The sequence below is a fragment of the Lentzea sp. genome (assembly GCF_035525475.1).
In the GTDB taxonomy this organism is placed as follows: Bacteria; Actinomycetota; Actinomycetes; order Mycobacteriales; family Pseudonocardiaceae; genus Lentzea.
Genome location: NZ_DATLEC010000047.1, coordinates 1 through 55,579, shown reverse-complemented (window position 1 = coordinate 55,579; position 55,579 = coordinate 1). Strand labels below are relative to the sequence as shown.

The window sequence follows — 55,579 nt, the reverse complement described above, 5'->3', positions numbered from 1 at the left end:
CGACGGGATCATCGCCGCGTACGGCACACGGGCCGACCGCACGGAACTGCCGTTCTGGCCGCTGCTCTTCGCGAACGCCACGGTGCGCCTGTTCGGCAGCGACGACTTCCCGGCCGCGGCGAAACGGGCGGCGGCCCGCGACCTCACCGCCGCCGCCGCGGTGGGCGCGTTGCGCGTCCGGGTCGGCCAGGTGTTCGGCCTCGCCGAGATCGCCGCGGCCCACGAGCGGGTCGACGCCGGTGGCGGTGGTCGCGTTCTCGTCACCGTCGCCTGAGCTACTCGAGGAACTCCGTGAGGCAGACGGCCTTGTCCGGCCGGCCGGAGGCGAGGTCCTCCCGCCGGACGAGGAAGCGCGCGGCGTGGACCACGTCCGGCTTGAACTGCGCGGTCGAGCCAGCCGGGGAGCCGAGGGAGGCGAAGAGCGGCAACGCCGGTGAGCCGGCCGACAGCCGGGGCCGTCCACCCAGTTGCCCGACCGGAGCGCCGTCGGGGTGCCTGCCCGTCCAGATCGCGAAGCGCAGGAACCCGGCGAACCCGCGGACCTCGTCCTCCGGGACGTCCTGCTCGGCGGCACGGCGGAACTGCCCGTGGAGATCCATGGCGGTGACGATCGCAGGGCCGTGCCGCACGGCTTCGTCGTGCGGTGTCGTGGCGGTGAGGCAGAGTGATCGCTCATGGTGAGGCTGGATCGTCTGGTCAACGTGCTGGGCGGGTACGGGGTCCGGTTGTGCTGCTGCCCGGTGTCGCGGTCGGCCGAGCTGCGCGGCGTGGTGTTGCGCGATGCCGCGGACGACCGCGCCGAGGCCGGCGACGTGTACCTCGCCGTCGGTGCCCGGTCGGTGGTCGAGGCCGTGCGCGCGGCGGTGTCGGCGCGTGCCGTCGTCGTGCTCGTCCGCAGCGGTGAGGAGCTCCTCGCGGACGCCGTCGCGGTGGCGGAGGCCGGGGGAGTCGCGGTGATGCTGGCGGATCCGGCCCTGTCGTGGAGCCAGCTGGCGGGGGTCGTCTACGGCCTGGTGCTGGAGGGCAGGGAGACCGAGTCGGGGCGGGGGCCCACCGACCTGTTCGCGCTGGCCGACAGCCTCGCCGCCACCACGGGCGGCGCGGTGACCATCGAGGACCGGCTGTCGCGCGTGCTCGCCTACTCGGGTCCGCAGCAGGAGGTCGACGCGGCACGGCTGGAGACCATCCTGGGCCGCGAGGTGCCCGCGTGGGCGCGGGAGCTCTTCGACGCCGCGGGCGTGCGGGCCCACCTGTCGACGTCCGACGAACCCCTCTTCGTCGCCGGGGAACCCGCGCGCGGCCTGACCGGGCGGATGGTGGTCGCGGTCAGGGTGGGCAGGGAGCTGCTCGGCGCGGTCTGGGTGGCCTGCCCGGCCCCGCTGGAAGGTGCCCGGCGCACCGCGTTGACCGATGGCGCCCGGACCGTGGCGCTGCACCTGCTGCGATCGCGGGCCAGCGCCGACCTGGAACGCCAGGTGGAGTCGGAGTGGGTGATCCGGCTGCTGGAGGGCACGGCGGACGCCTCGACCGTGATCAGCCAGCTCGGGTTGCCACCGGGGCCGGCCAGGGTGGTCGCGCTGCGCGCGCACGTCGGCGTCGAGCGGCACGCGGCCGTGCTGCTGGCGTTCGAACAGGCGACCACCGGGTTCGGCTGGTCGCGACCGGGACGCAGTGCCCTGTCGGGCACGAGCGTCTACACGATCCTGCCGGGCGAGCGGGTCGACGCGGCGCGGGACTGGCTGGGGGTGCTCGAAGCGGCGTTGCCCGGCGACGTCACCGTGTCGGCGGGGATCAGCGCCGTCGCCGAGCCCGCGGACCTGCCCGCGGCCCGCCAGGAGGCGGACGAGTGCCTGGCGTTGCACGAGATGCGGACCGGTGACGCGGCCCCGCCCGCCTACGACGAGTCGTGGGACGAGATCCTGCTGCAACGGCTGCGCACCGCGGCGCGCGTCGGCAGGGCGCCCGCGCGCGGGCCGGTGGCGGACCTGCGCAGGCACGACAGCGACCACGGCACGGACTTCGTCGCGACGCTGCGGGCCTGGCTCGAGGCGCAGGGCGACCTGGCGGCGGCGGGTGAGCGGCTCGGCGTGCACGGCAACACCGTGCGCAACCGGCTGCGGAAGATGACCGAGGTGACCGGCCTCGACCTGGACGACCCCGCCAAGAGGGTCGCGATGATGATCGACCTCGCGGCGACGGTGTCGGAATCCGACAACCGCTGACCCCGCGATTGTGGGAAACGGACATCCGGTTCGTCCCCTGTCCCCAGCATCCTGGCCTCAGGAGAAGCGATGACAGGAGGCAGGGATGGACGGCGTCGAACGCCTCGATGGCGGTCCGCGCTCGGCGGTGGTCGTCGGGGCGGGTGTCGTGGGGTTGTCCACGGCGTGGTTCCTGCAGGAGCGCGGCGTCGACGTGACGGTCGTCGACCGGACCGGGGTCGCGGCCGGCGCGTCATGGGGCAACGCCGGGTGGATCGCACCCGGACTGGCCATCCCGCTGAACGAACCGGCGGTGCTGCGCTACGGACTGCGGTCCCTGGTCAATCCGGCGGCTCCACTGCACATCCCGCTGACCGCCGACCCGAAGCTCTGGTCGTTCCTGCTCCGGTTCGCCGCCCAGTGCCGGTGGCCGTCGTGGACCAGGGCGGTGAAGGCGAACCTCCCCCTCAACGAGGAGAGCATCGAGGCCTACGACGTGCTCACCGCCAACGGCGTCGACGCTCCCACCGCCGACGCCCCGATCACCGCGGCCTTCACCTCCGCCGGTCAGGCGCGGAACCTGGTGCGAGAGCTGGAACGGCTTGCCGCGGCCGGGCAACCGGTCGACCACACCCGACTGTCCACAGCGGACCTGACCGAGCAGGTCCCACTGGCGTCACGGGCACTCGTGGCTGGTGTGCGCATCGACGGGCAGCGGTTCGTCGACCCCGGCGGCTTCGTCCAGGCGTTGGGTCGCGCGGTCGTCGCTCGTGGTGCCACGATCCATTCGTTCGAAGCGGTCGACGTTTTCGCGGAACGCGCCGGTGTGGTCGTGAAAGCGAAGGACGGCAACACTCTTTCCGCCGACGTGGCGGTGGTCGCCACCGGCGCATGGCTGCCGGGGCTGGTGGCACGCGCGGGTGTGCGCACGCCGGTCCGTGCCGGGCGCGGGTACTCGTTCACCGTGCCCGTGCGGAAGCCGGTCCACGGCCCGGTGTACCTGCCGGAGGTGCGCGTGGCGTGCACGCCCTACCAGGGTGGCCTGCGGGTCGCGGGCACCATGGAGTTCCGCGACCCGGACGCGCCGCTGGACGAGGCGCGGGTGGACGCGATCATCGCCTCCGTCCGGCCGTTGCTGGACGGGGTGTGGTGGGAGGACCGCACGGACGTCTGGGTGGGTCCCCGCCCGGTCACCCCGGACGGACGAGCGCTCATCGGCGCGACCAGGACACCGGGCGTGTACGTGGCCGGCGGGCACGGCATGTGGGGCCTGGCGCAGGGGCCGGTCACCGGACGGCTGCTGGCGGAGCAGATCACCACCGGCAAACAGCCCGGCGCCCTGCGCGAGTTCGACCCGCTCAGGTGACCCCCACGTGGACCGCACCCAGGAACCGCTGACGGGCGAACCGCTGACCGGTGAACCGCTGACCGGTGAACCGCTGACCGGCGACGAGCGAACCGAACTGGCGTGGCTGCGCAAGGAGAACGAGTTCCTCCGCGTGCAGCGCGACATCCTCCTGAGCGTGGCCTCCGGCTACGCCCACGACTTCGAAGCGGTGCTCCGCCGCCCTCACTGACCCTTTTCCTGCCCGTGCGGGTCGTGGGCCGGTCGAACCCGGCCTGCACTGGCGCCCCGCCGTCAGGGCGGTACCTCCCCTCCGCTCCGTCCTGACGGCACCTACTCCTGCCATGGAGGCGACATGACGAGCACGACCCCGCGTGTGTGGCTGTCACCGCAGGCACACCACCGGCTCCGCAACGAACTGGCGGCACTGCTGGCACCGGCGCGCGGCCGGCCCGACGACGAGAACGGCGCGCGGATCCGGCAGATCAACAGTCTGCTCACCAACGCGATCGTGGGCGAGGACCCTCCGGACGACGGCGTCGCCGAACCCGGCATGGTGCTCACCGTCCGCTTCGACGACACCGGCGAGACCGAGACGTTCCTGCTGGGCGCACGCGGCGCGGAACACGGTGCGATCGAGGTCTACTCGCCGGTCTCCCCGCTGGGGGCGGCGTTGAACGGTGCCCGCAGGGGAGAGCAGCGCGCCTACCGGACACCCAGCGGCACCACGGTCCGCGTCACCCTGCTGAACGCGGTGCCCTACGGGCAGGCCGGCGTCTGACGCGGTTCAGGACCGCGCGGCCGACGTGATCGCCTCGGTGACCGCCGCGATCGCCGGTGTGGCCGCTCCGGGAAGCCGGGCCACCAGGACCCGGCGGATTTCCGGCGGCGCGCCCTCGACCCGCAGCGCGACCACGCCGGGAGGCAGCATCGGCGCCAGCTGCTCCGGAATCGTGGTGATGCCGAAACCACCGGCGACGAGGTGCAGCTTCGTCAGCCAGTCGCGTGCGCTGTGGACGATGCGCGCTCGTCCCGGCAGGCCCGGCCAGACGCCGAGCAGCGGTTCGGAGGTCGTGGAGGGCGTGGCGATCCACGGCGCGTCGACGAGCTCGTCGACGTGGACGGAGGTACGTCCGGCGAACGTCCCGGTGGCGCAGGCCGCGACGAGGAGCTCCACGTCCTGGACGGCCGTGACGTGCAGGCGCGGCGACTCGCCGTCCGGTGGCCGGTGCGGTGGTCGGGAGGTGAGCACGGCGAGGTCGATCGACCCGGTGCGCAACGCCCTGGCCAGGCCGGGGGTGGTGCCTTCCCGTGTCGTGACGCGGATCCAGGGCGCTGTCGTGGTGAGCCGGGCCAGTGCGGCGGGCAGGACCACGGGACCGGCGCTCAGGATCATGCCCAGCCGCACCACCTCCGCGCGCGGTTCGCCGGACAGGTCCCGGCTCGCGGCGTCGACGGAGGCCAGGATCGTGCGGGCGTGGCGCAGCAGCGTCAGTCCTGGCGGCGTGAGCCGCACGCCGTCGGGCCGCCGTTCGAACAGGGTGGCGCCCGCGCTGCGTTCGAGCGCGATCGCCTGGCGGGAGACCGCCGACTGCGTGTAGCCCAGCTGCGCGGCGGCCGCGGTGAAGCTGCCCGACTCCGCTATCCGGCACAGCACCCGCAGGCTCGCGCTCGACACGTCCATGCTGACCAGGCATACCAGAGATGCCAGATCTTCGCTTCCCGCATGGCGGCTCCGTTCCTAGCGTGGAGGAGGAACAGACAGAAGGAGTTCTTCCGTGCTAGCAGCGACATTGACGGCGTTCGGCTCTCCGCTCGCCGTGCAGGACGTGCCCGGCCCGCAGGCCGGAGGCGGTGAGGTGGTCGTCGAGGTCCTCGCGACCTGCGTGCCTCCATACGCGGCCGAGGTGTTCAGCGGCGAACGGCGCTACCCCCTCGAACCGCCGGTCGTGCCAGGCGTCGGAGGCGTCGGCCGAGTGGTGTCGATCGGTCCGGATGCGACGAAGCTGAACGTGGGCGACCTCGTGTGGTGCGACTCGACGGTGCGCGCCCGTGACGACGCTCTGACGCCGGACATCACCTTGCAGGGCTGGAGTTCCCGCGGCGAGGGCGGCGCACGACTGGCCCGGTACCTGCACGACGGGTCGTTCGCCGAACTGATGCGCGTGCCCACGGAGAACGTGTACGCGCTCCCCGCGCACGCCGATCCCGTGCGGTGGTCGGTGCTGAGCGTGTACACCATCCCCTACGGCGGACTGCTGGCCGGCGGGCTGGAGGCGGGGGAGACGCTGCTGGTCAGCGGCGCGACCGGCAACCTCGGCAGCATCGCGGTGGCCGTCGCGCTCGCCATGGGCGCCGGGCGCGTGGTCGTGCCCGGCCGCAACCGGGAGGTGCTCGACCTGCTCGGCGACCGGTTCGGCGCACGGGTGAGCCCGGTGGAGCTCAGCGGGGACGAGGACGCCGACCGCGCGGCGATGGTCGCCGCCGCCGGCCGTCCTGTCGACGTGGTGCTCGACCTGCTGCCGCCCCAGGCGCCCAGTTCGGTGGCACGCGCGGCGGCCATGACCGTGCGCGAGTACGGGCGGGTCGTGCTGATGGGCGGCGTCGGCATGCTCGGCGGCGAAGACCTGGCCCTGCCCTACCCGTGGATCATGCGCAACTCGGTCACCGTGCGCGGGCAGTGGATGTACCCGCGCACGGCGAACACCGGCATGATCCGCCTCATCGCCTCAGGCGTCCTGGACCTCGCCGCCGAGCAGATCACCACGTTCGGCCTCGGCCAGGTCAACGAAGCCGTCACCCACGCCGCCGCGCACGGAGGACCCTTCGACCGCACCGTGCTCACACCGGCGGCCTGACGTCACTTCCGCCAGAACAGGTGGTGGGTCACGCCGCTCGAGCTGGGCACGACGTCGACGTGGAACCGGTCGAGCAGCTCGTCGGGCGTCTTCCACAGCGGCACGCCGTGCCCGAGCTCGACCGGCGACACCGCGACGTGCAGGGTGTCGATGAGATCGGCGTCGAGGAACGACCGGATGGTGGTGGCGCCGCCGCCGATCCGGACGTCCTTGCCCTGCGCGGCCTCCTTGGCGCGCTCCAGCACGTCCGCGGGGTCGCCGTTCACGAAGTGGAACGTCGTGTCGGACAAGGTGAACGACGGCCGTTCGTGGTGGGTCAGGACGAAGACCGGCGTGTGGAACGGCGGTTCGTCGCCCCACCAGCCCTGCCAGTCGTGGTTCTCCCACGGGCCGCGGTGCGGGCTGAACTTGTTGGCACCCATGATCTCCGCGCCGATGTTGTGCGCGAAGTCGCGGGTCAGGTAGTCGTCGAGGCCGCGGCTGCCACCGGGGTCGGTGCGGTTGGGCCAGCTCGCCGTGGCACCCGCCCACGCGAACAGCGCGCCGGGGTCGGCGTGGCCGAACGGCCTGTCGAGGGTCTGGTCCTCACCGGCGCCGAACCCGTCCCGCGACACGACGAAGTTCTGGACCTTCACCAGCTGGGTCATGGGGGCTTCCTTCCGCTCTGGGGCGATGGGTTGACCGCGGCGGCCGTGTGAACTCATCGGTCCCCGGCCGATGAGTTCACCGCGGTCACCCGAGCACGAGCGTCACTGCGCGGTCGGCATCGGGTGGCCTTCCGAGGCCTGCACGACGACGATGCCCTGACCCGACAGCGCGAGCTGGTACGCCTCGCCGGAGCCGCGTCCGATGACGGCGCCGAGCTTGGCGGTCTTGCGGACCGACGACTGCAGCGAGGTGGACCACAGGACGGCGGACTGCATGTCGACGTAGGTCGGCACGTCCACGTTCAGCACGACCGGCGTCCCGTAGGCGGTGACGGCCAGCGCCCCGGTGCCCGTGAAGGTGGTGTTGAACAGGCCGCCGCTGAGCATCGACGCGCCCTCGGTGCGGTTGATGTCCCACTTGAGCGTGCTGTCGAAGGCGAGCACGTTCCTGCCGTTCACCGTGACGCTCTCGTTCTCCAGGTAGAGGACGAAGATCTCGTCGGCGTCCTGGGCGAGGAACACGTCTCCGCTGCCCGACACCTTCATCAGCGACATGCCCTCACCGGTGAAGGCCTTCTTGAACAGCTTGCCGATGCCGCCGGCGCCCTCGTAGGCGAAGTCGACGTCGCCCTGGTAGGCGACCATCGACCCCTGCTTGGCGAAGAAGAAGCCACCGCTGCCGGTGAGGTCCACCTTGAGCATGCGTTCGTTCTGCAGTTGGAAGCTTCCGGGCTCGACGGACTTCTCTTCGTGGTTGAACAGTGAGCTGCGCATGCGCAGATCATGCCGTAGAGGCTTTTCTGACGATCCCGCGCGCCATCGTCGCGAACACGACGTCGTGCAAAGGTTTCTGCGCAACCCAGTACAGCTGGCCGAGGAACCCGTCCGCGGTGAACGTGATCTTCTGCCGGTAGCGCGTGCGGCCGCCCTCGCGGTCGACGCGCATGTCGAGCACCGTGTGGCCGGGCATCTTCATGTCCGCCCGCAACACCAGCCGCTTCGCCTCGTCGTCGCGGTGCACGACGGTCCAGAAGTCGACCACGTCCCCTTCCCCGACCTCGGGCGCGCGGCCGCGGTACAGGCCGATGCCGCCGAGCAGGTGGTCGATCGCGCCCCGGACAGTCCACACCAGAGGGATGGTGTGCCAGCCGTCCTTGCCGCCCAACGCGTTCACCGTGCGCCACACGTCCTCCGGCGACGCGTCGGTCAGCACCGTCCGTTCCTCGGTGAACACCTCGCCGCCGGTCTTGTCGGCCTCCGGGGTGGTCGCGGCGCGGATGGCGTTGTCGACGCTCGTCATGCCGCCGGGCGGGGCGGGCAGCACGTCGGTGACGGGCCGGCCGTCCGACGGGAGGTCGTGGTCCAGCGACTCGAACAACGACTCCGCGACCCCCGCCGCCACCGGGGTCACCAGCCCGGCCGCCCAGGCGGCGAGCTTGTGCGACCACACCGGCGCGGGCACCGGCAACCGGACGGGGAGCCGCAGCACCCGCGCGCACCGCTGCACCAGCTCCAGGTAGCTGAGCTGCTCGGGCCCGCGGACGTCGAACACGCCGTCGACCGGTTCCGCGAGGTCCGCGGCGGCCACCAGGAAGTGCACGACGTCGGTGTCCGCGACCGGCCAGCTGGTGTTGTTCATCCACGACGGCACCGCCACCCACGGCGTGAGGCGCACGGACGACCGCAGCAGCTCGAAGCTCGTCGAGCCGTTGCCAATGGCCATCGATGCCTGCAGCACGAGTGCGGGCACCCGTCCCGCGGCCAGGACGTCACCGACCTCGGCCCGGGAGGCGAGGTGCGCCGACGGGGCGGGGGAGTCGGGGCGCGGCCCGCCGACGTAGACGATCTGCCGCACCTCCGCCTTCTCCGCCGCGGTCGCCAGCACGGCGGCGGCCTCGCGGTCGGCCTCAGCGAAGTCCGGCCGGTCCAGCGAGTGCACGAGGAAGTACACGACGTCGTTGCCCGTCAACGCCTTCCGGACCGCCCGCGGGTCCTTGGCGTCGCCGACGTGCACCATCACGTTGGTGGGGAACAACGTCGCCTGCGTGCCGTCGCGCACCAGCACGGCCACCTGGTGGTCGCGCGCGAGGAGCTGCGGCACGAGGCGCGACCCGAGGTGCCCGGTCGCGCCCATCACGAGGCACCTCATTCGATGCCGGTTCGGTTCTTCAGCGCCCCGATCTTCGTGCCGTACAGGAAGAACACCGCCATGAACACCTCGATCTGCTGCTGCGACGAGAGCCCGTCGAGGTCCACCGCGACCTCCGTGTCCCGCACGTCCACCTCGTCCGCCAGCCGCCGGTTGAACACCGCCCGAGCCACGTCCTGGCTGCGTTCGTCGACATCCGCGTCGAACAGCCGGCGCAGGTCGCAGTCGTGCGGCAACGGGTGGTGGACCAGCTCGGCGGGGTAGCGGGCGTTCATGACGCGCGCGGCCGTGTTGAGCGTGTGGGCGATGAGCGTCGCGCCTCTGCCGAAGTGCTCGACCATCGCGACCAGCTCCTCGAGGGTCGCGACGTCCTCCTCGATGCTGACCGGTGTGCTGATGTCGAGGTCGAGGCGTTCCATCGCCATCGCGACGTTCTCGAGCACCTGCTCCGGGTCGACGACGAGCGTGTCGCCGAGGTGAGCGCTCGCACGGTGGTGGTGCGGGTCCAGTAACTCCTGCGCCTCGCGGTCGAGGTGCGCGTGCAGCAAGTCTTCGTGGTCGGTCGTCACGCGCATGGACGTGCCCGTTTTCGGGGTCGCGCAACCGTCCATTCACGAACGAGGGACGGCGCGGTTGCCCGATGCGGCCGCCGGGTATCGCTCATCGATGACGACGGCGATCGCCCTGTTCACCCGTGACCTGCGGGTCCACGACAACCCGGTGCTGCACGCCGCGGCCGCGGCGGACCGGTGCATCCCGCTGTTCGTGCTCGACGACGCGATCACCTCGTCCTCGTTCTTCAACGCCAACCGCGCCGAGTTCCTCAGCCGCTGCCTGACCGATCTGGACGCGTCGCTGCGCGAGCGCGGCGGCAAGCTGGTCGTGCGCAAGGGGGATCCCGCCGACGAGGTCGCCAGGATCGTCCGCGCGCACGACGTCACCGACATCCACGTCGCCGCCGATGTCAGCAGGTACGCCCGCCGCCGCGAGCAAGCCCTGGCGGAGCTGGGCGTGGACCTGCACGTGCACGACGCGTCGATCAACGCCGTCCCGCCGCTGTCCCTCACCCCGTCCGGCGGCGGCGACCACTTCGCGGTGTTCACCCCGTACTTCCGCAAGTGGGAGACCGTGCACCGCCGCGGCGTCCTGCGTGCGCCGGTGCGGCTGACCGTGCCCGAGCTGAGCGGTGAGCTGCCGGGCGAGCTCCACCACGGCACCCCGTCACCGGACCTGGCGGAGGGCGGCGAGACCGTCGGCCGGGAGCTGATGGCGAGCTGGGTGCGCGCCGGTGTGCACGAGTACGCCGACACGCACGACGCACTGGCCGCCGACGCCACCTCCCACCTGTCCCCGCACCTGCACTTCGGCACGGTGTCGGTGACCGAGCTGCTCGACCGCACCGGCACCGCGTCCGAGGGCGCCCGCGCCTACACCCGCCAGCTGGCGTGGCGCGACTTCCACCACCAGGTGCTGGCCGCCCGCCCCGCGTCCGCCACGAAGGACTACCGCACGCGCGACGACCGCTGGCGCCAGTCGGACCACGACTTCGAGGCGTGGCGGGACGGCCGCACCGGCTACCCGATCGTCGACGCGGCGATGCGTCAGCTCGCCCGCGAGGGCTGGATGCACAACCGCGCCCGCCTGATCGCGGCGAGCTTCCTGTGCAAGACCCTGTACCTGGACTGGCGGCGCGGCGCCCAGCACTTCATCGACCTGCTGGTGGACTGCGACCTCGCGAACAACCAGATGAACTGGCAGTGGGTCGCGGGGACGGGCACCGACACCCGCCCCAACCGCGTGCACAACCCCCTCGCGCAGGCCGGCCGCTACGACCCGGACGGCGCCTACGTCAAGCGCTACCTGCCAGAACTGGCCGGGGTTGACCCGCGGTACGTCCACGAACCGTGGAAGCTCCCCGAGGACGAACGGGAGGCGCTCGGCTACCCGCCGCCCATGGTGGACCTGCACGAGGCAGCCGACCGGTTCGCGGCGGCACGGGGCTTGCGGCCGCACCGCTGACGTCGGGGCGCTCCGGCGTCTGACCAGCGGCGTTCGTCATCGGGTGAGACAACCTGAACGCTTTCGGCGCGCGTTGGCAAAGACGGGGTGCAAGGGCGAAAGCGAAACCCGAGGAGCTTCATGTCGTCAGACGCGGAACTGATCGGCAGATCGCTGCGCGGAGACACCGATGCCTTCGCGGAAGTGATCAGCCGCCACGAGACCGCGATCGGAAACTACCTGGCGCGCAGAGTGGGGCGCCAGGCCGCGGAGGACGTGCTCGGCGACGTGTGGGTGGCGGCTTACGAGTCCCGTGCGACCTATGACCTCTCCTATCCCGAAGCCAGGCCGTGGCTGTACGGCGTCGCGCTGAACAAGTTGCGGCGGCATTGGCGGTCCGAACCGGCAGAAGCTCCGGCTCCGGACCTCACCGGTGTGGCGAGCGGCTGGGACCCCTGGCCGGCGGTGGACGCCCGCGTGGACACGCAGGTGCTGCTGCGCAGGGCACTGGCCCGGCTCAAACCGGTGGAACGAGAGGTGCTGGGCCTGGTCGCGTGGGAGGACCTGACCGTCGCGGAGGCCGGGCGGGTGCTCGACATCCCGGCCGGCACGGCTCGCCGCCTGTTGCACCAGGCGCGCAAGTCGTTGCGTGAGGCCCCCGAAGTGGCCGCGCTGCTGCAAGTCCCGACGACGTGAGAAGACGACTCATGGATGAAATGGACCTGATGAAGAAGCTGAGTGATGTGCCGTCCCCGAGTCCCGAGGCCTACGACCGTGCTCGTACGGCATTGCAGACGGCGATGACGGAACCCGCGAACACGGTCGTGCGACCGAGGCGCTGGTTCTCCTGGCCCAAGGCGAGCATCGCCGCCGTGGGCGCGGCGGCTGTCGCGGCGGCCGTGGTGATGGCCACGACGGGTGGCAGCACCCCGGCCGAGCCCACCGGCTCCGTCGACGCCGCCCCGCAGGTGGTCGAGTCACCGCTGGTGAAGCTCGCCTCCGCGGTCAGGGGCGCCCCGCAGGCCGGTGACTCGTCGCTGATCATCAACACGAAGATCGCGCCGGACAAGTCGCGGCACGAGTACTACACCGTCTACACGGACACGGGCCAGGTCTTCAGGGGCGACTCGGCGAAGACCCTGGCGGCCTCGGTCACCAAGAACGACGACGACGCCCAGCCGTTCGACAGGAAGCTGATGGCGGCGGCCCGCCTCGCCGCGAACGGCGACGTGGAGAAGGCCAGGACCGAGATGATCACCGCATCGGGCAACGCGCTGGGGATCGGTATGAGCCCTGCCGACGCGGACAAGGCGTGGGCGGCCGCCCAGGCGGAGAGGGCCGAGGTCCTCCGCAAGATCGGCCAGGAGGCGCCCGCTCCCAAGCCTCGCCCGACGGGCAAGGCGCTGGAGAACCTCATCGACAACCACCTGTGGAGCAACGCCACGTCCGCCCTGTTCGTCGGCGCCCACAACGCCGAGGTCCGCGCGGGTGTGCTCAAGCTGCTCGCCACCATGAAGGAGGTGACCGTCGGCGAGACCGAGGTCAACGGCCAGCGCGCGCTGACCCTCTCCGCGAACGCCGCCATCCTCGGTGGTGACGGCTCGCAGATCCTCACCGTCAGCGCCGACAACGGCCTGCCGATCAGTTCCGAGGTCGTTCCGGCCAAGGACTCGGCGACCCCGTCCGAGCACACGAAGGTGGACTTCAGGTCGTCCCGCGTGAACCTCGCCGACGTGGCGGTCGGCAAGATCTGATCCTCCCGCTGAACCGCCTTCGAGAGGGCCGACACCACGTCGGCCCTCTCGAAGGCGGTTCAGGACGCGTTCCCTGCCTCGCCGCTCTGTTCCGTGCGCTGTAACGAGCCGGTGCGCCGGAACGAGGAACCACCGCAGGCGGCAAGCGCCAGGAGAGCGGGTGCCCATGGCCGAGTTCACCGTCCACGGGAGAACGGCGGAGGAGCCGGCGACGAGCGACGACTTCGCGGAGCTCTACGGCGCTGACGTCGGCTACGTCGTGCGGCGCGAGGTCGAGGTCGCGGGCGTCAGCCGCGGTGACACCGATCCCGTGGTGCTGGCCGGCGATGACGACGACGTGGTCGAGGTCGAGGACACCGACGGCATCGTCGCCTTCTACCGCGCCGCCACGCTGGCAGGCATCGCACGCGGCACGACGCGCGGCGCGGTGCCGCCGGACGTGACCGCCTTCCTCGATCAGCGCACCCGCGGTGAGGGGTCGCGGATCGCGAGCGTGCGGCGGTCGAAGATCGCGTTGCCGGCCGGCGTCGAGAACGCCGTGCGCGAGCTCGACTCCGTGTTCGGGCCCGAGCTGACGCGGTCGGGCGCGGGCCTGGTCGCCGGGAGGTTGTCCGGGTTCGTGCTCTCACCGGTGGCGCGCAAGGCCGTCGAGACGATCACGAGCTGGGTCGACGCGCCGGTGGCCGACGACGCCGACGAGGCGGTGCGCCGCCGCAAGCCCAAGGTCCGGGGCCTGTACGAGGTGGACGCGAAGCTGCTCCTGGAGAAGAAGGGGCGGTGCAAGGAGCCGCCGCGGTCCGGGAAGGACCCCTACCTGGTCCTGCTGCACGGCACGTTCTCGCACACGGAGGCGGCGTTCGGGCGGCTGCGCGGCACGCGGGAGTGGGAACGGATCGTCGACCGCTACGAGGGCAGGGTCCTGGCGTTCGAGCACGCGACGCTGGGGCAGACACCGGCGCAGAACGCGCTGGACGCCGTGAGGATGCTGCCAGGAGCACCGCTGCACCTGGTGAGCCATTCGCGCGGCGGACTGGTCGGCGAGGTGCTGAGCTACGCGGCACGGCACGATCCGTCGCTCGACGCCTACGCCCAGGTGCGCGACCACCCCGACAGGACGACCCTGCCTCTGCTGCGCGAGGCGCTCCGCGAGCGCGACATCCGGGTCGAACGGTTCGTGCGCGTCGCCTGCCCGGCCATGGGCACCACGCTGGCGTCCGGGCGCATCGACCGCTGGGCCTCGTTCCTGTTCAACGTGTTCAACCTCGTCCCGGTGCTGCGCGAGACGGGGATGGCGGCGCTGGTCAAGAAGTTCCTGCTGACGATGCTGGAACAGCGCACCGATCCCAGGGTCATGCCGGGGCTGGAGGCGCAGATGCCGGAGTCGCCGTTCCTGCGGATGCTGCTCGCGGCGCCACCGCTGGACGACGGGCTCGGTTCCATCGCGGGCGACGTGCAGGGCAGGGGCGTGCTGAACCGGCTGCTGGTGCGCGGCGCCGACCTGTTCTACGGCGAGGACCACGACTTCGTGGTGCCGACGTCGTCGATGTCCGGCGGAGCAGGCCGGACGGCCTCCCGGCGCGCGTTCTTCCAGGGACCGTCGGTGAACCACGGCGGCTACTTCGCCAACGAGGACAGCCGGCAGGCGCTGGAGAACTGGCTCGCGGGCAACGGCGCGCAGGTCTTCGAGGAGGCCCCGCCGCCGCAGTGGCCGGTCAAGCGCGGCGAGGCCGGTGAGGTCACCGGCGAGGTGCTGCTCGTCCCCGACCTGTTCGGCTCGACCCTGGCGTGCGGGGGCCAGGTCGTGTGGCCGGATCTGGCGCAGCTGGTCGGCCGCCGCCCCAAAGCGGTCCTCACCGGCCGCGAGGGGATCCCCGATCAGCTCGTCGACGGCTACTCGGTGCTGCAGTCCGCCCTGGGCGGTCGGCACGCCCTCACGACGTGGAGGTTCGACTCGCGCCGAAGCCTCGACGAGCTGGCCGCCGAACTGGCACGTGACCTGCGGGAACGGCTGCGTCCCGGCGCTCCGCACGTGGTGGCGCACGGCGCCGGCTGCCTGGTGCTGCTCGCCGCGCTGGCGTCGGGCGACCTGCGGTCCGAGTGGAACAGGGCCGGTGGCCGGGCCGTGCTGCTCGGGCCGCCGCTGGACGGCAGCTGGCTCGTCGGCGCGCGACTGGAGGGCAGGGACAAGTTCACCGCGGCGATGGCGCTGCTCGACCACAGCGCGGACGCCGCCAAGGTCGGGGAGTGGCTCAGCGGGTGGCCGATCCTGCACGACCTGCTGCCGGTCGAGGGCGCCGGGCGCCGGAACGCCCTGATGCCTCCCAGCTGGACGGGCGTCAGCGCGGTGTACGGCAGCGCTGAGCAGACCGTGTGCGGCAAGAACGACGACGGCGAGTACGAGGTCTCCCCGAACGGCGACGGGTTCGCCCCGCGCCCGGCAGACCGCGCGGACAGGCCCGCGACGTGGTTCGCGCTCGTGCCGCACGCGGACCTGCCCTCGGACCCGGACACCGTGTCCGCGGTGCTCGACCTCCTCGCCGGGCGACCGCCGGGCAAGCTGCTCGCGGACCCGACGGCCAAGCCGGGAGTGGTGGGCCCGCTCGTCGACCCGCGCGGACGCCTGGTGCTGCCCACGGCGGCGGAGCTCGTGCGCCTGGCGTGGGGCGGCGGGCGCTCGGCCACGCGGCGGAGGGTGCTCAAGGTCGGTGTCGTCCACGGGGACCTGCGCTGGGAAGGGGGCGCGGTGCTCGTCGGTCACCAGGACGGCACGCCGATCAGCGGGGCGGAGAAGGCGCTCGACTCCCACCTGAAGGGGGCACTCGAGCGGCGCGCGGCGTTCCGCCAGTACCCGGGCAGGCTCGGCACGTGCGAGGTGTTCGACGCCTCCGACGGACCGGCAGGGATGGTCATCGGACTCGGTGACGCGGGCGACCTGACGCCGGGCGCGCTGACCGCGGGCGTCACGCAGGCGGTGCTGAGGCTCGCCGCCATCCGGGAGGACCGGACGGCGGAGGGCGAGCCACCGGAGCCGTTGTCGATCTCGGCGGTGCTGGTGGGCACGGCGCTCGTGCCGCCGATGCCGGTCGAGAACTCGCTGACGTCGATCGTGTCCGGTGTGCGCCAGGCGAACCGACGGCTGGACGACCTCCGCTCGCGCGTCGTGATCGACGAGCTGAAGATCGTCGAGCTGTACGAGGAGCGGGCGATCCAGGCGACGAAGGCGGCCGTCCGGCTGGCGCAGACCCTCGACGTGACGGGCGGCGAGGTCGTCGTGGAACGCCGCATGCTCAGCGGTTTCGACGGCAAGCCCGGTGCGCCGTCGACCTACCGCGAGGGGATCTGGCGGACCGTCCGGATCGTCGCGGAAGACCACGAGGGCGACCAGAAGCGGCTCGGGGCGTTGTCCTTCACGAGCATCGGCCGTTCCGCCCGCGCCGAGCAGCGGGTGAACACCGCCCAGCGCAAGTTGCTGGACGCGCTCGTGACCGAGGCGATGACGGATCACCACCCGGACGAGCAGCTGTACAACACGCTCTACGAGCTGCTCGTCCCCAACTCGTTGAAGGGACAGGGATACGGCAGCGAGAACCTGTTGCTGCTCATCGACGAGGAGGCGGGAGCGCTGCCCCTGGAGATGCTCGCCAGCCGGTCGCACGACCTGGACGTGCAGCCGCTCGCCGTCGAGGTCGGGGTGATCCGCCGGCTGGAGACGCGCACGTTCGCCGAGACGACCCGTCCGTCGTCCGGGCACGCGGCACTGGTCGTCGGCGACCCCGCCCGCACCGGCATGCCGGCGCTGCCCGCGGCGCGGGAGGAGGCCAGGCAGGTGGCGAGGCTGCTCAGGTCGAAGGGCTACGACGTCACCTCGATCATCGGCGACACCGACGATGACGACGACGTCGTGCCCATCCTCAACGCGTTGTTCCGGCACGAGTACCGCATCGTGCACATCGCCGGGCACGGCCACTTCGACCCGGACGACCGGTCGCGCAGCGGAGTGGTCATCGGGGACGGCGTCTACCTGAGCGCGCTGGAGATCGCGAAGATGCGCACCACGCCGGACGTCGTCTTCCTCAACTGCTGCCACCTCGGCGCGATGCGGCTGAAGGACCGCGAGACACCCCGCGCGGACCAGCTGGCGTCCAGCATCTCGCGGCAGCTGATCGAGAACGGGGTGCGAGCCGTCATCGCGGCGGGCTGGGCGGTCGACGACCAGGCGGCGTTCCGGTTCGCCACGACGATGTACGGCGAACTGCTGGACGGCAACGAGCTGGGCATCGCGAGCCTCAACGCCCGCAAGGCCGTGTGGGAACACCACCGTTCGACGAACACGTGGGGCGCGTACCAGGTGTACGGACCGCCCGCGTTCCGCCTGGACCCGGCGGCGGGAGGGACAGCGCGGCGGGAGGAGCTGGTGGCTCCGCGCGAACTGGCCGACGAGCTCGAGGCGCTCAAGCGCCGCGCGGAGGACGCACCGGACGTGGTGGCGACGGCACTGGCCAAGGAACTGGAGGCGTTGCTGGAAGCGACACCGCGCGAATGGCTGCGAGGCAGGGAACTGGCCGCGGCCGGCGACGTCTGGGCGCTGCTCGCGCGCTACGAGAACGCGGTCACCTGTTACGAGGCGGCACAGAACGACTGGGACGCATCGGGTTCGGTGAGGTCGTTCGAGCAACTCCTGAACATCAGGGCGAAGTGGGCCGTCGAACGCATCCAGCGCCCGGACGACCCCGGCCCGGAGGCAGCCGAGCTGCTCAGGCTCGCGGACTCCTCGGCGGACCTCCTGCTGCGGATGGGCAGGACACCGGAGCGCCACTCGCTGCGCGGAAGCGTCGCCCGCAGACGCGCGCTGTGCGCGGCGAACGATCCGGCCATGCTGACCAGCGCACTAATTGACGCGCGCGACGCGTACCAGCTCGCCGTCGACCTCTACCGCGAACGCAACGGCTCGATCCACTTCTACCCGGCGCTCAACGTGGTGGTGCTCGGCTGGCTGGTGCGCCAGCGCGACGAACGGCAACCGTTCGCCGAGGAGGAGGCTCGGAGGCTGATCGCGGGATCCACAGCTGCCGCCCGCGCGGTGCGACGGCCCGACTTCTGGTCCCGTGTCACGCCGGCCGACGCGATGCTGGCCGACGCGCTGATCTCCGGGAACCTGGACGGGAACGTGCACACCGTGGCCGAGGAGTACTTCCAGGCGTTCGCGCAGTCGAGCCTGCGTGCCCGTGCGGCCGTGCTGGAGCACATCGACCTCGCGCTGTGTGCCTTGACCGCTCCGGTCGTTGCCGAGTCGACGGCGGAGGCGTTGCGGCGCCTGCGGGTTCGTCTGGCGGCGTGGAGCCCGCAGTAGGTTCGCGGTCGGCTGAGGAGCCCGTCCGGTTCCCGAGGCGGTGGGTGGGTGTGACGCGTCCTGCCGGAAGCACGCCCGCGGTCCTAGCGTCGAGATCATGGACAACGACCAGGTGATCGCGGATCTGCACGAGCGGTGGGTGTTCGGCTGGGACCGTCGCGAGGGGGACGAGCCCTTCGGCTTCCGGCGCGTCTTCGGCGAGTTCTACGACTTCGGCTCCGCGGATCTGCGCCTCTACGACGACTTCGACCCCGAGCACCGGGTGGCGACGACCGCGGCCGGGTACGGCTCGATCTGGGAGCCCGCCTTCCGCGGGATGCTCTCCGCGCACCACGCCGTCGACGACGGTCCGCACGCCCTCGCCGACGGCGATCTGGCCGCGTCCACGCTGCGGTTCGTGGCGCGGATCGTCACGCCGGAAGCCGTCACGGACATCCGCACCACGACCTCGCTGGTCTGGCGCCGCACGGCCGACGGGTGGCGGATCGTCCGTGAGCACAACTCGACCGAGGTGCTGCCCAAAGGAGAGCTCGACGGCCGTTTCGATGATGTGTAGGCACCGTCAGGACTCTCTGCTCAGCCGCGCACCGGACCCCGTCCAGCTGGCCAGGATGTCCATAGCCTGCCTCGACGGCGAGCCGGGCTCGGTGGTGTAGACGTACAGCATCGTGTCCGGGTCGCCGGGGAGCACGAAGGACTCGTAGTCGACGGTCAGCTCGCCGACCAGCGGGTGGCGCAGCCGCTTCGAGCCGTAGGTGCGCTGGTGGACGCGGTGCTGCTCCCACCACTGGTCGAAGTCCGGGCTGCGGTCGCGGAGCTCGGCGACGAGGGCGGTCGTCGCGGCGTCGGAGGGATCCCTGCCGACCTCGAACCGCAGGCTCTCCACCGCGGCGCGGGCCTGGTCGCGCCAGTCGACGAACAGCGACCGCGCGTCCTCGTCGAGGAAGATCCAGCGCGCGTAGTTGCGCTCCTTCGGCGGGATCTTGTCGAAGTCCGCGAACAGCGCCTTCGCCATCCGGTTCGCCGCGAGCACGTCGGTGCGCCGCCCGAGGACGAGCGCCGGTTCGCCGTCGAGCGCGTCGATCAGCTGGTACAGACCGGGGCGGACCCGTTGCACGGCGCGCGAACGGCGGGGCGACGGGTTGGTGGGCAGGCCGATCAGGTCCCGCAGGTGCGTGCGCCCTGCCTCGTCCAGTTCGAGGGCGCGGCCGATGGCCTCGACGACGGCCGCCGACGGGGTGATGCGCCTGCCCTGTTCGAGCCGGGCGTAGTAGTCCGTGGACACGCCGGCGAGCAGGGCGACTTCCTCGCGCCGCAGGCCTTTCACGCGCCGGACCCTGCCGTCGGAGGGCAGGCCGGCTCGGGAGGGGTCGACCTGGCTGCGTGCGCGTCGCAGGAAGTCGGCGAGTTCGCGGTTGAGACCGGTCATGACCCCATTGTCGTCGAGGACCCGGGTCTGCGAGTGGACCTCTCAGTCCTGGGTTCGCGAGTCCGAGGTCGCACAGGGCCCGAGATGCGTCCCAAGAGGACTTCCTCCTGGACCAGTCTTGAGCCATGACCTTCCCCGCTGAACGCCCCGCCACCTGGTTCGTCACCGGCACCTCCCGCGGCCTCGGTCTCGAACTCGTCCGTCAGCTCCTCGACCGCGGTGACAACGTCGCCGCCACCACCCGCTCGACCGAGCGCCTCCTCGACTCCCTGGGCACCGGCGCGGACACCACCCGGCTGCTGCCGCTCGCCGTCGACCTGCGCGACGAAGCCGCCGTCGCGCAGGCCGTCCGGCAGACCACCGAACGCTTCGGCGGCCTCGACGTCGTCGTCAACAACGCCGGCTACGGCTACCTCGCCGCGGTGGAGGAGACCACCGACCGCGATGTCCGCGACATGCTCGACGTACAGGTCGTCGGCGTGTGGAACGTCCTGCGCGCCACCCTGCCGATCCTGCGCGAGCAGCGCCGCGGCCACGTCGTCAACGTGTCCTCGGTGCTCGGCCTGACCTCGGTCCCCGGCTGGGGGCTCTACTGCGCCGGCAAGTACGCGCTGGAAGGCCTCACCGAGGCGCTCGCCGGTGAGGTCGCCGAGTTCGGCGTGGAGGTCACCATCGTCGAGCCCGGGTACTTCCGCACCGACTTCCTCACCACCGACTCGCTCGCGCTGCCCGACGAGACCACCGCGGCCTACCCGGCGATCCGCGAGATGGTCGAGAACCACCTGAAGCTGCAGGGGAACCAGCTCGGAGACCCGGTCAGGGGCGCCCGGCTGATGATCGAGCGCGTCGTGTCCGGCGAGGGGCCGTTGCGCCAGGTCCTCGGGTCTGACTCGCACGCCTACGCCACGGCCAAGGTCCAGGCGCTGCAGGCGAACCTCGACGCCGCCGCCCTGACCGCGTCCGCGAGCGACTTCCCCGCCTGATCCGCCTTCCGGAGAGGAACCAGCAGATGAGCAAGATCCTGATCGTCATGTCCGCCGCCGACGTCTGGGAGCGCACCGACGGCTCCGCCTACCCGACGGGGTACTGGGCCGAGGAGGTGGCCGCCCCGCACGAGAAGTTCACCGAGGCGGGCTTCACCGTCGACTTCGCCTCGCCCGGCGGCGTGCTCCAGCCGCTCGACGCGCACAGCGCCGACCCGGAGATCGCGGGTCCGGACTGCGCGCACCACGTCCAGCACGCCGAACGCGCGCTGCGGGAGTTCGGCCCGTTGCTGAAGCTCGACGAGGTCAGCGCCGGCGACTACGCCGCCGTCGTGCTCCCCGGCGGCCACGGCCCCGTGGTGGACCTCTACCGCGACGCCGACCTCGGCAAGCTGCTCGTCGAGGCGGACGCGGCGGGGAAGGTCATCGGTGCGGTCTGCCACGGACCCGCCGGGCTGCTCTCCGCGGTCGACGGGAACGGCGCGTGGGTGTTCGCCGGCCGGAAGATGGCGGCCTTCACCGACGAGGAGGAGGAACTGTTCGGTACCGCCGAAAACGCTCCCTGGCTGCTGGCCGGCGCGTTGAGGGAGAAGGGCGCGCTGCACTCGGGTGGACCGGCCTACCAGGCCTACACCGTCCGGGACCGCAACCTCTTCACCGGCCAGAACCCCGCGTCGAGCGCCCCGATGGCCGACGAGATCGTCGCCGCGCTGACCGAGGAGGAGTGACGTGATCGACCGAGTCCGGAAAGGACTGCTCGTCGCCGGGCGGTGGCGCCCGGCCACGGGCGGTGGGACGTTCGTGGTCGAGAACCCGGCCACCGGCCAGGCGTTGTGCGAGGTGGCCGACGCGACGCCGGCCGACGCCCTGGCCGCGCTCGACGCCGCCGACGCCGCACAACGCCGTTGGGCGGGCACCCCTCCGCGCGTCCGCGGTGAGGTCCTGCGCCGGGCGCACGACCTGCTGATCGAGCGCATCGACGAGTTCGCCCTGCTCATCACCCTCGAGATGGGCAAGTCGCTGGCCGAGTCGAGGGCCGAGGTGACCTACGGCGCCCACTACCTGCGCTGGTTCGGCGAGGAGGCCGTCCGGATCGACGGCACCTGGAAGATCAGCGAGGACGGGACCGCCCGCGTGCTGGTCACGCGTCAGCCGGTCGGTCCCTGCCTGCTGATCACCCCGTGGAACGCCCCGCTGGCGATGCCCGCGCGCAAGATCGGCCCGGCCGTCGCGGCCGGCTGCGCGATGATCGTCAAGCCCGCGGCGCAGACACCGCTGACGACGGCGGCCCTGGCGGACGTGCTGAGGGAGGCCGGGCTGCCGGACGGCGTCCTCAACGTCGTCCCGACCACGCAGGCCGCGGCGGTCACCGAACCGCTGCTGCGCGACGGACGGCTGCGCAAGCTGTCCTTCACCGGCTCCACCCCGGTGGGCAGGCTGCTGATGGCCCAGGCGGCCGGCACCGTCCTGCGCACCTCCATGGAGCTGGGCGGCAACGCGCCGTTCATCGTCTGCCGCGACGCCGACGTCGACGCCGCAGTGGAGGGCGCGATCACCGCCAAGCTCCGCAACGTCGGCGAGGCGTGCATCGCGGCCAACCGCTTCCACGTCCACGCCGGCGTCGCGGAGGAGTTCAGCGAGAAGCTCGTGGCGCGCATGGGTTCCATCGTCGTGGGAGCGGGAACGGATCCCGCGACCGACATGGGTCCGATGATCGACGACCGGCAGCGGTCCCGCGTCGCGGACCTGGTCGGGGAGACGATCGGCGCGGGCGCACGGCTGCGGGCAGGAGGAGAGGTCCCGGACGGCCCCGGCTACTTCTACCCGCCCACCGTGCTCACCGACGTGCCGGAAGGCGCGCGGATCAGCCGTGAGGAGATCTTCGGTCCGGTCGCCGCGATCCAGACCTTCACCTCCGAGGCCGAGGTGCTGCGCGTGGCCAACGACACCGAGTTCGGCCTCGTGAGCTACCTCTACACCCAGGACCTCGGCCGGGCGTTGCGCATGGTCGAGGAGCTCGAGACCGGCATGATCGGCCTCAACCGCGGCTACGTGTCCGATCCCAGCGCCCCGTTCGGCGGGATGAAGCAGTCCGGTGTGGGCCGCGAGGGTGGCAACACGGGCATCGACGAGTACCTGGAGCAGAAGTACGTCGCCATCGACGCGGGGGAGCGGGTGTGATGGCGGCCAGCACGGTGTTCGACTCGTTCCTGTTCCGCGACATGTTCGGGACGCCGGACATGCGCGCGGTGTTCAACGACCAGTCCTTTGTGGACGCGGTGGTGCGCACCGAGGTCGCCTTGGCGACGGCACAGGCACGAGTCGGAGTCATCCCGCAGGAGGCGGCGGAGGAGATCGCGGCGTCGTGCGACTCCGCGCTCCTGAACCGCGAACGGCTCCGCGTGGACACCGAGAACGTCGGCTATCCCGTTCTGCCGATCGTCAGGCAGCTCGCCGAGCAGTGCGGCGCCTCAGGAGGTTTCCTGCACTGGGGCGCCACCACCCAGGACGTCATGGACACCGCGATGATGCTCCAGTGCTCCGCCGCCCTCGGGTTGGTCGAAACGCAGCTCGACCGGTTGCGGGCATGTCTGCGTGACCTGGCGGCGGCGCACATCGACACCATCACGGCTGGACGCACTCACCTGCAACATGCCCTGCCCATCACGTTCGGCTACCGCGTGGCCGTGTGGCTCTCGGCGCTGGACCGCCACGCCGACCGCCTCGCCGCCGTGCGGGAACGGGACCTGATGGTGCAGTTCGGTGGTGCCGCGGGCACTCTGGCCTCACTCGGTTCGGAGGGCCTGCGGGTGCGCGCCGAACTGGCGGCCGAACTCGGCCTGCGCGACCCGGAGATCACCTGGCACGTCGCCCGCGACGGCCTGGTCGAGATCGTCGGCCTCCTGGCCTCGATCGGCGGGTCCGCCGGCAAGATCGGAGCCGATGTGGCGCTGCTCTGCTCGACCGAGTTCGGGGAGCTGGCCGAGCCCTTCGCCCCTGGCAGGGGCGCGAGCTCCACCATGCCGCAGAAGCGCAACCCGATCTCCAGCGAGCTGGTGGTCGCCGCCGCCAAGTTGTTGCGGGACAAGGCGTCGGCGATGCTCGACGCGATGGTGCAGGACTTCGAGCGCGCCACCGGCCCGTGGCACGTCGAATGGGCCGTCCTCCCCGAGGCGTTCCTGCTGCTGTCCTCCTCGCTCGCCCAGACCACGCACCTCATCGCCGGTCTGCGGGTGAACGAGGACAGGATGCGCGCCAACCTCGGCCTCACCGGAGGCCTCGTCATGGCGGAGGCCGTGATGATGGCGCTCGCCCCGGCTCTCGGCCGCCAGCAGGCCCACGAGCTCGTGTACGCCGCGTGCAGCCGCGTGATCGACAGCGGCAGCGACCTGGCCACCGAGCTCCAGGCACACCCGGTCGTCGCGGAAACGCTTGGCGCGGAACGGATCGAGCGGCTCTGCGACCCCGCGACGTACCTCGGCAGCGCGCACGCCATGACCAGGTCTGTTGTGGACGCTCAAAGCTGATCTGCCGCGACACCGCCGTCGAACTGCCGGCGAGCCTCGCGCACGTCGTCGAGGTGCGCGTCGGACCACTCGACGATCTGGGTGAAGATCGGCCGGAGCGAGATCGCCAGCGGCGTGCACTCGTACTCGACGCGCGGCGGCATCTCGGGGTGGTAGGCGCGCGAGATGAACCCGTCGCGCTCCAGCTGGCGCAGCCGCTGGGTCAGCACCTTGGGCGTGACGGCCGAAATGTGCTCCCGCAGCTCGCCGAACCTCATCCTGCCGTGGTTCGCCAAGGTCCACAGGACGTGCGAGGTCCAGCGCCCGAACACCAGCTCCACCACGGGCGACCCCGGAGACGCCACATGTGCAGCTCGACCAGTTCGCCCCGGCCGGCATCCAGGCCGAGCTGTGGCGCCGGATGGCCGCGCTGACCGGCATCCGGACCGGCAGGAGCAAGATCTCCATGCCCTCGTCGCGTGCCCTGCACCTCGACCAGGCCACCGCGACGGGACCCGCCGACGCCTTCCTGGTGGAGACGGAGTTCACCCACCTGCACGGCGACGGCAGCGGCAGCCTCCACCTCGCGCTGCCGTCGGCCGTGGCCCGCGAGGTCATCGCGACCGGCAGGGGAGAGCGACATCCCGCTGTGGCACTGGGTCTCGCCCACCCGACGCTCGTGATGCTCTTCGGGCCGCGCGATGCCGACGAGCTCGAAGTGGTGTGGCGACTCGTCCAGGCGAGCCACGCGTACGCGCGGTCTGGAGACAACGAGAGCTGACGGCGAAGACGCCGTCAATCGCCTGAGGCGCTCCACGACGCGAGCATCGGCGGCACGTGCGTGGTGAGCGAACCGGCCGGCCGCGTCCTGTTCGTCCCACCGCCCGTCGCAGGGCCGCGTTTCGGATGTGAGCTGAGTCTCGCCGAGGCGATCACCCCTTGCGCCGGACCGTCATCGGCAAGATGATTGGCACTGCCAAATAACACGGGGAATGGGAGAACGAGTGAGAACCGGATCGAGAGCAGAGGGCGCGCCGTGACCACCGCGGTCGCTGCCGTGCTCGCCGTGGTGTTCCTGTGGCTGGGGCACGTGGTGGCCATCTCGTTCATCGAGGCGCCTTTGCGGTTCCGCGCTCCTGACGTCACCGTCCGCATCGGGATCGGTATCGGCAGAGTGGTCTTTCGTGCGCTCAACACCGTGGAATCCGTTCTCGCGCTGATTCTGGTGGTGATCTTCGTGGCGGGGGCGGCCGGAACGGACGCGGTGATCCCGATTGTGATTGCCGTGGTGGTGCTGGCGGCGCAACTCGTCCTCGTCCGGCCCAGGCTGACCCGTCGCACCACCAGGGCCATGGCCGGTGAACAGCTCCCTCGTTCAAGAGCGCACCTCGTTTACGTCCTGTTCGAAATCGTCAAAGCAGCCGCCCTGCTCACCGGCGGGCTGCTGTTGATCTCGGGCGCGTAGGATCCATTCGCGACATCACGCCGCGGGGCGTCGAGCGGAAAGGCCGATCACATGCCGGACGTGCCGGGTTTTCCGCCGAACACCCAGCTGCTGGCCGCGCTGGCCAGGCTCGGTCAGGCCACGCGGATGGAAGCGGTGCGCAACGCCGGTCCGCACAACCTCAGCCCGTTGCAGGCGGACATCATCGCCCTGTTCCGGCGCGACTCGGCCGTGCTCCGGCAGAGCGACATCGTGACGGCGCTGGCATCTACGGCGCCGACGATCTCCGACGCGGTGCGGGTGCTGCGGAAGAAGGGGCTGGTCGACGCCACCGCGGACATGGCCGACGCACGGGCCCGGCTGTTGAGGCTGACACCCGCGGGCGAGGCGGAGGCGGAGCGGGTGAACGTCTTCTCCGAAAGTCTCGTCGAGGCGGTCGAGACCTTGTCCCCCCAGGACTTGGCGGCGATTCTCCGCGTCAGCACGAGGCTGATGCGCGAGCTCGAGAGCCGCAGCCTGATCCCGACTTCGCGAATGTGTCCCACGTGTCGCTTCTTCGTCCCGAACGCCCATCCCGGGGATGAATCGCGCCCGTACCACTGCAATTTCGTGGACGCGGCTTTCGGTGACGCCGAGATTCGCGTGACGTGCCCCGATCACGAAGTTCGCAGCTGAAATCTCTGATTCAGGGCGCTGAACAGCGCTTGTTCTGAAATACGGTCAAGAACACCTTGTCGGGACACCGCACCTTCTTTAGTTGGCACTGCCAAATTATGCTCGGAAAGGAGAGATGATGGTCGGAAACTCGACCGAAGACTTAGCGGACGAACCCGACGTCGTGGTCGCGTCCAGCTTCACGAGTACGCCCCTGATCGCACTGCTCGACCACCTCAACGAGGACCCCGGGTTCGCCGGGACGGTCACGCCGGCGGCGTACGGGCAGGTCGTGGAGCAGCTGCTCGATCCCGGGAGCGCCTTCGCGCGCAACACCACCGGCGTGAACGTGGTGCTGACGCGGCCGGGCGACTGGGCGGGTGCGGGGGTCAGGCAGGTGGCGGACGCGGCGGCTGACTTCGCCGCACGCCACTCGAGCCACCTCGTGGTGTGCGTGTTCCCGGACTCCTCGGAGGCCGGCGACCTGGAGATGATCGGCCACCTGACGGGAGTGGAAGGCCTCGCCGCGGTGCGGGCCGCGGACTGGTTCCACGCCTACGGCGTCGCCGATCCGTTCGACACCCGTGGTGCCGCGCTCGCCGACGTGCCGTTCACCGACGAGGCGTTCGCGGCGGTCGCACTGGGACTGTCGCGTGTGGTCGCATCGCTGCGTGCCAAGCCGCGCAAGGTGATCGCCGTCGACTGCGACTACACGCTGTGGGGTGGCGCCTGCGGCGATCTCGACCCGGCCGAGCTCACGATCGACGACCGGTACCGGCAGGTCCAGCGGTTCCTGCGGGAACGCCACGACGCCGGGTTCGTGCTGGTGATCTGCAGCCGCAACGACCCGGCGAGCGTGGACCGCGCGTTCGCCGAACGGGCCGGCGACCTGCTGCTGACCCCGGAGCACTTCGTCAGCCGGCGCGTGAACTGGTTTCCCAAGTGGGAGAACCTGATCTCGCTGGCGGCGGAGCTCGGCGTCGGCGTCGACAGCTTCGTCCTCGTCGACGACGACGCCCTGACCTGCGCGCAGACCGCCGAGGCGCTGCCGTCGACCGGCGTGGTCCACCTGCCCGACGACGCGGACGCGCTCGCGGTCCTGAGGAGGAGCCCCCAGTTCGACAGGTTCTTCACCACGCAAGCGGACCGGTTGCGCAACCAGAGCTATCGCGGCGATGCGTTGCGCGCCCAGCAGGTCGCCACCGTCAGCAGTCCCGAGGAGCTGAACGCCAGGCTGGAGACCGTCGTCGAGGTGGTCCCGGCGGAGCAGGCGCACTGGCGGCGCATCGAACAGCTGGCCGCCAGGACCAACCAGTTCACCAGCGCGACTATGACGTCCGCCCAGGTGGCCGCGGCGCTGCGTGACGGTGCACCGGGCTGGGTCGTCTCGCTGCGGGACCGGTTCGGCGACTACGGCGTGGTGGGCGCCGCGGTGGCCGGGGAGACCGATGGCGACTGGCACGTGGACGCCCTGATGATGAGCTGCCGGGCGTTGAACCGGGGCGTCGCGGAAACGTTGCTGGACACCGCGGTACAAGCAGGTGCGGACGCCGGTTTCTCCCACACCCGCGTCCGAGTGCGGCCCACGGGGCGCAACGAGCTCGCGATCGACTTCCTCACCCAACGGGCCCTCGACGTCAGCGAGCAGGCGGACAGCCAGCTCCTGGTGGTCATCGACCCGAACAGCCCGGCCGAACGAGAAGGGGCACGCTCATGACAGCGCGGGAGGAGACGGATCCCGCCGCACTGGTGGCGGCCGTGGGACGACGGCGCCGTGACCTCGCCGGTCTGGCGACGCGGGTGCGCGATTTCCTCAAGCACAACAAGGGGGTCGAGCACGTCGAGGTGCGGGTGGAGTCCTCCGGCCGGCTGCGGGCGGTCGTGTGGGTCGCCCCGACCCCGAGTGGCCTGGGCACCTGCGCACTGCCGGACGGGACCGTCGTCACCGACCTGAACCACTACGAGACGACCTACCTCTACCAGGAGATCCTCGTCGACCGCGCCTACCGGCCAGAGGCGCTCGACCTGCCCCCGGACGCCGTGGTGCTGGACATCGGCGCGAACATCGGCATGTTCTGCCTGTCGATGGCGCGGTGGCTACCGGACTGCCGGGTGGTGGCCTTCGAGCCCGCACCCGACGCCTACGCCGCGCTGGTCGCCAACGTGGAGGACCTCGCCCTCCCGGTGACGTGCCTGCCCTGGGCCGTCGGAGCGGAGTCGGGCCGCACCACCATGACGGTCTACCCGGCGGCCTCGGTGTTCTCGAGCCTGAACGCCGACCCCGACGCGGACCGGTCGGCGATGCGTGCCGCGATCGGTGTCGCCGCCGACGAGGGCGGCACGGACGTCGTCGACCAGGTCGCCGCCGACCGGGTCAGCGGCGCGATCGAGGTGCCGGTCGAGGTCCGTCGCCTGTCCGACGCGTTCGACGAGCTCGGACTCACCTACGTCGACCTGCTCAAGCTGGACGCGGAAGGGGCGGAGCTCGACATCCTCGGCCACCTGCGGCCGGAGGACCTGGCGAAGATCGGCAACGTCGTCATGGAGGTGCACACCACGAGCGACCGGCGTGCACTCGTGGACCTGCTGGAGAACGCCGGGTTCACCTGCCACCTCACCGACGTGCCCGCGTTGGAGGGCACCGGTTTCGTCAACCTGTACGCCTTCCGGCAGACGACTTCGCGACGACCGGCCACCCGGCCAGAGGTGCGGCCGCCGATCCCTCCGCTCACGGCACGGCAACGGCTGCGCCAGGCACTGGACTCGTTCCTCGGCGCGGAAGGCGTCTCGGTGGAGGTGCGCACCGGACCTGCGCCGGTGACACCGGCCGCTCCCGCCGACGCGGTCGACCCGGAATCGGTGCCGGGACTCGCCGAGGCGTGGCAGCACGCCGTGGGCAGCGAACCTGGTGGAACCGCTGACTTCTTCGAACTCGGCGGCACCTCGATGGCCGCCGTCCGCATGTTGTCGCAGCTGCACCGCGAGCACGGCTACGAGCTCAAGCTGGACGACTTCCTCGCGTCGCCCACCGCGTCGGCCCTGGCCGCGCTCTGCACCCGAACCGTCTGACACTCACCCAGGAGGATCCACCGTGGAATTCATCAGCTCGAACGCCCTGCAGGAGATTCCCCCTCTGCCGCAGCGGTACCACGAGCACTTCACCGGCACCACGGCTCTGCGAGAGCTGACCGTGGGCGCCCCGCCCGACGAGGCCAGCGTGCTGCTCGTGCGGTTCGAACCCGGCGCCCGCAACAGCTGGCACCGGCACACCGGCGGTCAGCTGCTGTTCGTCACCGAGGGGGAGGGCTACGTGCAGTCGCGCGGCCAGGAACCCGTCGTCGTGCGGGCGGGTGACGCGGTCGCCTGTCCGCCCGACGAGGACCACTGGCACGGCGCGACGCCGGACGGGCCCGGCATGACCCACCTCGCCGTCACCTACGGCAAGATCGTCTGGTTGGAGCCGCACGACCAGGCCTAGACGGCCGAACGAGCCGTGCGCAGCAGTGCGGCGATCTCCTGGGGTTGGCGCTCGGGGAAGAAGTGGTCGCCGTCCAGCGCCACGACTTCACACCGGGCGGTGGTCTCCGCGGCCCACGCGACCGCGTCCCGCGGCGGGGCGTCGGGGTCCTGGGTGCCGGCCAGCACCAGGATCGGGATCTCGATCGGCGGACGCTCCACCAGTGGCCACGTCTCCACGAGCCGCAGGTCGGCGCGCAGCAGCGGCAGGACGATGCGGCGCAGTTCCTCCACCTCGAACGGTTCCGCTGCCGCGCCCAGATCGACCATGGAGGCGACCAGGGCGTCGTCGGAAAGCTCGTGACGGCGCGGCAGCGCACTTCTGAGGCTGGGCGCCTGACAGCCGGAGACGACCAGCAGCGACGGATCGGAGATCGCACGGGCGGTCTCGTACGCGATCAGGCCGCCCATGCTGTGCCCGAACAGCACGCACGGTCCGCCGATCAGTTCGTCGAGGGCCGCGGTCACCTCGTCGAGAACGGCCCGTGCGTCGGCCAGCGGCGCCTCCCGCAGGCGCCGGCCGTGGCCGGGCAGCTCGACCGCGTACACCTCGGTCCCCGGCCCCAGCGCGGACGCCAGGGGCCGGAACCAGCCCGAACCGCACCCCGCCGGTGGGAAGCACACCACCGGTGGACCGCCGTCGCCGCCCGAGCAGAGCTTCACCAGCACGTTCACGTGATCATCCTATGCAGCAAGGAGAAACGTCGACAATGACCACGGACACCTCACCGCGTGTGGCCTTCATCGGCCTGGGCACGATGGGACGGCCGATGGCGAGCCGCCTGCTCTCCGCAGGATGGAGACTCGCGGTCTACGACAAAGATCTCGCGGCGATGCAACCGCTTCTGGACGCGGGAGCGCGCGGCGCGGCCTCACCGCAGGACGCGGCCCGCGACGCCGCGTTCGTCATCACCATGCTGCCGAACAGCCAGCACGTCCTGGACGCCACCACGGGCCAGGACGGCGTGCTGGCCGCGGCCTCGCCGGGCAGCGTCCTCATCGACATGAGCACGATCAACCCGATGACGAGCCGGAACGTCGCGACGGTGGCGCGGGCCAGGGGAGTGGCGGTGCTCGACGCCCCCGTCAGCGGGTCCAGCCAGGGAGCCGCGGACGGTTCCCTGACCATCATGGTCGGCGGCGGCGCCGACGTGCTCGACAGGAGCAGGGAGCTGCTGTCCGTGCTGGGCGCGCGGATCATCCACTGTGGAGGGTCGGGCATGGGCTCCACGGTGAAGCTGGCCAACCAGGTCATGGCGGCGACCTCGATGGTGGCCGTGGCGGAGAGCTTCCGGCTCGGCCAGGCCCTCGGGGTCGACCCGCGGCTGCTCTACGACGTGAGCACCACCAGCTCCGGCGACAGCTGGTCGTTGCGCACCCGCCCGCCGGTGCCGGGCGTGGTGGACAGCAGTCCGGCCGACCACGGCTTCCGGCCGGGGTTCAAGGGCGACCTCATGCGCAAGGACCTCGACCTCGCGCTGAGCGCGGCCGCGAGCGTCGGGCTCGACCTGCCCCTGGCGTCCGCGGTGCACGACCTGTACGCGCGTCTGGGCACGTCCGGCCTGGGGGACAGGGACTTCTCCGCGGTCATCGACGTGCTGCCCCGCCGAGCCGACGGCAGCTGATCCCCCGGACAGCCTCGACAGAGGAACTTCGCGCTGATCGTCAGCGCGAACCAGATGAGGAGACACCGATGGAACTGGTACCCGGCAACACCCTGATCACCGCCACCCCTGAGGAAGGACGCGCTCTCGCCGTCAAACTCGCCAGGCTGATCGTGAAGGCGACCCAGCCGGACGCGGACGTCCGTCAGCGCCTGAGGCTCGTCTACGCGGAGGACCACCACAGCCTGATCGCCATCGCTCAGGTCGTGGCGACGGAGTACGCCACCATCGCGGCGGCGAACGACTACTGGCGCTGAGGAACGGCGCCCGCGCGCTCTGCGGACCGATCAACGACGCACTGGCGTCTTCGGGCGGATCGCGGCAGTGAGGCCGGCGGAACGGTTCCACACCTGCCGTTCCGCCCCGCGCGGGTCGTCGACGGTGTCGCTGTCCACGTCGAACCGCATGGTGGCGCGCCGGTCCGCGGTGTAGCGCGGCCAGCCGGGATCTCCGGTGCGGGCGAAGCGGACCCGGCTGTCGTGGACCCGCGTGACGAGGGACGCCGGTGGCTCGTCGTCGCCCAGCAACCGGTTCGGTCCGCGTAGCGCGGGGAGATCGGTCCGCCCGAACACGAACGGGAGCTCGACCGAGTGCGTGGCACCGAGCTGTCCGTCGAGCGCGGGCGAGCGCCAGGCGAACTCGTAGGCGAACGTGGCCTCGCCAGAGCCGGCGTGCGCCTCGGTCAGCGCCCAGGTGCCCGCACCGAACAGGGCGTCTGCCAGGACGGCGGAACGGATCTCCCCGTCGGTGGCGGTGGGCCGCTGTGCGCGATAGGTCTCGACCAGCCGCACCGGGTCGGGGTGCGCCTTCGCCGCCAAGGCCTCGACGTCGGCGCTGGTCGAGCCGGCGTACGTGCCGAACGGGACCAGGTAGAGGTTGCCCTCCTCGGTGTTCCTGCCGATGAGGAGGTCGGCCCCGGCGGCGATCGCGTCCGCCGGTTGCTTGTCGAGGACCAGGCTGAACGGGCTCAGCCCGACCAGCGGATCGGTGTGCGTCGCGGTGTGCAGGTCGATGCCCGCGAGCCGTGACGCCGTCTCGGCGAGCCGTTCGTCGGAGATCTCCGCGAAGGCGTCGGCGGTCGCCCCGATGCCGAGGAGCCCGGCGGCGGCGTGGGTGACGAGGGACGCCTGCTCGGAGGAGAAGGCGCCCAGGCCGTTTCACTTTGGACGATCGCGCGCCGGAACAGACCGGCGGCCTCGGGCGTGGCCAGCAGCCCGCTGACGACGGTGGCTCCCGCGGACTGGCCGAACACCGTGACGGTGCCGGGATCGCCGCCGAAACGGGCTATGTTCTCCCGCACCCAGCGCAGGGCCGCGACCACGTCGAGCAGGCCGCGGTTGGCGGGTGCGCCGGGGAGGTCGAGGAACCCGGCGATGCCGAGGCGGTAGTCGACGGTGACGAACACGACGCCGTCACGGGCGAACGCCGACCCGTCGTACAGCTCGGCGCGGCCGGATCCCGCGACGAACCCGCCGCCGTGCACGAACACCGTGACGGGCAGGCCGGTGGCCGCGGGGCCGGTGGCCGCGGGGCCGGGGGTCCGGACGTTGACGGTGAGGTAGTCCTCGCCGCGGTGCCAGCCTTCACCGAAGTAGGCGCTCGGGTCCATGCTGCCCAGCACGCGCCGCGCCTGCGGAGCGGTGGGCCCGAACCCGGTCGCGTCGCGAACATCGTGCCACGGCTCGTGTTCCGCGGGCGGCGCGAACCGGCCGGCACCGGAAGGCGGTGCGGCGTAGGGGATGTCGCGGAAAACGGCGGTCCCGTCCTGGCTCAGCCCGCGCACGGCGCCTCGGGTGGTGACGACCTCCACCCGCCTCACCTCTCCTCGTACGGGGAGAAGGGCGCCCAGTCCTTGATGCCGAACGTGCCTCCGTCGTGGACGACCTCCACGGCGCCCCCGCCGGGGAAGTGCGCAGGGAACACGAGGGTGCCGGTGTCCGCGGCCTCACCCAGGATCCTGCGGCGGGTGGCGCGGGCCTCGGCGGGGTTCTCGCAGAAGCAGCTGTTGGCGTCCGGTTCGAGGACCTGCACCGGGGTGTGCATCAGGTCGCCCACGAACACCGCGCGGTCGGTGCCGGAGGCGAGGGTCAGGACGCTGCTGCCCGGCGTGTGGCCGGGGGCCGGTTCCAGGCGCAGGTGGGCGTCGATCCGGTGGCCGTGCTCCCACAGCCGGGTCAGGCCGGCCTGGTGCACGGGGGCGACGCTGTCCTCGAAGACGTTCTGGTTGCCGCGGCCGAGCACCTGCGCCCTGTTGTTCGCGGGGTTCCAGAAGTCGAAGTCGTCCTTCGGCATCAGGTAGGTGGCGTTGGGGAAGGTCGGCACCCAGGCGCGGTCCTCGAGACGCGTGTTCCAGCCGACGTGGTCGACGTGCAGGTGGGTGTTGATGACGACGTCCACGTCCTCGGGGCGGACGCCGGCGCGGGCGAGGTTGTCCAGGAAGTCCGTGTCGAGGTGGCTCCAGACCGGCGAGTACGGGCGCTCCTTGCCGTTGCCGACCCCGGTGTCGACGAGGATCGTCCTGCCCTCGCTGCGCAGCAGCCAGGTCTGGATCGCGGCGCGCACGGTGCCGGTGGCCGGGTCGTGGAACTCCGGCACCAGCCACCCGGCCTGGTCCTCCCAGTCCTGCCGCGGGATGTCCGGGAAGAACTGCTCGGGCGTCAGCTCCACCGAGCCGTAGTACTCCCACACGCGGGTGACGGTGACCTCACCCAGTTCGATCGTGTCCATGCCGTCGATGCTGCGAACCCCGGCCGCGGGCAACCAGACCCGCTCCTGCCTACCACTGACGTGGTCAGGCTGGGCGTGGCCGGTGTGCGCATACTGGCCGTATGAGCGGACAGCTGGCCGAGTACCTCCAGGCCTGCCGGGCGCGGCTGCGACCGGAGCAGGTCGGCCTGTCGACCTACGGTGAACGGCGACGGGTCCCCGGCCTGCGCCGTGAGGAGGTCGCCGGTCTGGCCGGCGTGAGCGCCTCCTACTACGTCCGGCTGGAACAGGGCCAGGCGCTGCACGCCTCGCAGGAGGTGGTGGCGGCGCTCGCCCGCGCGTTGCAGCTCAACGCCGACGAGCACGCGCACCTGCGTGAACTGGCCCAGCCACGACGCCACCGCTCGGCCCCGAAGCCACCGGCCGAGCGCGTCTCGCCCGACACCGCCGAGCTCATCGCCTCCCTCGCCCAGCCGGCGATCCTGCTGGGCAGGCGCGGCGACGTGCTGGCGTGGAACCCGCTGGGCCACGCCTTCTTCGCCGGGCACCTCGACCACTCCAGCCCCCAGCGACCCGCGGACCGCCCGAACATGACCAGGCTGGTCTTCCTGGACGCGCACACCCGAGCCATGTACGAGAACTGGACGCTCAAGGCCCGTGCCGTGGTCGGCAACCTCCGCCTGACCGCCGGCAAGCACCCCGATGACCGCGAGCTGAGCGCACTCGTCGGTGAGCTGGCGACCAAGAGCCCCGAGTTCGCCACGATGTGGGCGGACCACCGGGTGCGCGCCTGCGCCAGCACCGCGCACCACATGCACCACCCCGTCGCCGGGGAGATCGTGGTGAAGCAGCAGACACTGCGCATCCCGCACGCCCCGGACCAGACGCTGACCGTCGTCACGGCGGACCCGGGATCACCCTCCCAGGCCGCGCTCACCCTGCTCGCCCAGGCCGTGGCGATGGGGCACGAGCAGCCGGCCGAGGAAGCCTTCTCGCCGCGCTGATCCTCCAGCCGCGGGTGGAAGCCACCACCGCGTTGCGCACGGCGTTACGGCAGGCGCTCGCCACCGAGGGCGAAGCCACTGCCTACCGCGAGCGCCGCAGCGCCTCGGACACGCTGGAGTAGAGCTCGAGCAGCTCGGTCAACGTGGTCGCGCGCAGAGCGCGCAGGACGCTCCCGGCCGGAGCCACCACCCGCAGCGGTGTGCCCTTCTCCGCGCCGCGCAGGTGGTACTCGACCAGCACCGAGAGACCGGACGAGGCCAGGAACGAGACGCCGGACATGTCCAGGACGACCGCGAGCCCGGCGCTGGCCGCCTTCTTGAAGGCCGCGGCCATGTGCTCGTGCAGGAGCGGTGCGGTGTAGGAGTCGACCTCTCCGGTGACCCGGAGGACCACCGCGTTCTCCTCGACCTCGGTCGTCGCTTCCATCGGTGTCACGCTGCCTCCATTCCACTCCGTCCCAGCCTGTCAGGCCGGCCGGACGTTGTCGATCACGACCACCCGCAGCTCATCCGGCGTCCGTGGGAACCTCCCTGAACCAGGAGAGCGCGACACGGACGCTGGACAGGGGGATTCCCGCGATGCCGATCGCGTAACGCCCGCGTTCGGCGGACCAGAGCCCGTGCGCCGGGCTGTCCTCGATCGGCGGGCCGACCGGCTCGGCGACGATCTCGGGCGGCCAGTCGGCCGGCACGGTGACCGACCTGAGCTCCTCCCACGGCAGGTACACCGGAGGTCGCACGCTGCCGGGCGGGAAGCAGGTCATGCCGGACGAGCTCAGGAGCAGTCGCTTGCCGCCGAGGGCGGTCGGCAGCCTGTTCAGCACCGCGTACAGGCCGAAGATCCAGAGCGGCAGGGCGAGCACCGCCCAGAACCCGCTCGCGAAGCCGGTCCAGCCGTACCAGCCCCACAGCGAGAGCCCGCCCACCAGCAGCCACGCGCACGCGAACCCGAGCCGGGAGCCCAGGCTCTGCCCCAACCACGTCTGGTCAGGAAGCCACGAGCCGCTCAGCGGCGCCAGGTCGTCGGCCATCCGGTGGTCGCGTGGCTCCGGTGGCGTGGCCCGGTCGTGCTGCGAGACCCACCTTCCCGGCGACTCGCGGTGGCGGCCGCCGGAGAAGTGCGTCAGCGCTGTGACCAGGTCGCGTTCGTCGATCCCCATGAACCGCAGGCCCGCGACCACGTACCGGTCCTCCTGCCAGAACCGCGTCCTGGAATCCGAGGACGGCGCCACCGGGAACACGGCCAGGCACTGGTCACCCGGTGCCGACACGATTTCGGTGGCGACGATCTCGGTCCACGGCCAACGCCACCCGTCGTGCTTCGAGGAGCGCAGCGACAGACCCGTTTCGTCGACCGTGAGGATGGGAGTGCCGGACGGGCGCAGCAGGGTTCGGAGCAGCCAGATCACCGTGATCACGCCGAGCACGGACCAGGCCGCGATCTGAAGCCACCGGGGCAGCCACTGCAGGACCGCGAACGCGAACGCCGTGGTCACGACCATCGTGGCGGTCAGTCCTGCCAACGCGGTGGCGTCGAACCGCGGTGCGGTGAACACCGAACACACCGGCGGCGGGACGGCGGGCGGATCGCGCAGTTCGTTCAGCAGCTGCCGGACCCTGCGCACGCGCCGCCCGATCGAGATCAGACTCAGCGGGCGCACCACACGCACGTGCCCGCTCCGGTCGAGGCGGAACAACGCGCCCTCGTAGCGGTACGGCGGCAGCGCGAGCCCGATCGTGGCCGCGGCCTCGACCGCGGCGTCCCAGTCACGCGCGTGGTCGAGGTAGTGCTCCGCGCTGTCGTACCGCCGCACGAACCCCGAGCCCAGGAACGGGTTGACCGAGTACCGCATCTGCGGGTCCTTCGGGAACTCCGGCATCACGAAGATCGTCTGGTCGAGCTTGCCGTGCTCCCGCAACCAGTTCATCTCCCACAGCGTGCCGGGATTCGCCGAGGGGATGATCACGACGAGCTCCGCCGCGTGGGCGAGCGCGGCCACCCCGCTCTGCCACCCGTCGTCGGTCAGCACCACCCGCCCGGCGCCGCTCCCGATGTCGCCGGGCCGTCCGGCCGCGATGAGCGGCATCTCCCGCCACAACGCCGAGTGGACGACCGTCTCCAGGTCCAGGTGGACGGGGAAACTGTCACCGCTGCCGACTCCGCCGCCCGTCGGCTGGCTGATCAGCCGGCGCGTGGTGCCGAACGCCCGCAGGTACAGCGCGAACCGCGGCGGCCGCGCCGCGATCACCGCCGCGGCGATCTCACGCGCCCGCCGGTCCCGCCGCTCCTGCGTCCTGCGCACGTCCCGCCGCGACGACCGGTACATCATCCAGCCGGGCAGCGTGAGCGCGGCGAACAGGAGCCAGCCCGACTCCGGGCCGTCCAGCCAGATCCACACCGCGAGCACCGTCGGGAACTGGCAGACCGACAGCAGCCACGTCCACGGCGACAGGCGCACCGGGTTGATCCGGCTGTACGCGATCGCCGATGCCAGGCCCGCCGGAACACCGACCAGCACGGAGAAGGTCGGCCACTGCGCGTACGTGGTCCAGTCCCACGGCATGCCGGAAGCCTGGTGCGCCGGGTGTTCCGGCGCGACCCGCCATTCGGGCGACCGGATCGCCCGTGTGAAGTGGAATTCCGGGCCGGGAACTGAACGCGGTCTCCCTCCGACTACTGGTCTGGGACGCGCTGGACCGCGCTCGTCGCGGTGGCGAGATCCGGGCGGATGTCGGCTTCGCGGCCACTTCCCCGCGCCGTGCCCCGACGATGATCATTGACGCCCCAACGGTCGCTGGTGGTGAGGAGGCTGGTGTGCGGGTCCGCATCGTCGTCTTCGACGGCATGGACGACCTGGACGTGGTCGGGCCGTACTCGGTGCTGGGCATGGCCGGACGGGCCGGGCTCGGCGTGAGCGTGGGCCTGACCGCGCTGGGAGGCCGTCCACATGCGACGACCGTCGGCGGGTTGCCGCTGCCTGCCGGACCTTGGGCGCCGCAGGACGCGGACGTGCTGATCGTCCCCGGTGGCGGCTACGCGTCGGGCGCGGCACCCGGAGTGCGTGCCGAGATCGCCGACGGCCGGTTGCCCGGCGCTCTGGCCGCGGCCGTGCGGCCTGATCTGGTGCTGGCGTCGGTCTGCACGGGTGCGTTGCTGCTGGCTGCCGCGGGGCTGGTGACCGGCCGGCCGTGCACCACGCACCACCGGGCTGTCGGTGACCTCGTGGCGGCGGGCGGGCGGCACGTCGAGGCGCGAGTGGTCGACGACGGTGACCTCGTCACGTCCGGCGGTGTCACCTCCGGGCTGGACCTGGCGCTGTGGCTGGTGGAGAGGTTCCGCGGGGCGGACGCGGCAGGAGTCGTGCAGCGCGCCATGGAGTACGAGCGCCGGGAACCGTTGTGGCTCGTGGAACCGGCAGGGACGACGAAGTGAGGGGCGGTCGCTCGATGAGGCGAGCAGTTCTGGTGTTGGCCGCGGTGGTGCCGTTGGTCGCGTGCGGCACGGCGAGCCCGTCGCCGGGGCCCGCGAACGCGGCGGTCACCGTGAAGGACTGCGCCGGCAAGGACGTCACGTTCGACAGGACACCGCAGCGCGTCGTCACGCTCGACGGCTATGCCGCGCAGACCCTCGTGCGGCTCGGCGTGGCCGACAAGATCGTGGGCACCGGCTTTCCCGCGCCGTTCAGCGTCGACACGGCGCCGCACGCGGAGCGGCTGGCGAAGATCCCGGTGCTCGCCGAACGGGTGCCGGTCACCGAGGTGGTGGCCGCGCAGCAGCCGGACCTGGTGCTGACGAGCTTCGAGTCGTTCGGCGGTCCGTCCGGCAGCCCGAAGGACGCCGACCTGGCCACGATGAAGGCCAAGGGCCTGACGTCGTGCCTGCGCGGCACGGCCAAGGCGGGAGGGAGCGCGCTGACCGATCTCGCGCCGACCTACGAGTACGTGCGCAAGCTCGGAACCGTCTTCGGGGTGCAGGACCGCGCCGAGCAGCTCGTCGCGGAACTGGAGGGGCGTGCCGGGGCGGTCGCCGCCAAGGTGTCGTCCGGCGCCAGGCCGAGGGTGCTCGTGTTGCAGGACAACCCGGTGGCCGGACAGCCGTTGCAGACCTCGGGCGCCGGCACGATCGCGCACGCCCTGATCTCCCTGGCGGGCGGGGAAAGCATCTTCTCCGACGTGTCGTCGATGCACGCGGAGATCTCGCCGGAGGAGGTCGTCCAGCGCGACCCGCAGGTCGTGTGGGTCATCACCGACTACACGTTCGCGAAGCTGAAGGGCCAGGAACTGGTGGCCGCGGTCAGGGCCAACCCGCTGCTCGCCGGCACCACCGCCGGCAGGCAGGGGAAGATCGTCTCGACCTCGCAGTACCTGGTGTCGTTCCCCAGCCCGCTCAACCTCGACGGCCTGGAACAGCTCGCGAACGCCCTGCACGCCGGCTGACATGACCACGACCCTCGAGAAGCCGTCCTCTTCGACGGCGGTGCGCACGAAAGCCCTGCCGTACCCCGTCCTGCTCGCCGCACTGGCCGCCGCGCTCGCCGGATCGACGCTGCTGGCCACCGGGGTGGGACCGGTCGGCGTGCCGGCCGGCGAGGTCGCCCGCATCCTGGCGCACCACCTGGGCGGCGGGGGAGACACCGGTGCCGCCGCCGACCTGATCGTGTGGCGCATCCGCTTCCCCCGCGTGCTGCTCGGCGCCGTCGTGGGCGCCGGCCTCGCCCTCGCGGGCGCCGTGGTGCAGGGCGTCGTGCGCAACCCCGTCGCCGACCCGTACCTGCTCGGCCTGTCCCACGGCGCGTCGGTGGGAGCGGTGCTGGTCCTGACGACCGGCGCCTCGGTGCTCGGCGCGTTGACCCTGCCGGCGGCGGCGTTCGCGGGCGCGACGGCCGCGATGGCGGTGGTGCTCGTGATGGCCCGGCACCGCGGCCGGTTGCTGCCGATGCGGCTGATCCTCGTCGGGGTCGCCTTCGGCCACCTGTTCGCCGGGGTCACCTCGTTCATGCTCGCCCGCACCGACTCCTCCGCCGCCCAGCAGCAGATCATCTTCTGGATGCTGGGCGGGCTGTCCGGCGCGCGGTGGGCCACACTGCCGGTCACCGCCACCGTCGTCGCCGGCGTAACGGTGCTGCTGCTGTTGCGGGCACGCCGGTTGAACGCACTCGTCCTGGGCGAGGAGGCGAGCGCCGCCCTCGGCGTCAACGCGAGCAGGCTGCGCTGGTACCTGCTGATCCTCACGACCCTGCTGACCGGCACGGTCGTGGCGGTGTCGGGCGGAATCGGCTTCGTCGGCCTGATCGTGCCGCACCTGGCGCGCATGCTGGTCGGCGCCGACCACCGGCGCATGCTCCCGGTCACCGCGCTGCTGGGCGCCCTGTTCCTGCTGTGGGCCGACGTGGCGGCCAGGATCCTGATCGCCCCGGCCGAGCTCCCGATCGGCATCCTCACCGCGTTCCTGGGCGTGCCTTTCTTCCTGCTCGTCATGCGGGCCCGCGGCCTCGCCACCCAGGAGAACGCATGAGACTGGACCTGAACGCCGTCTCAGTAGTGCTGGGCGGACGCCCGATCCTCGACGAAGTCAGCCTGACCGTCCACTCCGGACAGTTTGTGGCGCTGGCCGGACCGAACGGCAGCGGCAAGTCCACCTTGCTGCGCACCATCTACCGGGCACGGCGCCCCGACGGGGGAACCGTCCGAGTGGACGGCCGCGACCTGTGGTCGGTACCCGCAGCGGAAACCGCACGGCACATAGGCGTGCTGATGCAAGAACAGCACACCGGCTTCGAGTTCACCGTGGCCGAAACCGTCGCACTGGGACGAACCCCGCACCTGGGCCTGTTCGACCGCCTGACCAGCACCGACCACGAGGCGATAGACGACGCCCTGAACCGCGCCAACCTGACCGCGTTCACCCACCGCCGAGTCGGCGACCTGTCCGGCGGCGAACGCCAGCGCGTCCTGCTGGCCCGCGCTCTGGCCCAGCAGCCGAGCTTGCTGGTTCTGGACGAACCCACCAACCACCTGGACCTGCGCCACCAGCTGGACCTGCTGGAACTGGTCCGCGACCTGGGCGTCACAGTCGTAGCCGCCCTGCACAGCCTCGACCTGGCAGCCGCGTACGCGGACACCGCGGCCGTCCTGAAGGACGGCCGCTTGATAGCGCACGGCCCACCAAGAGACGTCCTGACCCCGGAAACGATCGGCACGGTGTTCGGAGTGGACGCCACCGTCCACCACGAAGACGGATCAACCAGGTTCGTCCTGCGCCCACGCTGCGTCTGCCCGGACAGCTGCCACTGGAGCTGCCGCGCCCGCCGCAGAACCGAGGCCGGCGCAGATGCCCGCTGACCCGCACGTCGTAGCCGTGCTGGCCATGGACGGCGTGGTGGGCTTCGACCTGGCCATCCCGTGCCAGGTCTTCGGCCTCACCAAGCTGCCCAACGGCGACTACCCGTACCAGGTGAGGGTCTGCGGCACCGAGCCGTCGGTGACAGCGACAGCAGGCGGCATCGGCTACTACCGCATCGAGCCCCCGAACGGCCTGGACGCGGCAGAAGACGCCGACACCATCATCGTGCCAGGGCTGACGTACACCAGCCCAACCCCACCCGAGGTAATAGCCCTGCTCCAGTCCGCCGCAGCCCGAGGCGCCCGCACGGTGTCGATCTGCACAGGAGCGTTCGCCCTGGCCGAGGCAGGCCTGCTGTCCGGACGCCACGCCACGACCCACTGGGCGGCAGCGGCAGAACTCTCCCGCCGCCACCCGGACGTGCAGGTAGACACCAACGCCCTCTACACAGGCGAAAGCAAGGTCTTCACCTCCGCAGGCGTAGCCGCAGGACTGGACCTGTGCCTGCACCTGGTACGCCGCGACTTCGGAGCAGCGGTAGCGGCATCCTCCGCACGCACAGTGGTAATGGCACCCACACGAGACGGCGACCAGGCCCAGTTCATCCCCCCACCGCCGACGACGACAGCCGCCGACGGCTCCCTCTCCTCAACGCTGACCTGGATGCGGGAGCAGGCAGCCACCGCCCTGACCCTCGCCGACATCGCCAAGCACGCAAACCTGAGCACCCGCACGCTGACGCGCCGATTCCGCACCCAAACCGGCACGACACCTCTGGACTGGCTGGCACGCCAACGCCTGCAACTGGCCCGCGAACTACTGGAAACCACAGACCTGCCAGTCCCCGCAGTGGCGGAGCGAAGCGGCCACGGCTCAGCCACCGCACTACGCGCCCACTTCGACCGCGCGCTGCGCACCAGCCCGACCCGCTACCGGCAAACCTTCAAACAGCCAGAAGCCCTGTGAACCGTCGGGAACCTCCGGTGGCGATGCGAACAGGTCTGCACGACCACGCTGGAACCGCGACAAATCACGCCCCGCGCACAGGCACTGTCTCATCAAGACACCAGTCGAGAGCCCCAGGCCAGGGCCCATAACCATCCCCAGGGGTGATGTGTCCAGCGCCATCCAGGAAGTCGACCTCAACACCAAGCCCAGCCGCCCAAGCAACCGGTTCAACAGGCGTATAGGGATCGGTGGAAGAGACGACCGCACGAGTAGATCGAGCAGCCGCCGCTACATCCTCGGAACCAACCCCAGAAACGGAGAACTCCTCATTCCGGTTCTCCGCACAAAACGCCTGCTCTCCCAGGGGCGAGACGAGAAGCACCCGATCCACCCGCAACTCATCAGGCAGGGCCGGCGCTGCACGCAACCACAAAGCGGTGCCGAGGGAGTGCGCCACGACAACCCGCTCCCGATCACCGAGCTGAGCCAGCTCAGCGTGCAACAGCTCGGTCCAAGCCTCCAAAGACGGCTGCCCAGGTGCAGGAAACTGCGGATAGAGCACCTGCTCACCACGCTGCCGAAGCGACTCGGCCAACCACCACATCCAGTGGCCCCGAGGCCGGTAGTTGTCCAGCCCGTGCAAAAGCAGAAAACGCCGAGAAGGCAAAAAATCGGTCATTCGGTCGTCCTCGTGAAGTCTGAGAAGTCCATCTGCACGTCAGCATCATCGAACACCAACGGCCGCCAACTCTGAGCGCCCGCCCGACCATGCCCAGGATCCACCCCGATGAACAGCCGCCCACCGACGCGAACCCGGACGTGACGTGCGGACCAGTCGGCGGTGGCGCGCTGGCGGACACGGCCGTCGCAGCGCCAGCGCTGGTGGCCGAAGTCCACCACAGTGGAATGGCCCTGGATCTGTCCGAACGGGACAACGCCGTCATAGCGCATCCACGGTTCGTGCAGTCCAGCGCCGGACTCTGCCCACAGTGGACCCGCCAGGTCGTCACGTGCATGGTCGCCCATGCGCCAAATGAGGTCGGGCCGTTCGTTCAGCAACTCGGCGGCGGCAACCCGCATCCGCCCGTCGGCCCACCACCGGCGCGACGTCTTCACCCCGGCGGGCGGAAGAGGGGTCAGGGCAGAAGGCGGCCGAGCCGGGGACGTACTGCGCCTCGTGGTTGCCGGCCGGCCGCACCCAGCGCCCGGTGAGGAGCGGCTCGACCGCGCCGAGAACGCCGGGGCTGTCGGGGCCGCGGTCGACGAGGTCGCCGACCTGGACCACGACCTGGACCACGACCAGGTCCGCCGGGAGCCGTCCGTTCCCGGCTCCCGCAGCGCCTGTTCCAGCAAGCTCACGTGCCCGCCGACATCCCCGATGACAGCGATCCTGGTCATGCGCCACCCCAGCGCCACGGAATGGACGTGGCGCGCCGGGGAACGTCAGCCGGAGCCGGGTGCGAACGGCAGCCCACGAGCCACGGTCGGCGGCGCCACGGCGGTGGAGGTCGCCGGAGCCGGCGTGGGTGCCGTCGTCGCAGGTGGGGGAGGGCCGCTGCTCACGGAGAGCGTGACCGACCTGCCCGAAAACGAGACACCCTGCTGCGACTGCGCGACCACGGCGCCCCGCGGCTTCGGCGAGCTCACGGACACGGTCTTCACCTGGTACCCGGCGTCGCGCAGCATCGCCAGCGCCTTGGTGATCTCCTTTCCGACGACGTCGGGGACCTTCATCCGCGCGTCGCCGTGGAGGTAGCGCTCCTCCACCTGCGGCAGGGGCTTCTCCGGCAGGTCCGCGTGCACCTTCACCATCGTGTCGAACCAGGTGGCGGCGGGGATGGTGCCGCCGTAGATGTTGCCCTCGGAGCACAGGCGGGGCGGTCCGTCGCCGATGCAGATGCCCTTCGGCGACGTGCTGTCGTTGAACACCTGCACCGCGGCGGCGTAGTCGGGCGTCGCGCCGACGTACGCGGCGGACTTGTACTCCTCCGTCGTGCCGGTCTTGCCCATCATCGGGCGCTTCCACCCGACCTTGCGCGCGGCCGCGGAGGAGGTCCCGGTGCCCGCGCTGTCCTCGCTGAGACCGTTGGCGAGCGCGTTGGCCAGTGCTTCCGGGACCGCCTGCTCGCACGGTCGGCGGGTGAGCTCGACGGGCCTGCCGTTGCGGTCGACGACCCGCCGGATCGGCGTCGGAGCGCACCACGTGCCGCCGCTCATGATCGTCGCGGCCACGTTCGCGATCTCGAGCGTGCTCGACGGCGCGGGACCCAGGGTGAAGGAGGCGTTGCCGTTGGACGCGTAGTACTGCGCCTGGGTCATCCGCAGGTCCCTGCCCGCCTTCAGGTCCGGCCGCACTCCGGCGATGTTGGTGGCCATCGTCCTGCGCATGCCGAGGCGCGACGCCATGTCCACCACCGCGTTGAGGCCCGTCTTCTCCTCCAGCATGACGAACGCCGTGTTGGGGGAGGTCGCGAGCGCCTGCCGCAGCGGCATCTGCGCGGGATAGCGGTCGTTGTGGTTGGACAGGCAGTACCAGCGGGTGTTCGGTTCCCCCGTCGAGGGGCAGGAGGGGCTGCCGCCCCTGAAGACCTTCGACGTGTACGAGGTCGGGGACGGGATCACCGTGTCGATGCCGATGCCCTTCTCCAGCGCGGCGGCCGCGGTGAAGATCTTGTACACCGAACCCGTGCCGAACTTGTTCTCCACCCCGCTCGGCAGGTCGAACTGGGTCTGGGACTTCTCCTTGTCGAGGCCGTAGTCGCGGTTCGCCACGAGTGCCACGACCTCGTGCCTGTCCTTGCCCGGCCGCACGACCGCCATGGTGTTCGCGACGCCGGGGGTGTCCTTCGGCACCTGGGCCTCGACGGCCTGCTTCGCGTGCTCGGTGATCTCCGGGTCCAGCGTGGTCTCGATCCGGTAGCCGCCGATCTTCAGCTCGTCCGGGCTGAAGCCGGACTCGATCAGGTGCTCCACGAGGAACGAGCAGAAGAACCCGTACGACGGCCCGGCGCCGACGCACCCGGTCCGCAGTGGACGGACCGGCTTGAGCAGGCCCAGGGGAGCGAACTTGTGCCGGTCCGCTTCCTCCCGCGGCAGCTTCCCCTCCACGACCATCGCGTCGATCACGCGGTTCCTGCGCTCGAAGGCCTTGTCCGGCCGCTTCTCCGGATCGAGCGCGGTCGGGCTGTTCACCATGCCCGCGAGCATCGCCGCCTGGGGGACGGTCAGCTCGTCCGGCGTCGTGCCGAAGTAGGCCTGAGCGGCGGCGGAGACGCCGAAGATCGTCGAGCCGAACGGCACCAGGTCGAGGTACCGGCCGAGGATCTCGTCCTTGCTCAGCGCGGACTCCAGGCCCACGGCGATGCGCGCCTCGCGCAGCTTGCGGGTGATGGTCTGCTCCTGGGCGGCGCGCTGCGCGTTCTTGTCGGTGCGGGCGAGCACGTGCACGAGGTAGTTCTTCACGTACTGCTGGGTCAGGGTCGACGCGCCCTGCTGCACCGAGCCGCTGGCGTTGTTGCGGGCCGCCGCGCGTGCGGTCGCGATCCAGTCGACGCCGTGGTGGTCGTGGAAACGGCGGTCCTCGATCGCGAGCAGCGCGTCCTTCATGTGCGGGGAGATCTTGTGCGGCGGGGTTCGCACGCGGTACTGGTCGTACAGGTATGCGATCGGTGTGCCGTTCCTGTCCGTCACCGTCGTCATCAACGGCGGATCCGTGTTCATCATCAGCGCAAGGGTGGAACTCACCTGGTCGCTCAGCTTGTTGGACAACGCTCCCAAACTCGCGGTGGCGGGGAAAAGCATCCCCGCGAGGAGCACGCCGGCGAGCAGGCAGAGCCCGGCCAGCTTGCCGACGCAGGGCCCGATCTTCTTGCGGTCCAAGGACGAACTCCCTCAGTCGATGCAGCTCCGGGCGGTTACCCTGGCGTCTCCGCGGCCAGACGCCCACTTCGAATGAACCCGGCTCCGGGATGTCGTCACGCAGTGTGCTGCCGCAGGCGGTTTCTCGCCTGTCGTCGCACGGATTGACGAATTTGCGGTCTCACGCGAGTGTTGATCATCCACAGCCGCCCGCACGTTCGTATCGTGCTGGTCGTGGGATGTGAACCTTCAGGGCTGGGCATCGAGATGCTGCCCGTCGCCGTGGCGGGTCTGCGCGCCGAGCTCAGCGAGGCCCGCGGTCTGGCCCAGGAGCTGGCCGAGATGACGCCGGAACAGGCCGACAGCTCGTGGTGCGACCAGCTCGAGGACGAGTATCACGACGTCGGCGTCGGGCACGCGACGATGACCCGGCAGCTGGCGCGGTGGCGCCTCGACCACCCAGGCGCTCCGGGGCTGGACGAGCTCGCCGAGCTGGTCGCCGAGGTGGAGCCCGTCCGCCAGGCGCTGCTGCAGCAGCTCGCGCGGTTGCGTTGCCGGCGCGGCGCGAGCGGGACCCGAGTCCTACCGGGACGGACGGAGGCGGAGCTGGTCCGCGACGATCCCGAGTGGACGTTCTCCGACCACCCGGACCACCGGCCGCGCGCCCTGCACCTCTGGCGCGAGGACGAGACCCACCTCGTGGCCGTCGTCGCCGCGGAGTCACCCGAAGGTGGTGCTCTCACCGCGGAAGCGAGGAGCGCTGTCGTCGCGCGGCTGCGGGAGGAGCACCCGGACTGCGAGATCGAGCTTCTCGTGTGGACGCGCGGGTGCGGTCCCGGCGGGGACCGCTTCGCGCGCGACGCGCTCCTCGGGTTCGAACCGGTGCACGCGCACGACGTGATCGACCGGCTCGGCGCGGGCCGGTACTACCGCTGTGGCTGCCAGACCTGAGACCCGCACGGTCACCGCGCACTCCGCAGGAGCGGGCGGATCAGGTCGTGGATGTGCGGGGACGGTTCGAGGCCGAGCTCGGCGCGCAGCAGGGTCCGGTAGCTCTGGTACTGGCGCAGGGCCTGCGCGGGGTTGCCGTCGGCGAGGTGCAAGGCGACGAGGGTGCGGTGCGCGCTCTCCCGCAGCGGGTCGGTCTGGACCGCCGCCAGGGCGGCCTGGTGGGCGTGGTGGTGGTCGCCGCAACATCGGAACCTCTCGCTCAGCACCTCCAACGCGCGCAACCTCGCCTGCCGCCACCAGTCCTGTTCGGCCTGCACCCAGGGCTGACGCCACCCCGGCAGCAGGTCGGTCTTGAGCACGGCCACCGCGTCGGGGTCCGCGCCCGGTTCCGCCGCGAGCGCGCAGGCGCGGCGGAAGTCGACGTCGACCTGCGCGTTCAGGGCCAGCGCGTCGTCCACCGCCACCACCAGCGGCGTCGGTCTTCCCAGCCGCCACAACGACGACCGCAGGCACGCCGCGGCACGACGAGCGGTGGCCTCCGGCCAGAGTGACGCCGCGGCGACGGCGCGCGGCACCGGGCCCTCCCGCAGGGCGAGGAGCGCCAGAAGTCTCTGCGCGCCGGGCACGACGTGGATCGGCACCGCGCCGAGGCCCAGCCGGAAACCGTCGAGCAACTGCAGATGCGGCCGGGGAACCGGCGCACACGTCAGCTCGGTCATGTCGTGTGCTCACTCCTCCCTCGCGGTCGGGGTCGCCGGGTGCCCGAAGGTTGCGGGCTCACACACCTCCGGGTGAAATTGCTCCTTCCTGACCAGCCGCGGTGACGCGCCCGTGTCGTGCGGGTGTCGGCACGGAGCCGTGCGGGTCACGAAGGCTGCCTAGCTTCGCCGTGGAGGCACACCCCACGGGAGGCGAGATGTTTCTGCACACCAGCAGGTTGCAGTTCGAAGCGAAGCCCGACCGCCCCGACGCCCACTACGCGCGCAAGCTCCAGGAGCTGATCGGCGGCGCGTTCGGCGAGATGACGGTGACGATGCAGTACCTGTTCCAGGGCTGGAACTGCCGGATGGAGGGCAAGTACAAGGACCTGATCATGGACGTGGCGACCGAGGAGATCGGCCACGTCGAGATGCTCGCGACGATGGTGGCGCGGCTGCTCGAGGGCGCCCCGTCCGAGGTGACCGCGAAGGCGGTGTCCGACGACCCGGTGGTCGCGGCGATCATCGGCGGGATGGACCCGCAGCAGGCGATCGTCAGCGGGGGCGGGCCCACGCTGTCCGATGCCAACGGCGTGCCGTGGAACGGCCGCTACATCGTCGCGAGCGGCAACCTCATGGCCGACTTCCGCGCGAACGTCGCCGCGGAGGCCCAGGGCCGGTTGCAGACGGCGCGGCTCTACAACATGACCGACGACAGCGGCGTCCGCGACATGCTCAAGTTCAACCTCGCGCGCGACACCGCCCACCAGAACATGTGGCTCGCCGCCATCGAGGAGCTGCAGGAGGACGGCCTCGAGGGCCCGATCTCGCCGAGCGCGCTGTTCGACGAGGAGCACGCCGAGCACGCGGGGACGATCTGGCACAACTCCGACGGGCCGTTGGGCGCCGAGGGCGGCTGGGCGTCGGGCACCGCACCCGACGGCGCGCACGAGTTCTCCTACGTGATGAACCCGGAGCCGTTGGGCGGCCACGCGTCCGCGCCCAAGCCAGACCCGCTCCTCTACGCCACCAGCCCGGCCAACCTCGGGCTGATCGAGAAGGCCATCCGCAAGCTCACCTGAGGAGGACCAGCTGATGGTCGGCATCACGGTGCCAGCCCGCGTCCGGTCGGCCGCGGTCGTCATGGGACCCGCCTTCGTCGTCGCGGTCGCCTACGTCGACCCCGGTAACTTCGCGACGAACATGGCGGGCGGCGCGGCGCACGGATACCTGCTGTTGTGGGTGATCGTCAGCGCCGGCCTGCTGGCGATGTTCGTGCAGTACCAGTCGGCGAAGCTCGGCATCGTGACCGGCCGCAACCTTCCTGAGCTCTGCCGCGAGCACTACCCACGGCCTGTCGTGAGGCTGCTGTGGGTGCAGGCGGAGCTGGTGGCCATGGCCACCGACCTGGCGGAGTTCGTCGGAGCGGCGGTGGCGCTGAACCTGTTGTTCGGCGTGCCGCTGCTGCCGGCGGCGCTGATCACCGCGGTGGTGTCGTTCGGCATCCTGGCCCTGGCGCCGCTGCGCAGGCGGAGGTTCGAGTCGGTGATCGTGGGACTGCTCGCGATCGTGCTGGGCGGGTTCCTCTACCAGACCCTGCACCTCGGACCGCTCACCGGCGCGGCGGCCGGTCTCGTGCCGGGGTTCGCCGGAGCGGACAGCGTGCTGCTCGCGACCGGCATGCTCGGCGCCACCGTCATGCCGCACGTGATCTACCTGCACTCGGCGCTCACCCAACGCCACCACAGCCCGTCGCCCGAGGCCCGGCGGAGCGCGTTGCGGGCCAGCCGCACCGACATCGTGGTGGCGCTGGGCATCGCCAGCGTCGTGAACGTGAGCATGCTCGTGGTGGCGGCAGGCGCTTTCCACCAGGCCGGCGCACCGCGCGAGTCGTTGGAGGACATGCACTCCGGCCTCGGCCAGCTGCTCGGGCCGGGTGCGGCACTGGCGTTCGCGCTGGCGCTGCTCGCGTCCGGGCTGGCCGCGTCCAGCGTGGGCACCTACTCCGGCCAGGTCATCATGGAGGGGTTCCTGCGCAGGAGGATTCCCCTGTGGCTGCGCAGAGCGGTGACCACGGCGCCGGCGCTGGCGGTGTTGTCGCTCGGCGTCGATCCCACGAAAGCGCTGGTACTGAGTCAGGTCGTGCTCTCGTTCGGCATCCCGTTCGCGCTGGTTCCCCTGGTGCTGCTGACCAGGCGCACCGACGTGATGGGCGCGGCGGCCAACCGGCGGGTCGTGTCGGCGGCGGGAGCGGTGGCGGCGCTCGTGATCTCGGCGCTGAACCTGTTCCTGCTCGTGCGGGTGGTGACGGGATGAGGCACGTGAACCGCGCGGCACTGGTGCTGGGCTTGGGCATCAGCGGTTCCCTCGGCGGCATCGTGATCCACCAGCTGCTCGGCCGGCACCGCGCGCTGTCCGGGTGGTACCCGGTGGACGACGTGCACCTGATGATGATCGGCAACGGGCTGTTCCACCTGCTTTGCCTGCTGCTGGTGCTCGTGGGCATCGCCATGATCGACCGGCAGGAGTCCTGAGCTCCTCGACGGTATGATCCACGTACTCGCGCTGGGCGAGGACAGAGACAGCGTCCGAGGTCAAACAGGGAGCCTGTGACGCATGGCGAGAGGGTGGCCATGAGCGCATCTGGTGCGCACGGGCAGACGGTGGACGTGGCGGACGCCGTCGCCGCCGAGGAAGACCTGCGGGCGCTGTTCGGGCGGTCCACCGCCCTGTACGGGTCGTTCACGGGACCGGATCACGTCCTGGAGGTGGCCAACCCCGCCTTCTTCGCCGTCTTCGGCGACGAAGGCGCTCGCACCGGCTTGGCGCTGGCGGACGTGCTGCCCGGCGTGACCGGTTTCCTCGACCTCCTCGGACAGGTCTACCGCACCGGCGAGGCCTCCACCGACCGTGACGTGCGGGTGGTGCTGGGCGTCGGCCCGGAGGCGCGGGAGGCGTTCTTCGACCTCACCTGCGAGCCGCGCCGCGACGCCGCCGGCGACGTGGTCGGCGTCCGGGTGATCGGTGTGGAGACCACGCAGATCAAGCAGTCGCAGCGGTTGATGGCCGAGCACCGCGCACTGCTGGAGCAGATCGCCCGTCAGGCGCCGCTGACCGAGGTGCTCGACGGGATGGTCCGGTGCATCGAGGAGCTGGCGCCGCAGGAGGTGCTCGTCTCCGTCCTGCTCGCCGATCCCGACGGCCTGCACCTACGGCACGGCGCCGCCCCGAGCCTGCCCGACTTCTACAACGAGGCGATCGACGGCATCGCCACCGGGGAGGGCGTCGGCTCCTGCGGCACGGCGGCCCACCGCCGCGAACCGGTCATCGTCACCGACATCGCCACCGACCCGTTCTGGGACGACTTCCGCCACCTGGCGGAGCAGGCAGGGCTCGGCTCCTGCTGGTCCACGCCGATCCTCGCGCGCGACGGCGCCCTGCTCGGCACCTTCGCCATGTACCACCGGGGACCGCGCGTCCCGCAGGAGGTCGACCTCGCCCTCATCCGGGTGTTCGCCGGCACCGCGGCCCTGGCGATCGAACGCCACAACAACGAGCTGGCACGCCAGGCCGCGGAGGCCCGCGCCGAAGCGGCACGCGAGGCACTGGCCGAGGCAGCGCGCGTGGAACGGGAACTGCGCGCCGATGCCGAACGCCGCGCGGACGCCGCCGCGGAGCTCGCCGCCCAGATGCGCACCGCCGCGGCCGTGCAGGCCCAGGCCCCGCGCCCCGACCAGTGCCAGCTGGGCGGCAAGGCGGGCTGCTCCGCACCGGCCGAGCTCAAGGTGGCCGACTCGTGGGGCGACGCGGCGTGGGGTTGCTCCGTGCACGTCGAAGAAGTGCTCATCCACGTGTCGTCGGTGTTCATCGCCGGTGAGGAGCTCGGCGGATTGGCCGCGTACCTGAACCGCTGACCACCGGTGGTCTGTGAAGAGCTCTCACACGAACTGACAAGGCTGGAACATCAGCCGAGTGCCTGGATCTCGGTCGCCGGCCTCTCCTGGCCGGCCGCCCACGACGCCAGCAGGGCCAGACCGTCCGCGGCCGCCGTGCCGGCGGGCGCGGTGTAGACGTTCAGGAGCAGGCCGGGTTCGGCGGACATCTCCATCGACTCGACGTCGAGGTCCAGCCTGCCCACGACCGGGTGGTGCAGGCGCTTGCGTCCGGACCGGTGGAGCCGAACGTCCTGGGACGCCCACCGCCGCCGGAACAGTTCACTGCGTGTCGACAACTCACCGACCAGGGCGATCAGCTCCTCGTCGTGCGGGTTGCGGCCGGCCTCCATGCGCAGCTTCGCGGCCACGTCGCAGACGATTCGGTCGTAGTCGACGAAGAACGTTCTTGCCGCCTCGGGATCCAGGTACACGAACCGCGCGGTGTTCGCCGGCCGTCGCGTGTCGGCGAGCAGCGGTGAGTACAGCGCGCGGGCGAGTTGATTCGTGGCCAGGACGTCGTAACGGCCGTTGCAAATCCACGCCGGCGCATCGGTGATGGCGTCGAGCACCCGCTGAAGAGCCGGACGCACCGTCACGACGGGTCGCCGGCGGCGTGCACCGCCGGGCGTCCTGGACTGCCGCGCGAGGTGGAACAGGTGATCGCGCTCGGCCTCGTCGAGTTGCAGGGCGGAGGCCAACGCGTCGAGCACCCCGTCGGAGGCGCCGGTGAGGCTGCCTCGCTCCATGCGCACGTAGTAGTCGACCGACACCCCTGCCAGTAGAGCCACCTCTTCGCGCCGCAGGCCTTTGACCCGGCGGTTGCCGCCGTGGGCGGGCAGTCTGGCCCGCTCGGGTGTGAGCCGCGCGCGCCGCGAGCTCAGGAACTCCTTGATCTCGGTGCGCAGATCGATCGTGACCACCCCCTCACCGTAGGTGTTGTCCGCAGGCGAAGGGAGGCACTGCCGGTACCCCCGACGACCGCGTCGAGACCTAGGTGCCTGACGCGGTCGTGGCGATGCCGCCGTCGACCGGGATCACGGCACCCGTGAGGTAGGAACCGGCCCGGCTGGCCAGGAACACGGCGACACCCGCCATGTCGTCGTCGCGGCCGAGCCGGCGCAGAGGGGCCTTCGCCGCGATCGTGTCGCCGATGGCGTCGAGCGTGGACGCCATCATCCGCGACGGGAACGGTCCCGGGGCCACCGCGTTCACCGTGACGTGCTGCGGGCCCAGTTCCCTGGCGAGCACCCTGGTGAGTTGGTGGAGCGCCGCCTTGCTGCCGGCGTACGAGTAGTTGGGCGACGCGGCGACGTGGATGGCGGCGATGCTGCCGATGTTGACGACCCGCGCGGGATCATCGGCGGTGCCCGCCCTGCGCAGTGCGGGGAGCAGCGCCTGCACCAGCCAGAACGGCGACTTGAGGTTGAGGTCGATCACCGTGTCCCACGCTTCGTCCGGGAACGTCTCCAGCGGCTCGCGCCACATCGCTCCCGCGTTGTTGACGAGGATGTCCAGGCGTTCCGAGTCGGCCTTGACGAGATCAGCGAGGCGATGGCACTCGTCGTGCCTGGAAAGGTCGGCGGGGATTGCTCGAACGTCGCCGAATCCGGACAGCAGACGTTCCGCCTCCGCGCACGCGTCTGCATTGCGTGAACTGATGATGACGCGTGCGCCCGCCTGCAGAAGGCCGCGCGCTATCATCATTCCAATGCCCCTGGTGCCGCCAGTGACAAGTGCTTGCTTCCCACTCAGATCGAAAAGGTCTGCGTGAGTGGTGAACTGGCTGTCCGCCATTGGTCTTCGTCCCTTTGTCGTGGAAGCCCGTGCTGTCGAAAGATTGACAGGCTTCCTGGACGTGGGGGAGACCCTGGTGATACAGGTACTGCGAGAGCCACCTTTGCCTGATGGGCCGGCTCACGCCGCGAGAATTCCCCGCTGCGGTCCTTTCCTGGATTGCTTTTCTCGTCTAGTGCTACAGCCGCAGGCCGTGATCTTTGATTCCACGCCACTGTTCGCCTGCGCGGAAGCCGGTTCTGCTCATCGCGCCGTCATGACCCGCTCAACCTGCTGACGGCTCGTTGCGACGCTGACTGGGCGTCTCACACTGATCGTCCTGGGGCGGAACTGGAGCAGGGCAGGTAGTTGAACGTCATGGAACGGCGCTCAACGGCGCTGAACGGCGGCTAGTTGCGTTGGAGTTGTTGGGGCTCTAGTGTTTGTGCTGGTAGGAGTCCTTTGTGGACCAAACTGGCAGTGTGAGGGTCAGGGGTTCGAGTCCCTTAGCTCCACTTGTAGGTAGAACCCATCTGATCTAGCGATTTTCTCTGGTCAGGCGGGTTTTCTGTTGTTCTGCGTTGATCTTCGGTGATCGTCTGTTGGTCGCGGCGGCGGTAGCGGCGGATGGGATTGGTGGGGATGAGGCCTTCGTCGACGGCGTCGGTGAGGATCATGGAGAGGACTTTGATGATGGAGGCGACGGTGGTGTTGGCGTAGCCGAGCTGGCGCGAGTCGCTGATCCACTTGTTCACGCCGAGTGTGGTGATGGCGTTGAGTGGTGTGGCGCCCCAGCGGAGCAGGATGTGGCAGCGCAGGACGCTGCGGTAGTTGTCGATCGTGCGCGGGTCGAGGTCGAGGGCAGCGAACCAGGTCGTGACCCACTGAGCGACGGTGGTGCGACTGCGGGTGAAATCGAGCCAGGTGTTGCGGCGTTGGTCGCACTCGATGTCGGCGGCGTAATTGTCGGCTGCGCGCTGGGTAGTGAAGCCGGAGATCGAGGCGGTGTGCCCGTCGCCGGTGCGGTAGCGGACTCGCCAGGATTGCGTGCCGATCTGTTCTGACCAAGCCATGACGACCTCCGGATGTAGCTGGGATGAGAGGTTTCAGTTGTGCTCCCCGAGCTTCTTGAACGCAAGCTGACTCCGACGATCGGTCTTGAGCGCGCTCGAGCAACGCCATCAGCGGCATGTCCGGATGTTCGACGACCATGCATCGCTGAGGCAGCGAGCGTCTCAGCGTGTGCGGTCGTTGCACACTTGGTCGGTCAGAACGATCACGTCGCGTCCGTGCCTTCGTCAGATGACAGCGATCAGGACGCCACTCGGTGTGATGACTGCCTAAGTGACCAGTTCAAAATGAGCTGGCGTGTCGGCTTTGCCTGCGGGACAGGACATTCCAAGATCACTGTGTGCGCGAGGAGGTCCTGACCGACGAGCTCTGGGCTCGGCTGGAACCGTTGATCCCGTTGATCCCGATGTCCCCAAGGCGCTTCCGCTATCCAGGTCGCAGACGTGCCGACGACCGTGCCGCGCTGGAAGGCATCCTCTACGCGGTGCGCACGGGCATCGGCTGCCGGCTGCCCACTGCCTTGTTCGGCGCGTCGGGTTCGACCTGCTGGCGGCGGTTGACCGAGTGGTACGAGGCCGGCGTCTGACAGCAGCTGCACGAGCTGCTACTCGCCGAACTGCGCGCCGCCGGGCTACTGGACTCGTCCGCGGCCCTGGTCGACTCCACTCACCTGCGCGCGCTCACAGGGGGGACCACACCGGGCCGAGCCCGGTCGACCGCCGCAAACCCGGTTCCAAGCACCACCTGATCACCGACGCGAGCGGTGTCCCGCTGGCCGTCACACTCACCGGCGG

55 protein-coding genes and 1 pseudogene (1 of these 56 cut by a window edge) are annotated in these 55,579 nt (G+C 70.9%); 35 read left to right on the top strand and 21 right to left on the bottom strand.

The window, feature by feature from the left end; genetic code table 11:
• Positions 1–274 carry the final stretch of an NADPH:quinone reductase gene (locus VM306_RS08110; protein ID WP_325512586.1) on the top strand. The gene continues 704 nt to the left of window position 1, outside the view, so only the last 274 of its 978 coding nucleotides appear in the window; the start codon falls outside the window, past its left edge; it ends in the stop codon at positions 272–274.
• A 1-nt stretch (position 275) separates the two neighbouring features.
• On the opposite strand, the gene VM306_RS08105 is transcribed toward VM306_RS08110, so the two are convergent.
• Entirely contained in the window at positions 276–599 is a 324-nt protein-coding gene (locus VM306_RS08105; protein WP_325512584.1) for a hypothetical protein, read from the bottom strand.
• Between the two features lie 75 nt (positions 600–674).
• Between VM306_RS08105 and VM306_RS08100 the strand changes: the two genes are divergently transcribed.
• From VM306_RS08100 to VM306_RS08085, 4 genes are all read left to right on the top strand, one after another.
• Positions 675–2,222 (top strand): helix-turn-helix domain-containing protein, encoded by a 1,548-nt coding sequence (locus tag VM306_RS08100; protein WP_325512582.1) that lies wholly within the window; start codon positions 675–677, stop codon positions 2,220–2,222.
• A gap of 85 nt (positions 2,223–2,307) precedes the next feature.
• Positions 2,308–3,567: an FAD-dependent oxidoreductase gene (locus VM306_RS08095; protein ID WP_325512580.1), complete on the top strand. Its 1,260-nt coding sequence runs from the start codon at positions 2,308–2,310 to the stop codon at positions 3,565–3,567.
• Positions 3,568–3,574: 7 nt separating this feature from the next.
• Positions 3,575–3,778 (top strand): hypothetical protein, encoded by a 204-nt coding sequence (locus tag VM306_RS08090; RefSeq protein WP_325512578.1) that lies wholly within the window; start codon positions 3,575–3,577, stop codon positions 3,776–3,778.
• A 123-nt stretch (positions 3,779–3,901) separates the two neighbouring features.
• Positions 3,902–4,327, top strand: a complete 426-nt coding sequence (locus VM306_RS08085; protein ID WP_325512576.1) for a GreA/GreB family elongation factor — start codon at positions 3,902–3,904, stop codon at positions 4,325–4,327.
• Positions 4,328–4,333: 6 nt separating this feature from the next.
• On the opposite strand, the gene VM306_RS08080 is transcribed toward VM306_RS08085, so the two are convergent.
• On the bottom strand, positions 4,334–5,230 hold the full coding sequence (locus VM306_RS08080; protein ID WP_325512574.1) for a LysR family transcriptional regulator: 897 nt from the start codon (positions 5,228–5,230) through the stop codon (positions 4,334–4,336).
• Positions 5,231–5,324: 94 nt separating this feature from the next.
• Here VM306_RS08080 and VM306_RS08075 point away from each other — a divergent pair, with 94 nt between their 5' ends.
• A complete protein-coding gene (locus tag VM306_RS08075; protein WP_325512572.1) occupies positions 5,325–6,404 on the top strand; it encodes a zinc-binding alcohol dehydrogenase family protein in 1,080 nt (359 codons plus the stop codon).
• 2 nt (positions 6,405–6,406) lie between these two features.
• Here VM306_RS08075 and VM306_RS08070 read toward each other — a convergent pair whose 3' ends face one another.
• The 4 genes from VM306_RS08070 to VM306_RS08055 form a co-directional block, all read right to left on the bottom strand.
• Positions 6,407–7,051, bottom strand: coding sequence for a dihydrofolate reductase family protein (locus tag VM306_RS08070; RefSeq protein ID WP_325512570.1), 645 nt, complete (start codon positions 7,049–7,051; stop codon positions 6,407–6,409).
• Positions 7,052–7,153: 102 nt separating this feature from the next.
• Positions 7,154–7,825 carry an AIM24 family protein gene (locus VM306_RS08065; RefSeq protein ID WP_325512568.1) on the bottom strand — a complete coding sequence of 224 codons (672 nt, stop codon included), beginning with the start codon at positions 7,823–7,825 and terminating at the stop codon, positions 7,154–7,156.
• 7 nt (positions 7,826–7,832) lie between these two features.
• Positions 7,833–9,185, bottom strand: a complete 1,353-nt coding sequence (locus VM306_RS08060) for a DUF2867 domain-containing protein (protein WP_325512566.1) — start codon at positions 9,183–9,185, stop codon at positions 7,833–7,835.
• Positions 9,186–9,196: 11 nt separating this feature from the next.
• Entirely contained in the window at positions 9,197–9,769 is a 573-nt protein-coding gene (locus VM306_RS08055) for a hypothetical protein (RefSeq protein WP_325512564.1), read from the bottom strand.
• Positions 9,770–9,866: 97 nt separating this feature from the next.
• On the opposite strand from VM306_RS08055, the gene VM306_RS08050 reads away from it, so the two are divergent.
• The 5 genes from VM306_RS08050 (at position 9,867) to VM306_RS08030 (ending at position 18,858) form a co-directional block, all read left to right on the top strand.
• A complete protein-coding gene (locus VM306_RS08050) occupies positions 9,867–11,219 on the top strand; it encodes a deoxyribodipyrimidine photo-lyase (RefSeq protein ID WP_325512562.1) in 1,353 nt (450 codons plus the stop codon).
• Between the two features lie 120 nt (positions 11,220–11,339).
• Entirely contained in the window at positions 11,340–11,894 is a 555-nt protein-coding gene (locus tag VM306_RS08045; protein ID WP_325512560.1) for an RNA polymerase sigma factor, read from the top strand.
• A gap of 11 nt (positions 11,895–11,905) precedes the next feature.
• Entirely contained in the window at positions 11,906–12,952 is a 1,047-nt protein-coding gene (locus tag VM306_RS08040) for a hypothetical protein (protein ID WP_325512558.1), read from the top strand.
• Between the two features lie 166 nt (positions 12,953–13,118).
• On the top strand, positions 13,119–18,302 hold the full coding sequence (locus VM306_RS08035; protein ID WP_325512556.1) for a CHAT domain-containing protein: 5,184 nt from the start codon (positions 13,119–13,121) through the stop codon (positions 18,300–18,302).
• Positions 18,303–18,399: 97 nt separating this feature from the next.
• On the top strand, positions 18,400–18,858 hold the full coding sequence (locus VM306_RS08030) for a nuclear transport factor 2 family protein (RefSeq protein ID WP_325512554.1): 459 nt from the start codon (positions 18,400–18,402) through the stop codon (positions 18,856–18,858).
• Between the two features lie 6 nt (positions 18,859–18,864).
• Here VM306_RS08030 and VM306_RS08025 read toward each other — a convergent pair whose 3' ends face one another.
• Positions 18,865–19,731, bottom strand: a complete 867-nt coding sequence (locus VM306_RS08025; RefSeq protein WP_325512552.1) for a helix-turn-helix transcriptional regulator — start codon at positions 19,729–19,731, stop codon at positions 18,865–18,867.
• 125 nt (positions 19,732–19,856) lie between these two features.
• Here VM306_RS08025 and VM306_RS08020 point away from each other — a divergent pair, with 125 nt between their 5' ends.
• The 4 genes from VM306_RS08020 to VM306_RS08005 are packed head-to-tail and all read left to right on the top strand — an operon-like array spanning position 19,857 to position 24,241.
• Positions 19,857–20,714, top strand: coding sequence for an SDR family oxidoreductase (locus VM306_RS08020; RefSeq protein ID WP_325512550.1), 858 nt, complete (start codon positions 19,857–19,859; stop codon positions 20,712–20,714).
• Positions 20,715–20,740: 26 nt separating this feature from the next.
• The gene (locus VM306_RS08015) at positions 20,741–21,442 is read left to right on the top strand and encodes a type 1 glutamine amidotransferase domain-containing protein (protein WP_325512548.1); all 702 of its coding nucleotides are present in this window, start codon (positions 20,741–20,743) and stop codon (positions 21,440–21,442) included.
• Between the two features lies 1 nt (position 21,443).
• Positions 21,444–22,895 (top strand): NAD-dependent succinate-semialdehyde dehydrogenase, encoded by a 1,452-nt coding sequence (locus tag VM306_RS08010; RefSeq protein WP_325512546.1) that lies wholly within the window; start codon positions 21,444–21,446, stop codon positions 22,893–22,895.
• A complete protein-coding gene (locus tag VM306_RS08005; RefSeq protein ID WP_325512544.1) occupies positions 22,895–24,241 on the top strand; it encodes an adenylosuccinate lyase family protein in 1,347 nt (448 codons plus the stop codon). Before VM306_RS08010 ends, VM306_RS08005 begins: the two co-directional genes overlap by 1 nt.
• Here the strand turns inward: VM306_RS08005 and VM306_RS08000 are convergent.
• A complete protein-coding gene (locus VM306_RS08000; RefSeq protein WP_325512542.1) occupies positions 24,232–24,585 on the bottom strand; it encodes a helix-turn-helix domain-containing protein in 354 nt (117 codons plus the stop codon). The genes VM306_RS08005 and VM306_RS08000 overlap by 10 nt on opposite strands.
• Positions 24,586–24,587: 2 nt before the next feature.
• Here VM306_RS08000 and VM306_RS07995 point away from each other — a divergent pair, with 2 nt between their 5' ends.
• The 6 genes from VM306_RS07995 (at position 24,588) to VM306_RS07970 (ending at position 29,796) form a co-directional block, all read left to right on the top strand.
• Positions 24,588–25,001 carry a luciferase family protein gene (locus VM306_RS07995; protein WP_325512540.1) on the top strand — a complete coding sequence of 138 codons (414 nt, stop codon included), beginning with the start codon at positions 24,588–24,590 and terminating at the stop codon, positions 24,999–25,001.
• A 255-nt stretch (positions 25,002–25,256) separates the two neighbouring features.
• Positions 25,257–25,685 carry a hypothetical protein gene (locus VM306_RS07990; RefSeq protein ID WP_325512538.1) on the top strand — a complete coding sequence of 143 codons (429 nt, stop codon included), beginning with the start codon at positions 25,257–25,259 and terminating at the stop codon, positions 25,683–25,685.
• Positions 25,686–25,736: 51 nt separating this feature from the next.
• Positions 25,737–26,339 (top strand): MarR family winged helix-turn-helix transcriptional regulator, encoded by a 603-nt coding sequence (locus VM306_RS07985; RefSeq protein ID WP_325512536.1) that lies wholly within the window; start codon positions 25,737–25,739, stop codon positions 26,337–26,339.
• Positions 26,340–26,457: 118 nt separating this feature from the next.
• Positions 26,458–28,035, top strand: coding sequence for an HAD-IIIC family phosphatase (locus VM306_RS07980; RefSeq protein ID WP_325512534.1), 1,578 nt, complete (start codon positions 26,458–26,460; stop codon positions 28,033–28,035).
• Positions 28,032–29,387, top strand: coding sequence for an FkbM family methyltransferase (locus VM306_RS07975; protein ID WP_325512532.1), 1,356 nt, complete (start codon positions 28,032–28,034; stop codon positions 29,385–29,387). The genes VM306_RS07980 and VM306_RS07975 overlap by 4 nt, the downstream gene beginning before the upstream one ends.
• 22 nt (positions 29,388–29,409) lie before the next feature.
• On the top strand, positions 29,410–29,796 hold the full coding sequence (locus VM306_RS07970) for a cupin domain-containing protein (protein ID WP_325512530.1): 387 nt from the start codon (positions 29,410–29,412) through the stop codon (positions 29,794–29,796).
• On the opposite strand, the gene VM306_RS07965 is transcribed toward VM306_RS07970, so the two are convergent.
• On the bottom strand, positions 29,793–30,509 hold the full coding sequence (locus tag VM306_RS07965; protein WP_325512528.1) for a thioesterase II family protein: 717 nt from the start codon (positions 30,507–30,509) through the stop codon (positions 29,793–29,795). The two genes, VM306_RS07970 and VM306_RS07965, sit on opposite strands and share 4 nt — an antisense overlap.
• A 35-nt stretch (positions 30,510–30,544) precedes the next feature.
• Here VM306_RS07965 and mmsB point away from each other — a divergent pair, with 35 nt between their 5' ends.
• Positions 30,545–31,459: a 3-hydroxyisobutyrate dehydrogenase gene (gene mmsB, locus VM306_RS07960; protein ID WP_325512526.1), complete on the top strand. Its 915-nt coding sequence runs from the start codon at positions 30,545–30,547 to the stop codon at positions 31,457–31,459.
• 68 nt (positions 31,460–31,527) lie between these two features.
• Positions 31,528–31,755, top strand: a complete 228-nt coding sequence (locus VM306_RS07955) for a hexameric tyrosine-coordinated heme protein (protein ID WP_325512524.1) — start codon at positions 31,528–31,530, stop codon at positions 31,753–31,755.
• 30 nt (positions 31,756–31,785) lie between these two features.
• On the opposite strand, the gene VM306_RS07950 is transcribed toward VM306_RS07955, so the two are convergent.
• Genes VM306_RS07950 through VM306_RS07940 form a run of 3 tightly spaced genes read right to left on the bottom strand, consistent with a single transcriptional unit; the run spans position 31,786 to position 34,225 of the window.
• On the bottom strand, positions 31,786–32,454 hold the full coding sequence (locus VM306_RS07950; RefSeq protein WP_325512622.1) for a carboxylesterase family protein: 669 nt from the start codon (positions 32,452–32,454) through the stop codon (positions 31,786–31,788).
• 11 nt (positions 32,455–32,465) lie between these two features.
• The gene (locus VM306_RS07945; protein ID WP_325512522.1) at positions 32,466–33,308 is read right to left on the bottom strand and encodes a carboxylesterase family protein; all 843 of its coding nucleotides are present in this window, start codon (positions 33,306–33,308) and stop codon (positions 32,466–32,468) included.
• A 5-nt stretch (positions 33,309–33,313) separates the two neighbouring features.
• On the bottom strand, positions 33,314–34,225 hold the full coding sequence (locus VM306_RS07940) for an MBL fold metallo-hydrolase (RefSeq protein ID WP_325512520.1): 912 nt from the start codon (positions 34,223–34,225) through the stop codon (positions 33,314–33,316).
• 101 nt (positions 34,226–34,326) lie between these two features.
• Between VM306_RS07940 and VM306_RS07935 the strand changes: the two genes are divergently transcribed.
• Positions 34,327–35,208 (top strand): helix-turn-helix transcriptional regulator, encoded by an 882-nt coding sequence (locus VM306_RS07935; RefSeq protein WP_325512518.1) that lies wholly within the window; start codon positions 34,327–34,329, stop codon positions 35,206–35,208.
• Between the two features lie 82 nt (positions 35,209–35,290).
• On the opposite strand, the gene VM306_RS07930 is transcribed toward VM306_RS07935, so the two are convergent.
• Positions 35,291–35,635 (bottom strand): STAS domain-containing protein, encoded by a 345-nt coding sequence (locus VM306_RS07930; protein ID WP_325512620.1) that lies wholly within the window; start codon positions 35,633–35,635, stop codon positions 35,291–35,293.
• Positions 35,636–35,714: 79 nt separating this feature from the next.
• Positions 35,715–37,772 carry a hypothetical protein gene (locus VM306_RS07925; RefSeq protein ID WP_325512516.1) on the bottom strand — a complete coding sequence of 686 codons (2,058 nt, stop codon included), beginning with the start codon at positions 37,770–37,772 and terminating at the stop codon, positions 35,715–35,717.
• 251 nt (positions 37,773–38,023) lie between these two features.
• Between VM306_RS07925 and VM306_RS07920 the strand changes: the two genes are divergently transcribed.
• The 5 genes from VM306_RS07920 to VM306_RS07900 are packed head-to-tail and all read left to right on the top strand — an operon-like array spanning position 38,024 to position 42,517.
• Positions 38,024–38,641, top strand: coding sequence for a DJ-1/PfpI family protein (locus tag VM306_RS07920; RefSeq protein ID WP_325512514.1), 618 nt, complete (start codon positions 38,024–38,026; stop codon positions 38,639–38,641).
• Between the two features lie 14 nt (positions 38,642–38,655).
• Complete coding sequence (locus tag VM306_RS07915) at positions 38,656–39,645, top strand: ABC transporter substrate-binding protein (RefSeq protein WP_325512512.1); 990 nt, start codon at positions 38,656–38,658, stop codon at positions 39,643–39,645.
• 1 nt (position 39,646) lies between these two features.
• Positions 39,647–40,723 (top strand): iron ABC transporter permease, encoded by a 1,077-nt coding sequence (locus VM306_RS07910; RefSeq protein ID WP_325512510.1) that lies wholly within the window; start codon positions 39,647–39,649, stop codon positions 40,721–40,723.
• Positions 40,720–41,550, top strand: coding sequence for an ABC transporter ATP-binding protein (locus VM306_RS07905; RefSeq protein ID WP_325512508.1), 831 nt, complete (start codon positions 40,720–40,722; stop codon positions 41,548–41,550). Before VM306_RS07910 ends, VM306_RS07905 begins: the two co-directional genes overlap by 4 nt.
• A gap of 16 nt (positions 41,551–41,566) precedes the next feature.
• A complete protein-coding gene (locus VM306_RS07900; RefSeq protein WP_325512506.1) occupies positions 41,567–42,517 on the top strand; it encodes a GlxA family transcriptional regulator in 951 nt (316 codons plus the stop codon).
• A 64-nt stretch (positions 42,518–42,581) separates the two neighbouring features.
• On the opposite strand, the gene VM306_RS07895 is transcribed toward VM306_RS07900, so the two are convergent.
• The 3 genes from VM306_RS07895 to VM306_RS07885 all read right to left on the bottom strand — a co-directional run bounded on the left by VM306_RS07895 (position 42,582) and on the right by VM306_RS07885 (position 46,378).
• Positions 42,582–43,178: an RBBP9/YdeN family alpha/beta hydrolase gene (locus VM306_RS07895; protein WP_325512504.1), complete on the bottom strand. Its 597-nt coding sequence runs from the start codon at positions 43,176–43,178 to the stop codon at positions 42,582–42,584.
• Positions 43,175–43,615: a hypothetical protein gene (locus VM306_RS07890; RefSeq protein ID WP_325512502.1), complete on the bottom strand. Its 441-nt coding sequence runs from the start codon at positions 43,613–43,615 to the stop codon at positions 43,175–43,177. Before VM306_RS07890 ends, VM306_RS07895 begins: the two co-directional genes overlap by 4 nt.
• A gap of 327 nt (positions 43,616–43,942) precedes the next feature.
• Complete coding sequence (locus VM306_RS07885; RefSeq protein WP_325512500.1) at positions 43,943–46,378, bottom strand: penicillin-binding protein; 2,436 nt, start codon at positions 46,376–46,378, stop codon at positions 43,943–43,945.
• Positions 46,379–46,591: 213 nt separating this feature from the next.
• On the opposite strand from VM306_RS07885, the gene VM306_RS07880 reads away from it, so the two are divergent.
• The gene (locus tag VM306_RS07880; RefSeq protein WP_325512498.1) at positions 46,592–47,308 is read left to right on the top strand and encodes a hypothetical protein; all 717 of its coding nucleotides are present in this window, start codon (positions 46,592–46,594) and stop codon (positions 47,306–47,308) included.
• A gap of 11 nt (positions 47,309–47,319) precedes the next feature.
• Here the strand turns inward: VM306_RS07880 and VM306_RS07875 are convergent, their stop codons facing one another.
• Positions 47,320–48,027, bottom strand: coding sequence for an AfsR/SARP family transcriptional regulator (locus tag VM306_RS07875; protein WP_325512496.1), 708 nt, complete (start codon positions 48,025–48,027; stop codon positions 47,320–47,322).
• Between the two features lie 197 nt (positions 48,028–48,224).
• On the opposite strand from VM306_RS07875, the gene VM306_RS07870 reads away from it, so the two are divergent.
• The 4 genes from VM306_RS07870 to VM306_RS07855 all read left to right on the top strand — a co-directional run bounded on the left by VM306_RS07870 (position 48,225) and on the right by VM306_RS07855 (position 51,920).
• Positions 48,225–49,088, top strand: coding sequence for a manganese catalase family protein (locus VM306_RS07870; protein WP_325512494.1), 864 nt, complete (start codon positions 48,225–48,227; stop codon positions 49,086–49,088).
• Between the two features lie 13 nt (positions 49,089–49,101).
• Entirely contained in the window at positions 49,102–50,322 is a 1,221-nt protein-coding gene (locus VM306_RS07865) for an Nramp family divalent metal transporter (RefSeq protein ID WP_325512492.1), read from the top strand.
• Complete coding sequence (locus tag VM306_RS07860; protein ID WP_325512490.1) at positions 50,319–50,540, top strand: DUF2243 domain-containing protein; 222 nt, start codon at positions 50,319–50,321, stop codon at positions 50,538–50,540. Before VM306_RS07865 ends, VM306_RS07860 begins: the two co-directional genes overlap by 4 nt.
• Before the next feature lie 99 nt (positions 50,541–50,639).
• A complete protein-coding gene (locus VM306_RS07855) occupies positions 50,640–51,920 on the top strand; it encodes a GAF domain-containing protein (protein ID WP_325512488.1) in 1,281 nt (426 codons plus the stop codon).
• 50 nt (positions 51,921–51,970) lie between these two features.
• On the opposite strand, the gene VM306_RS07850 is transcribed toward VM306_RS07855, so the two are convergent.
• The 3 genes from VM306_RS07850 to VM306_RS07840 form a co-directional block, all read right to left on the bottom strand.
• Positions 51,971–52,861, bottom strand: a complete 891-nt coding sequence (locus VM306_RS07850) for a helix-turn-helix transcriptional regulator (RefSeq protein ID WP_325512486.1) — start codon at positions 52,859–52,861, stop codon at positions 51,971–51,973.
• A gap of 70 nt (positions 52,862–52,931) precedes the next feature.
• Complete coding sequence (locus tag VM306_RS07845) at positions 52,932–53,735, bottom strand: SDR family oxidoreductase (RefSeq protein ID WP_325512484.1); 804 nt, start codon at positions 53,733–53,735, stop codon at positions 52,932–52,934.
• 485 nt (positions 53,736–54,220) lie between these two features.
• On the bottom strand, positions 54,221–54,787 hold the full coding sequence (locus VM306_RS07840; protein ID WP_325512482.1) for a hypothetical protein: 567 nt from the start codon (positions 54,785–54,787) through the stop codon (positions 54,221–54,223).
• 338 nt (positions 54,788–55,125) lie between these two features.
• Between VM306_RS07840 and VM306_RS07835 the strand changes: the two are divergent.
• Positions 55,126–55,579, top strand: a pseudogene (locus VM306_RS07835) (transposase); the annotation flags it as partial.

Excerpts from the sequence above, each read along its gene's own strand:
- VM306_RS08105 (WP_325512584.1), bottom strand. The coding sequence starts at position 599 with ATGGATCTCCACGGGCAGTTCCGCCGTGCCGCCGAGCAGGACGTCCCG.
- VM306_RS08100 (WP_325512582.1), top strand. The coding sequence starts at position 675 with ATGGTGAGGCTGGATCGTCTGGTCAACGTGCTGGGCGGGTACGGGGTC.
- VM306_RS08095 (WP_325512580.1), top strand. The coding sequence starts at position 2,308 with ATGGACGGCGTCGAACGCCTCGATGGCGGTCCGCGCTCGGCGGTGGTC.
- VM306_RS08085 (WP_325512576.1), top strand. The coding sequence starts at position 3,902 with ATGACGAGCACGACCCCGCGTGTGTGGCTGTCACCGCAGGCACACCAC.
- VM306_RS08080 (WP_325512574.1), bottom strand. The coding sequence starts at position 5,230 with ATGGACGTGTCGAGCGCGAGCCTGCGGGTGCTGTGCCGGATAGCGGAG.
- VM306_RS08070 (WP_325512570.1), bottom strand. The coding sequence starts at position 7,051 with ATGACCCAGCTGGTGAAGGTCCAGAACTTCGTCGTGTCGCGGGACGGG.
- VM306_RS08065 (WP_325512568.1), bottom strand. The coding sequence starts at position 7,825 with ATGCGCAGCTCACTGTTCAACCACGAAGAGAAGTCCGTCGAGCCCGGA.
- VM306_RS08060 (WP_325512566.1), bottom strand. The coding sequence starts at position 9,185 with ATGGGCGCGACCGGGCACCTCGGGTCGCGCCTCGTGCCGCAGCTCCTC.
- VM306_RS08050 (WP_325512562.1), top strand. The coding sequence starts at position 9,867 with ATGACGACGGCGATCGCCCTGTTCACCCGTGACCTGCGGGTCCACGAC.
- VM306_RS08045 (WP_325512560.1), top strand. The coding sequence starts at position 11,340 with ATGTCGTCAGACGCGGAACTGATCGGCAGATCGCTGCGCGGAGACACC.
- VM306_RS08040 (WP_325512558.1), top strand. The coding sequence starts at position 11,906 with ATGGATGAAATGGACCTGATGAAGAAGCTGAGTGATGTGCCGTCCCCG.
- VM306_RS08035 (WP_325512556.1), top strand. The coding sequence starts at position 13,119 with ATGGCCGAGTTCACCGTCCACGGGAGAACGGCGGAGGAGCCGGCGACG.
- VM306_RS08030 (WP_325512554.1), top strand. The coding sequence starts at position 18,400 with ATGGACAACGACCAGGTGATCGCGGATCTGCACGAGCGGTGGGTGTTC.
- VM306_RS08025 (WP_325512552.1), bottom strand. The coding sequence starts at position 19,731 with ATGACCGGTCTCAACCGCGAACTCGCCGACTTCCTGCGACGCGCACGC.
- VM306_RS08020 (WP_325512550.1), top strand. The coding sequence starts at position 19,857 with ATGACCTTCCCCGCTGAACGCCCCGCCACCTGGTTCGTCACCGGCACC.
- VM306_RS08015 (WP_325512548.1), top strand. The coding sequence starts at position 20,741 with ATGAGCAAGATCCTGATCGTCATGTCCGCCGCCGACGTCTGGGAGCGC.
- VM306_RS08005 (WP_325512544.1), top strand. The coding sequence starts at position 22,895 with ATGGCGGCCAGCACGGTGTTCGACTCGTTCCTGTTCCGCGACATGTTC.
- VM306_RS07985 (WP_325512536.1), top strand. The coding sequence starts at position 25,737 with ATGCCGGACGTGCCGGGTTTTCCGCCGAACACCCAGCTGCTGGCCGCG.
- VM306_RS07980 (WP_325512534.1), top strand. The coding sequence starts at position 26,458 with ATGGTCGGAAACTCGACCGAAGACTTAGCGGACGAACCCGACGTCGTG.
- VM306_RS07975 (WP_325512532.1), top strand. The coding sequence starts at position 28,032 with ATGACAGCGCGGGAGGAGACGGATCCCGCCGCACTGGTGGCGGCCGTG.
- mmsB (WP_325512526.1), top strand. The coding sequence starts at position 30,545 with ATGACCACGGACACCTCACCGCGTGTGGCCTTCATCGGCCTGGGCACG.
- VM306_RS07955 (WP_325512524.1), top strand. The coding sequence starts at position 31,528 with ATGGAACTGGTACCCGGCAACACCCTGATCACCGCCACCCCTGAGGAA.
- VM306_RS07940 (WP_325512520.1), bottom strand. The coding sequence starts at position 34,225 with ATGGACACGATCGAACTGGGTGAGGTCACCGTCACCCGCGTGTGGGAG.
- VM306_RS07935 (WP_325512518.1), top strand. The coding sequence starts at position 34,327 with ATGAGCGGACAGCTGGCCGAGTACCTCCAGGCCTGCCGGGCGCGGCTG.
- VM306_RS07930 (WP_325512620.1), bottom strand. The coding sequence starts at position 35,635 with ATGGAAGCGACGACCGAGGTCGAGGAGAACGCGGTGGTCCTCCGGGTC.
- VM306_RS07925 (WP_325512516.1), bottom strand. The coding sequence starts at position 37,772 with ATGCCGTGGGACTGGACCACGTACGCGCAGTGGCCGACCTTCTCCGTG.
- VM306_RS07915 (WP_325512512.1), top strand. The coding sequence starts at position 38,656 with ATGAGGCGAGCAGTTCTGGTGTTGGCCGCGGTGGTGCCGTTGGTCGCG.
- VM306_RS07910 (WP_325512510.1), top strand. The coding sequence starts at position 39,647 with ATGACCACGACCCTCGAGAAGCCGTCCTCTTCGACGGCGGTGCGCACG.
- VM306_RS07905 (WP_325512508.1), top strand. The coding sequence starts at position 40,720 with ATGAGACTGGACCTGAACGCCGTCTCAGTAGTGCTGGGCGGACGCCCG.
- VM306_RS07895 (WP_325512504.1), bottom strand. The coding sequence starts at position 43,178 with ATGACCGATTTTTTGCCTTCTCGGCGTTTTCTGCTTTTGCACGGGCTG.
- VM306_RS07875 (WP_325512496.1), bottom strand. The coding sequence starts at position 48,027 with ATGACCGAGCTGACGTGTGCGCCGGTTCCCCGGCCGCATCTGCAGTTG.
- VM306_RS07870 (WP_325512494.1), top strand. The coding sequence starts at position 48,225 with ATGTTTCTGCACACCAGCAGGTTGCAGTTCGAAGCGAAGCCCGACCGC.
- VM306_RS07865 (WP_325512492.1), top strand. The coding sequence starts at position 49,102 with ATGGTCGGCATCACGGTGCCAGCCCGCGTCCGGTCGGCCGCGGTCGTC.
- VM306_RS07860 (WP_325512490.1), top strand. The coding sequence starts at position 50,319 with ATGAGGCACGTGAACCGCGCGGCACTGGTGCTGGGCTTGGGCATCAGC.
- VM306_RS07855 (WP_325512488.1), top strand. The coding sequence starts at position 50,640 with ATGAGCGCATCTGGTGCGCACGGGCAGACGGTGGACGTGGCGGACGCC.
- VM306_RS07845 (WP_325512484.1), bottom strand. The coding sequence starts at position 53,735 with ATGGCGGACAGCCAGTTCACCACTCACGCAGACCTTTTCGATCTGAGT.
- VM306_RS07840 (WP_325512482.1), bottom strand. The coding sequence starts at position 54,787 with ATGGCTTGGTCAGAACAGATCGGCACGCAATCCTGGCGAGTCCGCTAC.